General features: G+C 72.3%; 50 protein-coding genes, 3 tRNA genes and 2 pseudogenes (1 of these 55 only partly in view). 23 read left to right on the top strand and 32 right to left on the bottom strand.

Annotation, left to right across the window (positions count from 1 at the left end; translation table 11 throughout):
* A protein-coding gene (locus tag ACLJWH_RS29605; RefSeq protein WP_411144846.1) for a GntR family transcriptional regulator crosses the window boundary here: on the top strand, window positions 1–232 show its 3' end. 497 nt of this gene lie to the left of the window's left edge; 232 of the gene's 729 nt are visible here — the last part of the coding sequence; its start codon lies beyond the left edge, outside the window; its stop codon occupies window positions 230–232.
* A 493-nt stretch (window positions 233–725) separates the two neighbouring features.
* The gene (locus ACLJWH_RS29600) at window positions 726–947 is read left to right on the top strand and encodes a hypothetical protein (protein ID WP_411144845.1); all 222 of its coding nucleotides are present in this window, start codon (window positions 726–728) and stop codon (window positions 945–947) included.
* Between the two features lie 262 nt (window positions 948–1,209).
* Here the strand turns inward: ACLJWH_RS29600 and ACLJWH_RS29595 are convergent, their stop codons facing one another.
* Window positions 1,210–1,437, bottom strand: coding sequence for a hypothetical protein (locus tag ACLJWH_RS29595; RefSeq protein ID WP_411144844.1), 228 nt, complete (start codon window positions 1,435–1,437; stop codon window positions 1,210–1,212).
* A 255-nt stretch (window positions 1,438–1,692) separates the two neighbouring features.
* Here ACLJWH_RS29595 and ACLJWH_RS29590 point away from each other — a divergent pair, with 255 nt between their 5' ends.
* The 3 genes from ACLJWH_RS29590 (at window position 1,693) to ACLJWH_RS29580 (ending at window position 5,792) form a co-directional block, all read left to right on the top strand.
* Window positions 1,693–2,166, top strand: coding sequence for a MarR family winged helix-turn-helix transcriptional regulator (locus tag ACLJWH_RS29590; RefSeq protein WP_411144843.1), 474 nt, complete (start codon window positions 1,693–1,695; stop codon window positions 2,164–2,166).
* Window positions 2,167–2,177: 11 nt separating this feature from the next.
* Window positions 2,178–4,772 carry an MFS transporter gene (locus ACLJWH_RS29585; RefSeq protein ID WP_411144842.1) on the top strand — a complete coding sequence of 865 codons (2,595 nt, stop codon included), beginning with the start codon at window positions 2,178–2,180 and terminating at the stop codon, window positions 4,770–4,772.
* A 177-nt stretch (window positions 4,773–4,949) separates the two neighbouring features.
* Window positions 4,950–5,792, top strand: a complete 843-nt coding sequence (locus ACLJWH_RS29580) for a YceI family protein (protein WP_411144841.1) — start codon at window positions 4,950–4,952, stop codon at window positions 5,790–5,792.
* A gap of 97 nt (window positions 5,793–5,889) precedes the next feature.
* Here the strand turns inward: ACLJWH_RS29580 and ACLJWH_RS29575 are convergent, their stop codons facing one another.
* The 6 genes from ACLJWH_RS29575 to ACLJWH_RS29550 form a co-directional block, all read right to left on the bottom strand.
* Window positions 5,890–6,666, bottom strand: a complete 777-nt coding sequence (locus ACLJWH_RS29575; RefSeq protein ID WP_411144840.1) for a TetR/AcrR family transcriptional regulator — start codon at window positions 6,664–6,666, stop codon at window positions 5,890–5,892.
* A 76-nt stretch (window positions 6,667–6,742) separates the two neighbouring features.
* Window positions 6,743–8,296 (bottom strand): MFS transporter, encoded by a 1,554-nt coding sequence (locus ACLJWH_RS29570; protein ID WP_411144839.1) that lies wholly within the window; start codon window positions 8,294–8,296, stop codon window positions 6,743–6,745.
* A gap of 188 nt (window positions 8,297–8,484) precedes the next feature.
* Window positions 8,485–10,767 (bottom strand): ArnT family glycosyltransferase, encoded by a 2,283-nt coding sequence (locus ACLJWH_RS29565; RefSeq protein ID WP_411144838.1) that lies wholly within the window; start codon window positions 10,765–10,767, stop codon window positions 8,485–8,487.
* A complete protein-coding gene (locus ACLJWH_RS29560; RefSeq protein WP_411144837.1) occupies window positions 10,764–12,209 on the bottom strand; it encodes a glycosyltransferase in 1,446 nt (481 codons plus the stop codon). The genes ACLJWH_RS29565 and ACLJWH_RS29560 overlap by 4 nt, the downstream gene beginning before the upstream one ends.
* A 123-nt stretch (window positions 12,210–12,332) precedes the next feature.
* On the bottom strand, window positions 12,333–13,778 hold the full coding sequence (locus ACLJWH_RS29555) for a sensor histidine kinase (protein WP_411144836.1): 1,446 nt from the start codon (window positions 13,776–13,778) through the stop codon (window positions 12,333–12,335).
* A 427-nt stretch (window positions 13,779–14,205) separates the two neighbouring features.
* Window positions 14,206–14,907 (bottom strand): response regulator transcription factor, encoded by a 702-nt coding sequence (locus tag ACLJWH_RS29550; RefSeq protein ID WP_411144992.1) that lies wholly within the window; start codon window positions 14,905–14,907, stop codon window positions 14,206–14,208.
* A gap of 118 nt (window positions 14,908–15,025) precedes the next feature.
* Between ACLJWH_RS29550 and ACLJWH_RS29545 the strand changes: the two genes are divergently transcribed.
* Both ACLJWH_RS29545 and ACLJWH_RS29540 read left to right on the top strand, forming a co-directional pair.
* A complete protein-coding gene (locus tag ACLJWH_RS29545; RefSeq protein WP_411144835.1) occupies window positions 15,026–15,262 on the top strand; it encodes a hypothetical protein in 237 nt (78 codons plus the stop codon).
* Window positions 15,263–15,852: 590 nt separating this feature from the next.
* Window positions 15,853–16,416: an NADPH-dependent FMN reductase gene (locus ACLJWH_RS29540; protein WP_411144834.1), complete on the top strand. Its 564-nt coding sequence runs from the start codon at window positions 15,853–15,855 to the stop codon at window positions 16,414–16,416.
* Between the two features lie 85 nt (window positions 16,417–16,501).
* Here ACLJWH_RS29540 and ACLJWH_RS29535 read toward each other — a convergent pair.
* The 3 genes and pseudogenes from ACLJWH_RS29535 to ACLJWH_RS29525 all read right to left on the bottom strand — a co-directional run.
* Window positions 16,502–16,654 (bottom strand): annotated as a pseudogene (locus ACLJWH_RS29535) (amidohydrolase family protein); the annotation flags it as partial.
* Window positions 16,651–16,854 (bottom strand): annotated as a pseudogene (locus tag ACLJWH_RS29530) (hypothetical protein); the annotation flags it as partial. The pseudogenes ACLJWH_RS29535 and ACLJWH_RS29530, both read right to left, overlap by 4 nt.
* 46 nt (window positions 16,855–16,900) lie before the next feature.
* Window positions 16,901–17,506: a TetR/AcrR family transcriptional regulator gene (locus ACLJWH_RS29525; RefSeq protein WP_411144991.1), complete on the bottom strand. Its 606-nt coding sequence runs from the start codon at window positions 17,504–17,506 to the stop codon at window positions 16,901–16,903.
* A gap of 47 nt (window positions 17,507–17,553) precedes the next feature.
* Here ACLJWH_RS29525 and ACLJWH_RS29520 point away from each other — a divergent pair, with 47 nt between their 5' ends.
* Complete coding sequence (locus ACLJWH_RS29520; protein ID WP_411144833.1) at window positions 17,554–17,952, top strand: nuclear transport factor 2 family protein; 399 nt, start codon at window positions 17,554–17,556, stop codon at window positions 17,950–17,952.
* Here the strand turns inward: ACLJWH_RS29520 and ACLJWH_RS29515 are convergent.
* The 5 genes from ACLJWH_RS29515 to ACLJWH_RS29495 form a co-directional block, all read right to left on the bottom strand.
* Entirely contained in the window at window positions 17,919–18,776 is an 858-nt protein-coding gene (locus ACLJWH_RS29515) for an amidohydrolase family protein (RefSeq protein WP_411144832.1), read from the bottom strand. The two genes, ACLJWH_RS29520 and ACLJWH_RS29515, sit on opposite strands and share 34 nt — an antisense overlap.
* A 422-nt stretch (window positions 18,777–19,198) precedes the next feature.
* Window positions 19,199–19,852: a class I SAM-dependent methyltransferase gene (locus tag ACLJWH_RS29510; RefSeq protein ID WP_411144831.1), complete on the bottom strand. Its 654-nt coding sequence runs from the start codon at window positions 19,850–19,852 to the stop codon at window positions 19,199–19,201.
* Window positions 19,853–19,944: 92 nt separating this feature from the next.
* Entirely contained in the window at window positions 19,945–21,045 is a 1,101-nt protein-coding gene (locus tag ACLJWH_RS29505; RefSeq protein WP_411144830.1) for a DUF2797 domain-containing protein, read from the bottom strand.
* A 300-nt stretch (window positions 21,046–21,345) separates the two neighbouring features.
* Window positions 21,346–22,407, bottom strand: coding sequence for a GlxA family transcriptional regulator (locus tag ACLJWH_RS29500; protein ID WP_411144829.1), 1,062 nt, complete (start codon window positions 22,405–22,407; stop codon window positions 21,346–21,348).
* A gap of 168 nt (window positions 22,408–22,575) precedes the next feature.
* Window positions 22,576–22,649, bottom strand: a tRNA-Met gene (locus tag ACLJWH_RS29495).
* Window positions 22,650–22,737: 88 nt separating this feature from the next.
* On the opposite strand from ACLJWH_RS29495, the gene ACLJWH_RS29490 reads away from it, so the two are divergent.
* Window positions 22,738–23,226, top strand: coding sequence for a hypothetical protein (locus ACLJWH_RS29490; RefSeq protein WP_411144828.1), 489 nt, complete (start codon window positions 22,738–22,740; stop codon window positions 23,224–23,226).
* Between the two features lie 77 nt (window positions 23,227–23,303).
* Window positions 23,304–24,095 carry an ATP-binding protein gene (locus tag ACLJWH_RS29485; RefSeq protein ID WP_411144827.1) on the top strand — a complete coding sequence of 264 codons (792 nt, stop codon included), beginning with the start codon at window positions 23,304–23,306 and terminating at the stop codon, window positions 24,093–24,095.
* Between the two features lie 579 nt (window positions 24,096–24,674).
* On the opposite strand, the gene ACLJWH_RS29480 is transcribed toward ACLJWH_RS29485, so the two are convergent.
* The 3 genes from ACLJWH_RS29480 to ACLJWH_RS29470 form a co-directional block, all read right to left on the bottom strand.
* Window positions 24,675–24,747: transfer RNA gene (locus ACLJWH_RS29480), tRNA-Arg, on the bottom strand.
* A gap of 133 nt (window positions 24,748–24,880) precedes the next feature.
* Window positions 24,881–25,594: an HD domain-containing protein gene (locus tag ACLJWH_RS29475; protein WP_411144826.1), complete on the bottom strand. Its 714-nt coding sequence runs from the start codon at window positions 25,592–25,594 to the stop codon at window positions 24,881–24,883.
* 189 nt (window positions 25,595–25,783) lie between these two features.
* Window positions 25,784–25,874 (bottom strand) — tRNA-Ser (locus ACLJWH_RS29470).
* A gap of 239 nt (window positions 25,875–26,113) precedes the next feature.
* Between ACLJWH_RS29470 and ACLJWH_RS29465 the strand changes: the two genes are divergently transcribed.
* The 3 genes from ACLJWH_RS29465 to ACLJWH_RS29455 all read left to right on the top strand — a co-directional run bounded on the left by ACLJWH_RS29465 (window position 26,114) and on the right by ACLJWH_RS29455 (window position 33,554).
* Window positions 26,114–26,707 carry an SSI family serine proteinase inhibitor gene (locus ACLJWH_RS29465; protein ID WP_411144825.1) on the top strand — a complete coding sequence of 198 codons (594 nt, stop codon included), beginning with the start codon at window positions 26,114–26,116 and terminating at the stop codon, window positions 26,705–26,707.
* 180 nt (window positions 26,708–26,887) lie between these two features.
* Window positions 26,888–32,029 (top strand): PAS domain-containing protein, encoded by a 5,142-nt coding sequence (locus ACLJWH_RS29460; RefSeq protein ID WP_411144824.1) that lies wholly within the window; start codon window positions 26,888–26,890, stop codon window positions 32,027–32,029.
* Window positions 32,030–32,663: 634 nt separating this feature from the next.
* Window positions 32,664–33,554 carry a hypothetical protein gene (locus ACLJWH_RS29455; protein ID WP_411144823.1) on the top strand — a complete coding sequence of 297 codons (891 nt, stop codon included), beginning with the start codon at window positions 32,664–32,666 and terminating at the stop codon, window positions 33,552–33,554.
* A 135-nt stretch (window positions 33,555–33,689) separates the two neighbouring features.
* On the opposite strand, the gene ACLJWH_RS29450 is transcribed toward ACLJWH_RS29455, so the two are convergent.
* Complete coding sequence (locus ACLJWH_RS29450) at window positions 33,690–35,339, bottom strand: long-chain fatty acid--CoA ligase (RefSeq protein ID WP_411144822.1); 1,650 nt, start codon at window positions 35,337–35,339, stop codon at window positions 33,690–33,692.
* 1,003 nt (window positions 35,340–36,342) lie between these two features.
* Window positions 36,343–36,798, bottom strand: coding sequence for a winged helix-turn-helix transcriptional regulator (locus ACLJWH_RS29445; protein WP_411144821.1), 456 nt, complete (start codon window positions 36,796–36,798; stop codon window positions 36,343–36,345).
* 388 nt (window positions 36,799–37,186) lie between these two features.
* On the opposite strand from ACLJWH_RS29445, the gene ACLJWH_RS29440 reads away from it, so the two are divergent.
* Both ACLJWH_RS29440 and merB read left to right on the top strand, forming a co-directional pair.
* Complete coding sequence (locus tag ACLJWH_RS29440) at window positions 37,187–38,359, top strand: MFS transporter (protein ID WP_411144820.1); 1,173 nt, start codon at window positions 37,187–37,189, stop codon at window positions 38,357–38,359.
* A gap of 302 nt (window positions 38,360–38,661) precedes the next feature.
* On the top strand, window positions 38,662–39,636 hold the full coding sequence (gene merB, locus ACLJWH_RS29435; protein WP_411144819.1) for an organomercurial lyase: 975 nt from the start codon (window positions 38,662–38,664) through the stop codon (window positions 39,634–39,636).
* 130 nt (window positions 39,637–39,766) lie between these two features.
* Here merB and ACLJWH_RS29430 read toward each other — a convergent pair whose 3' ends face one another.
* From ACLJWH_RS29430 to ACLJWH_RS29420, 3 genes are all read right to left on the bottom strand, one after another.
* Window positions 39,767–40,177 carry an arsenate reductase ArsC gene (locus tag ACLJWH_RS29430; protein WP_411144990.1) on the bottom strand — a complete coding sequence of 137 codons (411 nt, stop codon included), beginning with the start codon at window positions 40,175–40,177 and terminating at the stop codon, window positions 39,767–39,769.
* A 160-nt stretch (window positions 40,178–40,337) separates the two neighbouring features.
* The gene (gene arsB, locus ACLJWH_RS29425; RefSeq protein ID WP_411144818.1) at window positions 40,338–41,453 is read right to left on the bottom strand and encodes an ACR3 family arsenite efflux transporter; all 1,116 of its coding nucleotides are present in this window, start codon (window positions 41,451–41,453) and stop codon (window positions 40,338–40,340) included.
* Window positions 41,450–41,845, bottom strand: coding sequence for an ArsR/SmtB family transcription factor (locus ACLJWH_RS29420; RefSeq protein WP_411144817.1), 396 nt, complete (start codon window positions 41,843–41,845; stop codon window positions 41,450–41,452). The genes arsB and ACLJWH_RS29420 overlap by 4 nt, the downstream gene beginning before the upstream one ends.
* A gap of 80 nt (window positions 41,846–41,925) precedes the next feature.
* On the opposite strand from ACLJWH_RS29420, the gene ACLJWH_RS29415 reads away from it, so the two are divergent.
* From ACLJWH_RS29415 to ACLJWH_RS29405, 3 genes are all read left to right on the top strand, one after another.
* The gene (locus ACLJWH_RS29415; RefSeq protein WP_411144816.1) at window positions 41,926–42,399 is read left to right on the top strand and encodes an ArsI/CadI family heavy metal resistance metalloenzyme; all 474 of its coding nucleotides are present in this window, start codon (window positions 41,926–41,928) and stop codon (window positions 42,397–42,399) included.
* Window positions 42,400–42,494: 95 nt separating this feature from the next.
* The gene (locus tag ACLJWH_RS29410; RefSeq protein WP_411144815.1) at window positions 42,495–42,938 is read left to right on the top strand and encodes a hypothetical protein; all 444 of its coding nucleotides are present in this window, start codon (window positions 42,495–42,497) and stop codon (window positions 42,936–42,938) included.
* A complete protein-coding gene (locus tag ACLJWH_RS29405) occupies window positions 42,935–43,597 on the top strand; it encodes a TetR/AcrR family transcriptional regulator (RefSeq protein ID WP_411144814.1) in 663 nt (220 codons plus the stop codon). Before ACLJWH_RS29410 ends, ACLJWH_RS29405 begins: the two co-directional genes overlap by 4 nt.
* 109 nt (window positions 43,598–43,706) lie before the next feature.
* On the opposite strand, the gene ACLJWH_RS29400 is transcribed toward ACLJWH_RS29405, so the two are convergent.
* Window positions 43,707–44,198 (bottom strand): Lrp/AsnC family transcriptional regulator, encoded by a 492-nt coding sequence (locus ACLJWH_RS29400; RefSeq protein ID WP_411144813.1) that lies wholly within the window; start codon window positions 44,196–44,198, stop codon window positions 43,707–43,709.
* Between the two features lie 62 nt (window positions 44,199–44,260).
* Here ACLJWH_RS29400 and ACLJWH_RS29395 point away from each other — a divergent pair, with 62 nt between their 5' ends.
* Both ACLJWH_RS29395 and ACLJWH_RS29390 read left to right on the top strand, forming a co-directional pair.
* Window positions 44,261–45,058, top strand: a complete 798-nt coding sequence (locus tag ACLJWH_RS29395) for an AzlC family ABC transporter permease (RefSeq protein WP_411144812.1) — start codon at window positions 44,261–44,263, stop codon at window positions 45,056–45,058.
* Complete coding sequence (locus ACLJWH_RS29390) at window positions 45,051–45,380, top strand: branched-chain amino acid transporter permease (protein WP_411144811.1); 330 nt, start codon at window positions 45,051–45,053, stop codon at window positions 45,378–45,380. Before ACLJWH_RS29395 ends, ACLJWH_RS29390 begins: the two co-directional genes overlap by 8 nt.
* A 45-nt stretch (window positions 45,381–45,425) precedes the next feature.
* On the opposite strand, the gene ACLJWH_RS29385 is transcribed toward ACLJWH_RS29390, so the two are convergent.
* Entirely contained in the window at window positions 45,426–45,908 is a 483-nt protein-coding gene (locus ACLJWH_RS29385; RefSeq protein WP_411144810.1) for an ATP-binding protein, read from the bottom strand.
* A gap of 169 nt (window positions 45,909–46,077) precedes the next feature.
* Here ACLJWH_RS29385 and ACLJWH_RS29380 point away from each other — a divergent pair, with 169 nt between their 5' ends.
* Together ACLJWH_RS29380 and ACLJWH_RS29375 are read left to right on the top strand one after the other, a co-directional pair.
* The gene (locus ACLJWH_RS29380; RefSeq protein WP_411144809.1) at window positions 46,078–46,962 is read left to right on the top strand and encodes a helix-turn-helix domain-containing protein; all 885 of its coding nucleotides are present in this window, start codon (window positions 46,078–46,080) and stop codon (window positions 46,960–46,962) included.
* The gene (locus ACLJWH_RS29375; protein WP_411144808.1) at window positions 46,959–47,219 is read left to right on the top strand and encodes a DUF397 domain-containing protein; all 261 of its coding nucleotides are present in this window, start codon (window positions 46,959–46,961) and stop codon (window positions 47,217–47,219) included. Before ACLJWH_RS29380 ends, ACLJWH_RS29375 begins: the two co-directional genes overlap by 4 nt.
* A gap of 9 nt (window positions 47,220–47,228) precedes the next feature.
* On the opposite strand, the gene ACLJWH_RS29370 is transcribed toward ACLJWH_RS29375, so the two are convergent.
* The 7 genes from ACLJWH_RS29370 to ACLJWH_RS29340 all read right to left on the bottom strand — a co-directional run bounded on the left by ACLJWH_RS29370 (window position 47,229) and on the right by ACLJWH_RS29340 (window position 53,724).
* A complete protein-coding gene (locus ACLJWH_RS29370) occupies window positions 47,229–47,762 on the bottom strand; it encodes a SigE family RNA polymerase sigma factor (protein ID WP_387802372.1) in 534 nt (177 codons plus the stop codon).
* Window positions 47,763–47,968: 206 nt separating this feature from the next.
* Window positions 47,969–49,135: a lipid-transfer protein gene (locus ACLJWH_RS29365; RefSeq protein WP_411144807.1), complete on the bottom strand. Its 1,167-nt coding sequence runs from the start codon at window positions 49,133–49,135 to the stop codon at window positions 47,969–47,971.
* On the bottom strand, window positions 49,132–49,569 hold the full coding sequence (locus ACLJWH_RS29360) for a MaoC family dehydratase (protein ID WP_411144806.1): 438 nt from the start codon (window positions 49,567–49,569) through the stop codon (window positions 49,132–49,134). The genes ACLJWH_RS29365 and ACLJWH_RS29360 overlap by 4 nt, the downstream gene beginning before the upstream one ends.
* Window positions 49,566–50,807, bottom strand: a complete 1,242-nt coding sequence (locus ACLJWH_RS29355; protein WP_411144805.1) for an acyl-CoA dehydrogenase family protein — start codon at window positions 50,805–50,807, stop codon at window positions 49,566–49,568. The genes ACLJWH_RS29360 and ACLJWH_RS29355 overlap by 4 nt, the downstream gene beginning before the upstream one ends.
* 1 nt (window position 50,808) lies before the next feature.
* Window positions 50,809–52,005 carry a bifunctional MaoC family dehydratase N-terminal/OB-fold nucleic acid binding domain-containing protein gene (locus tag ACLJWH_RS29350; RefSeq protein ID WP_411144804.1) on the bottom strand — a complete coding sequence of 399 codons (1,197 nt, stop codon included), beginning with the start codon at window positions 52,003–52,005 and terminating at the stop codon, window positions 50,809–50,811.
* Entirely contained in the window at window positions 52,002–53,159 is a 1,158-nt protein-coding gene (locus ACLJWH_RS29345; protein ID WP_411144803.1) for an acyl-CoA dehydrogenase family protein, read from the bottom strand. The genes ACLJWH_RS29350 and ACLJWH_RS29345 overlap by 4 nt, the downstream gene beginning before the upstream one ends.
* Before the next feature lie 259 nt (window positions 53,160–53,418).
* Entirely contained in the window at window positions 53,419–53,724 is a 306-nt protein-coding gene (locus tag ACLJWH_RS29340) for a hypothetical protein (protein WP_411144802.1), read from the bottom strand.
* Between the two features lie 697 nt (window positions 53,725–54,421).
* Between ACLJWH_RS29340 and ACLJWH_RS29335 the strand changes: the two genes are divergently transcribed.
* Window positions 54,422–56,023 carry an ABC-F family ATP-binding cassette domain-containing protein gene (locus ACLJWH_RS29335; protein WP_411144801.1) on the top strand — a complete coding sequence of 534 codons (1,602 nt, stop codon included), beginning with the start codon at window positions 54,422–54,424 and terminating at the stop codon, window positions 56,021–56,023.
* The last annotated feature ends 53 nt before the right edge of the window (window positions 56,024–56,076 follow it).

The following is a 56,076-nucleotide window of genomic DNA, read 5'->3' as shown; positions in this document are numbered from 1 at the left end:
TGTGCAGCGCGAGACGGGCCGTTTCCCCGCGGAGGGGATGGACGTCAGGTCGGTACGCCTGGCCGACCCGGATGAGGCGGCACTGCTGGAGGTGACGGAGCCCGCGGCGGTGTCGGTGGTCCTGCACGTCGCGTACGACCCGGAGCGGCGGGCCTTGGTGTGCGAGGTGGGCGTCACGCCGTCGCATGTGTACGAGGACACCGACAACTACCCGATGGGGCACGCTTCCTGACGAGTTGCTTGACTGGACTAGTCAACTGGTCCAGTGTGATCCTTGCGCGGGAGCGCAGCCACCACGTTTGCCGGTGATCATTGCCGCGCGCTGCCTCCCACCACCCACCGACATCGCCATGTGCGCCCTGCGTGACGGCGCACAGATGCGGGACCCCGGCGACCGCTGCAACGGCCCCGGGGCGTGGCCAACCTGACGTCTCAGAGAAGCAGGCCGACAGGGAAGACCCTATGCGCCGCCTCCTCGCCCGGCCGACCCGGCCGACGAAACAGTCCGCACCCCCGGCGTCCGACGCCGCCCGTGAGCACCGCCCGGCAACACCCGCACTCCCTCGCCCCCTCCCCTCGCTCCGCCCCCGTCGCCACGAGACGCCCCTCGACGGCACCGCCACCCCCCTCGTACGCCCCTACCTCCTCACGCACGAGCGGCGACAGCATCCCCACGCTCCATGGCCACCTGTGTACGGAAAGGCACACGGCGCCGAGGTCCGGTCATGAGCCGGACGCCGATCATGCGGCTGCTTCCCTGGGCGGGGGCGGACGGTCAGCCGTGCTACGTCGCGACGGACGGCCATGTCGGCGGCTACGTTTCGCACCTCGCCGACCGCATGGAGGAGCTTCAGCTCGACACCGGGGCGGAGCTGCTCGACCACGTCGCCGACCTGCTGGACGCCCGCCCTCCGTCGATGAGCTGCGGTTCTGTGTCAGCAGGCTGAAGGAGGCACTGCGGGACGCGCTACGGATCGCGGAGAGCCGGGGCGGGCGCATCCCCTTCCCCGGCGGCGACAGCGCAGAAGGAGAGGGAGAAGGGAACCCGTAGCCCAGGGGTCCTCAGCATTCGAGGGGCCCGGCGGTGCCGGGCCCCTCGTTCGTACGGAAGTCGCGTATACGCAGTCGCGTGCAGGAAGTCGCACACAGGGTGTCCCCATGCATACGCGTATATAGGGGACGGCCTCGCACGGCCGTCCATGCCGGCGCCTACCCCAGCGCCAGCCAGGCCGCCCCCACGACGACCAGGATCGCGACGATCACGCCGACGATGAGGCCGACGCGGGGGCCGCCGGACGCGGCGCGCTGGGGGGCCGCGGCGCGGCGGGAGCCGGTGGGCTGGGGCGGGGCGCCCTCGTCGACGAAGGCTCGGAACATCTGCGTGCTGCCCGCCGGGTCGTAGTTGCCCTCGGCCTGGTTCTGCGGGTTGGTCGCCATGGGGAAGGACCCTAGCGAACGGGGAGTTGGCGGGGCACCTCTGGGGCGCGTCCGGGCACATCCGAGGGTGTCCGAGGGGGGTGCGGGGGGCTCGCGGAGGGGCGGGGGTGGGCTCGCGTACCGCCGTCCGCCTTTTGACCTGGTCGCGGGGGAGAGTTTTGGCTCCCTTTACCGCCGGGACCCTGAAATCGTTTGCCTTCAGCAACCAACAGAGTTTATGGTTGCCCGAAGCAACAAATGATCGTGGAGGAGCTCATGGCCGCTCGGAGTCAGTACGAAGAGCTGGCCAGGCAACTCAGTGCCATCGGCGCCGTCAAACGCGGGATGGGGCGGATCCTCCCCCCGGACTGCCCGCCCGCCTCGGCAGGTGTGCTCACCCTTCTCGACCGGCACGGCGAGATGCGGATGAGCCAGCTCGCCGAGCTGCTCGCGATCGACATGTCGGTGACGAGCCGGCATGTCGCACACGCCGCCGAGCGCGGCTGGATCGAGCGGAAGCCCGACCCCGCCGACAAGCGGTCGCGGCTGCTGCGCCTGACCCCGAGCGGCACGGAGGTCCTCAACGACCTCGCCAAGCGCTCCGCCGAAACACTCGCCCGGTATCTGGATGACTGGACCGACACCGACGTCGGGCATCTCAACGAGCTGCTCGCCAGGCTCCGTTCGAGCTTCGGCGACTGCCGTATCCGGGCACCTCACGACTCCACCACCCGTACACCCGCAGGATGAAAAGGAACTACATGGCTACGACCACACCAGCCGGTGTGCGGGGCGGCCACGCCAAGCACGGGGGCGGCGGTCACGACGCCCCCGCCGGCGGCCCGATGACGCACCGTCAGATCATGGAGGCGCTGTCCGGGCTGCTGCTCGGCATGTTCGTCGCGATCCTCTCGTCGACGATCGTCTCCAACGCGCTGCCGCAGATCATCCACGAGCTCGACGGCGGCCAGAGCGCCTACACCTGGGTCGTGACGGCGTCGCTGCTGGCGATGACCGCGACCACCCCGCTGTGGGGCAAGCTCTCCGACCTGTTCAGCAAGAAGCTGCTGGTGCAGGCCGCGCTGGTCATCTACGTACTGGGCTCGGTGGTGGCCGGGCTCTCGCAGAACACCAGCATGCTGATCGCCTGCCGGGTGATCCAGGGCATAGGCGTGGGCGGTCTGTCCGCCCTGGCCCAGATCGTGATGGCCGCGATGATCTCGCCGCGGGAGCGCGGCCGGTACAGCGGCTACCTCGGTGCCACCTTCGCCGTCGCCACCGTCGGCGGCCCGCTGCTCGGTGGCGTCATCACCGACACCAGCTGGCTCGGCTGGCGCTGGTGCTTCTACGTCGGCGTGCCGTTCGCGGTGATCGCGCTGATCGTGCTCCAGAAGACCCTGAAGCTCCCCGTCGTCAAGCGCGAGGGCGTCAAGGTCGACTGGGCGGGCGCCTTCTTCATCAGCGCGGCGGTCTCGCTGCTGCTGGTGTGGGTGACCCTGGCCGGCAACAACTACGACTGGCTGTCGTGGCAGACCTTCGTGATGGTCGGCGGCGCGATCGTGCTCGGCGCGGTCTTCGTCTTCGTCGAGTCCAGGGCGAAGGAGCCGATCGTCCCGCTGCGGCTGTTCCGCAACAAGACGATCACGCTGGCCTCGGTGGCCTCGCTGTTCGTCGGTATCTCGATGTTCACCGGCACCGTCTTCTTCAGCCAGTACTTCCAGCTGGCGCGCGGCCAGTCGCCGACGATGTCCGGTGTCATGACGATCCCGATGATCGCCGGTCTCTTCGTCTCCTCGACCGTCTCGGGCCAGGTCATCACCAAGACCGGCCGCTGGAAGGCATGGCTGGTCACCGGCGGTGTGCTGCTGACCGCGGGCCTGGGCCTGCTGAGCACCATCCGCTACGACACCACGTACTGGCACATCGCGATCTTCATGGCGCTGATGGGCCTCGGCATCGGCATGATGATGCAGAACCTGGTGCTGGCCACCCAGAACCAGGTCGCCCCCGAGGACCTCGGCTCCGCCTCCTCGCTGGTCACCTTCTTCCGCTCCCTCGGTGGTGCGGTGGGCGTCTCGGTGCTCGGTGCGGTGCTCGCCACCCGCGTCACGCACTACGTCAAGGACGGCCTGGTCGAGTCGTTCGGGCCGGAGAAGGCCGCGCAGATGGGCCAGGCCGGCGGCGGTGGCATCCCGGACCTGTCCGCGCTGCCGGCTCCGCTGCGGACCATCATGGAGAGCGCCTACGGACACGGTGTCGCCGATGTCTTCATGTACGCCGCGCCCTGCGCGCTGCTCGCCTTCCTCTTCGCCCTGTTCATCAAGGAGGTCGCGCTGAAGACCCGGGGCGGGCTGGAGCAGGGCGCGTCCGGTACGGCGGCCGCGGCCCCGGCCGGCACCGCCGTCCTGACCTCCGCCGACACCGCCGCCCCGGCGGCCGCCGAGGAGCGGGAGCCCGCACTGGTGGGCGCCCCGTCGGCCGGCTCCGACGAGGACGGCCACACCCCCTCGTGGGCACAGCCGGCCCCGGCGACGGCCGCCCAGCCACTGGCGGCGTTCGCCTCGGCGGGCGGCGGGGACGCCGCCCCGGCCGGTCCGGCGGTGCACGGCTTCGTCCGCAACGCCGAGGGCGGTCCGGTACCGCGCTCCGCGGTGACGCTGATCTCGCTCAGCGGGCGTCAGCTGGGCCGCTCGGTCGCCCAGGCCGACGGCGCGTACACGCTCAGCGCCCCCGGCGCCGGCTCGTACGTCCTGATCGCGGCGGCCGACGGCCACCAGCCGCAGGCGTCCACGGTCGTCGTCGGCGACCGGCCGGTCGGCTACGACATCCTGCTCAGCGGGACCAGCGGCCTCGGCGGCCAGGTCCGCAGCGCGGTCACCGGTGAGCCGGTCGAGGGTGCGATGGTCGTCGTCACCGACGTCCGCGGTGAGGTGCTGGCCACCGGGAAGACCGGGGCCGAGGGCTACTTCGCCTTCGACGAGCTGGCCGCCGGCACCTTCACCGTCGCCGTGAACGCGGCGGACTACCGCCCGACCGCACTGCCGGTCGAGGTCGGTGGCCAGGGCACGGCCCATATCGAGATCGAGCTGCTGTCCGGCGCCCGGGTGCAGGGCGTCGTCCGGGCGGGCACCGGGCGCGACCCGCTGACGGACGCCCGGGTCACGCTGGTGGACGCGGCGGGCAACGTCGTCGCCACCTCGACGACCGGTGCGGACGGCGCGTACGCCTTCACCGACCTGGACGCCGGCGACTACACGGTCATCGCGAGCGGCTACCCGCCGGTCGCCACCGGCCTCCAGGTGGACGCCCGCGGGGTCGACGGCTACGACATCGACCTCGCCCACCCCGGGGACTGACCCGGCCCCGGGTGAACCGCCCGGGATGCGAAACCCCGGGCCGGGGCGCGCCGTGAGCGGCGACGCGCCCCGGGCCCGGCCCCAGGGCCCCGGCGGCGGCCGTGCGCACAGGCAGGGGACGGCCTGCACGCCGCCGCCCGGGGCCCGACACGTACCAGGCAAGAAACGGGAGTGGCAATGACTTCGACGGGCGCGGGAACTGCGGGAGTACGGGCGCGGGTCCGCACACGGGACGGCTGGGCGGTCCAGCACGCCGTACTGACCGTCACCGATATGACGGGCGCGCAGGTGCTGCGCGCACCGGCCGACGAGGAAGGCACCGTCCGCGGCGAACAGCCGCTGCCCGCCGGTCCGTACACGGTCATCGTGACGGCCGTCGGCTACGCCCCGGCGGCGGCCGGTGCGATCGTGACGGCGAGCGGCCGGCTGGACGCCGGCACGGTGGTGCTGGCGCGGCAGGGCGGTACGGAGCTGCCGCCGCCCGGTGTCTGGACGGTCGATCCGGTGCATTCGACGGTGGCCGCGGTCGCCCAGCACCTGGGTATCTCCAGCGTGCACGGCCGGTTCGCCGAGTTCAGCGGCCGGATCGAGATCGCCGAGGACCTGGCGCACTCGACCGTCCAGGCGGTCATGAAGGCCGCGTCGATCGACACCGGCAACGGCCTGCGCGACGACCATCTGCGCTCCGCGGACTTCCTGAACGTCGAGGAGTTCCCCGAACTCACCTACCGCAGCACCGGCCTGGAGCCGGCCGGCGCGGACCGCTGGACGGTGCACGGCGAGCTGTCCCTGCACGGCGTCGTCCGGCCGGTGGACCTCGACCTGAGCTACCTCGGCACCGGCCCCGACCCGTGGGGCGGGGTGCGTGCGGCCTTCCGGGCCACCGCCGCACTGCGCCGCGAGGACTTCAAGATGAACTACAACCAGGTCGTCGCGGCCGGGATCGCGGCGATCGGTACGACGCTGAAGGTCGAGCTGGACATCCAGGCGGTGCAGGGGACGAGCCTGCCGACCGGCTGACGGGCCGGCCGGCTGACCGGCTGACGGGCGGGGCGGCTGACGGGCGGGGCGGCTGACGGGCGGGGCGGCTGACGGGCGGGGCGGCGAACGGCGGTCCTCAGGCCCCCCGTTCGCCGCCCCGTTCCCGCATCGCCTCGATCCCCGCGATCTGGAGGTCCAGGGCGAACGTGAAGTCCCGGTCCAGAATGTCGAGGGCGCTGCCCCCGCGGGCGTACCCGATCCCGGCGGACAGTTCCAGCGTCTCGGCGTGCTCCGGGCGGTCCGAGAGCGCGGCGACGATCTGGGCGAAGTAGTCGTCCAGGCTGATGCCCGCGGCCCGGCAGCTCGCCTCGTGCAGGGCCCGGAGCGTCGAGAAGCCGTAGGCGAAGTGGAAGACGGCGGCCAGTGCGCCGGAGATCCGCTCCGGCGGCAGACCGGTGCGGCGCATGACCCGGACCGTGGCGTTGGAGAAGGCGTTCGCCCGCGGGCCGACGTTGATGAACTCGCCCAGCAGCCGGGCCGCCCAGGGGTGCCGCAGCAGCGTGTCGCGGTAGCCGACGGCCAGGACGCGCAGCTGGTCGCGCCAGTCGGCGCCGTCGTCCGACTCGTCCGGGAGTGTCAGCTCGCCGGCCACCGCGTCAACGGCCAGTTCCAGCAGGTTGTCCTTGGTGTCGACGTACCAGTAGACGGACATCGCGGTGACGCCCAGCTCGGCGGCGAGCCGGCGCATCGAGAACTTCGCCAGCCCCTCGGCGTCCAGCAGCCGGACCGATGCCGCGACGATCTTGTCGAGGTCCAGTCCGGCCGGCTGGTCCGCCTTCCGCCTCGGCCGGGGGCGCTCGGCCAGCCAGATACTGCGCGGCCGCTTCCCGGTGCCGCCGTCCGTCGCTGTCATGGCGCCCTCCCCTTCGCTGAAGCCCGCCGTATGCCCCGTACCGCGCGTACGGGGCATACGGGTCGTACCGCTGATGCTATTCCGCTGTGGCGGCGGCCGGTTCCGCCGCGGCTCCGGCGCCGCCCTCGTCACCCGGGCTCCCGGCCCGGCGCAGCAGCACCGCGGCGAGCAGCCCGCCGAGGAACACCGCCGCCGCGCCGACCAGCTGGCTGGTGCCGATACCGGCCGCGAAGGCGTCGTGGACGGCGGTCCGCTCGGCATCCGTACGGGTCCTGGCGAGGGCCTCGGGGAGCGAGCCGGCACCGGCCGCGACCAGCGGGAGCAGCGCAACGAACCGGGAGTTGAGGACCGCGCCGAGGACGGCGACGCCGAGCCCCTGGCCGAATTCCGTCAGCGTGCCGTTGACCCCGGCGCCGACTCCGGCCTTGGCCGGCGGGATCGCGGACATGATGGCGTTGGCCATCGTGGGCATGGCGAGCCCGATGCCGACACCCATGACGATCAGACCGGTCAGCATGCCGCCGTAGCTGTCCCCGCCGAGGGTGGCGATGGCGGCGAGACCGCCCGCCAGCAGCGTCATCCCGGAGAGGATCATGCCGGAGGTGCCGAGCCGCGGCGTCAGCCGGGCGCTCAGCCCGGTGAAGTTGACCAGGATGACCGTGGCGGCGAGCGGCGCCATCCGCAGCCCCGCGTCCAGCGGGCCGTAGCCGAGCACCAGTTGGAGGTGCTGGGTGAGCAGGAACATCGAGCCGCCCATGCCGAAGGCGACGAGGATGCCGCCCGAGACGGCGCCCACGAAGCGGGAGTTGCGGAAGAAGTGCATGTCCAGCATCGGATGCGGGATGCGCAGCTCCCAGAGCACGAAGAGGACCAGCGCCACGGCACCGACGGCCGCGGAGACCAGCACCCGGCCCGACAGCCAGCCGTGTCCGGGCCCGGAGATGATCGCGAAGACCACGCCGGTCATGCCGACCATGGACAGCAGCGCGCCGAGCAGATCGGGTCGCTCCCCGCCGTGGCTCTTCGACTCGGGGACGAGCGCGACCACGGCGAACAGCCCGAGCAGCGCCACCGGCAGGTTGATCAGGAAGAGCGAGCCCCACCAGAAGTGGTTCAGCAGCGAACCGCCGATCAGCGGGCCGACGGCGAAGCCGAGGGAGCTGATCGCGCCCCAGATGCCGATGGCCTTGGGGCGCTCGGCGTCGTCGAAGACCTGCACGATGACGGCGAGGGTGGTGGTCATCAGCAGGGCGCCGCCGATGCCCATGGCGGCGCGGGCGGCGATCAGCTGGGCGGGCGTCTGGGCGAGGGTGGCGCCGAGCGAGGCGATACCGAACAGCGCCAGTCCGGTGGCGAGCATCTTCTTGCGGCCGTAGCGGTCGGCGGCGTTGCCCGCGGTGAGCAGCAGACCGGACTGGACCAGCGAGTAGGCGTTGAGCATCCACTGCACATCGGCGGTGGTCGCGCCCAGTTCCTCGGTGAGGGAGGGGACGGCGACGTTCAGCACGGTGTTGTCGAGGACCACCGTGAGCTGGGCGAGGCAGATGACCGCCAGGATCAGCCAGCGGGCGGCGTGGCGGTCGGGTGGCTGGCGGGACGCGGCGGTGGCGTCGAAGGCCACGGTGGACATGCAGGCTCCCTGTACGGTGCGAGTGGATTGCTTTACACCGTACAGGGAGTCTTATACGCCGTACATTTCATTATCGGGCGGGGACTACGCCGGGCATTCCGGCGGTCATTCCGACGGGCATTCCGGCAGGCACTCCGCTGGGCATTCCGGCGGGCGGCGACGGGCCGGGTCCGGCGCCGCCCGGCGGCTCAGACCGGCCGCGTCAGGTCGTAGAACGTGGCGCCGCCCACCGTCACCTTCGTGAAGCTCTTCTCGATCCACGAGGTGATCTCCGACGAGTGGCCCTTGCCGCCGCCGAAGCCCCCGCGACCGCCCTGTCCGGCCGGTTCACCCGGTCCGCCCGGTTCACCCCGCTCCCCGGCGATGAAGTAGTGGATCTCGCCGTCCCGGACGTACTGCTTGAACCGGTCGAGGGTCGGCGACGGATCGCTGCCGTTGAAGCCGCCGATCGCCATCACCGGCCGCTCCGTGGCCAGTTGGTAGCTCGCGGCGTTCTGCGAGCCGATGGCCGCGGCGGCCCAGGTGTACCGGTCGGCGTCCTTCTCCAGCAGCGCCTTGGCCCGGTCGCTCACCTTGCTGCCGTTGAGCAGACCGCCCATACCGCCGCCCGTACCGCCCGTCCGGCCGCCGAACCGCTCGGCCGCCGCGCCGCCCGGCCCGCCGGGGAAGCCCTGCGGGAACCGGCCACGGCCCCCGCCCTGCGCCTGGCCGGCACCCGGCGCACCCGGTATGCCCGGCATACCGCCGTTGCCACCCTTGCCGCCTTTACCGCTCTTACCGCCCTTACCGCCGGCCCATGCACCTCCGGGCCATCCGCCGCCCGGTCCGCCCCGGCCGCCCTGGACCGCGGGCCCGGCGGTGATGATCGAACCGCCCTTCGGGGTGCCGACCGTGTCGAGCGTGTACGCGAGCGGGCCCGCCAGCGCCGCCGCCACCCCGAACGCCGCCGCGAGCGCAGCGAGCCGGCGGCGGCCCGCACGCGCCGTGAGCAGCAGCCCCGGTGCCGCCGCCAGGCCGAGCGCCAGCACCACCCAGCGCAGCCACGGCAGCCAGTCCGGCGAACGGTCCAGCAGGACGTACGACCAGACGGCGGTCACCGCCACCGTCCCGGCGAGGACCACCGGCGCCGCCCGGCCACCGCGCCGCCACAGCAGCGTCGCCCCCATGCCGACCAGCGCCGCGATATAGGGCGCCAGCGCGATGTTGTAGTACTGGTGGAAGATCCCGGACATGAAGCTGAAGGTCGCGAACGTCATCAGCAGCGCCCCGCCCCAGACCAGGAACTCCGTCCGCTGCGCGGCCTGTTCGGCGGCGACGGCGCGCCGGGCCCGCCACAGCACGCACACGGCGGCGACCAGCAGGATCAGCGCGGCGGGCAGCAGCCAGGAGATCTGGCCGCCCATGTCGGAGGAGAACAGCCGGGTGAGACCGGTCTCGCCCCAGCCGCCACCGCCGCCACCCCGGTGGCCACCGCCACCGCCGACGCTGCCGGTCTCGTTACCGCTGATCCGGCCGAACCCGTTGTAGCCGAAGGTCAGCTCCAGGAAGCTGTTGTGCTGCGAACCGCCGATGTACGGGCGCGCGGACGCCGGCATCAGTTCGACGATCGCCACCCACCAGCCGCCGGACACCACGATCGCCAGCCCCGCGAGCAGCAGCTGACCCAGCCGGCGGCGCAGCGCGACCGGCGCACAGCACGCGTAGACCACGGCCGGCGCCGGCAGGATCAGCCACGCCTGGAGCGTCTTGGTCAGAAAGCCGAGCCCGAAGCAGACACCGGCCAGCACCAGCCACTTCGTCCGGCCGTCCGCCAGGGCGCGCAGCACGGCGGCGATCGCGCAGACCATCAGCAGACAGAGCAGCGCGTCGGGGTTGTTGAAGCGGAACATCAGGGCGGCGACGGGTGTCAGCGCCAGCGCCGCACCGCTCAGCAGCCCGGCCACCGCACCGAACCTGCGCCGTACGGCGGCGTACAGCACACCGACCGTCGCCACGCCCATCAGCGCCTCGGGCACCAGGATCGCCCAGGAACCGAGCCCGAAGAGGCGTACGGAGAGCGCCATCGGCCACAGGGCGGCCGGGGGCTTGTCGACCGTGATGGAGTTCGCCGCGTCCGAGGAGCCGAAGAAGAACGCCTGCCAGCTCTCGCTGCCGGCCTGCACAGCGGCCGAGTAGAACTGGTTCGCGTAACCGGAGGCCGCCAGATCCCAGAGGTAGAGCACGGCGGTGACCGCCAGCAGCACCAGCAGCGCGGGCCGGGCCCAGCGCGGATCCTCCGGACGGCCGCGCACGATCCGCTCGGGCAGCCCCCGCAGTCCGGACCGGGGCTCGTAGCTGCGTACGGGTGGGGGCGGTGGTGGCGGGGCCGGCTGCGATCGCGTGGCCGGCGGCGGACTCGACGCATCCGGCGGATTCGGTGGATTCGGTGGATTCGGTGGCTGCGCCGGGATGCTGGGCTGCTGCGGGGTCATCGGGCGCTCCTGGTGGGGTCGTTCGGGTTGCGCTGTGCGTTCGGGGGGTGGATGGGGATCGGGGAGCTGGTGGGGCTTGAGGTGCTGCCGGGCGCGCTCGGGGTGCCGGTGGCGCTCGGGTGACGCGTATCGCCCGTGCGGCCCGTACCGCCCGCGCCTCTCACGTCACCCGCGTCGCCCACCCCGTCCCCGCGCTCGGGCTCCGGGAAGACCCAGGCGCGGAGGAGCAGGAACCGCAGCACCGTCGCCGCGAGGTTGGCGGCCACCAGCACCGCGAGCTCGGTGCCGTGCGAGGGCCGGCCGGTGGCGGCGTCGAGGGCCGCGAGCGAACCGCTGGTCAGGACCAGTCCGATGGCGAAGACGACCAGCCCCTGGGCCTGATGGCGGACCGCCCGGTCCCGGCCGCGCACCCCGAAGGTGAGCCGCCGGTTGGCCGCCGTATTGACGATGGCGGACACCAGCAGGGCGCAGGCATTGGCGAGTTGGGGGCCGAGACCGAGCCGGCAGACGGAGTAGAGGCCCAGATAGAGCAGCGTGCTCAGCGCACCGACGACGCAGAAGCCGACGAGCTGCCGGGCCAGCCCGCCCGGCACCCCGGACAGCTCACGGTCCCGGGGGTCGTCGCCGAAGGGCCGGGCGAGCCGGTCCAGCGGCAGCCCGCCGGTGGCCAGCGCCCGCCCCACCCGCCACACGCCCTTGAGGTCGTCGGCCGCCGTACGGACGATGTGCACGGTGCTGTCCGGGTCGTCGACCCAGTCCACCGGCACCTCGTGGATCCGCAGCCCGGCCCGTTCGGCGAGCACCAGCATCTCGGTGTCGAAGAACCAGCCGCTGTCCTCGATCATCGGCAGCAGCCGCTCGGCGACATCGCCGCGTACGGCCTTGAATCCGCACTGCGCGTCGGAGAACCGGGCTGCGAGCGAGCCGCGCAGGATCAGGTTGTAGGCGCGCGAGACGAACTCGCGCCGGGGGCCCCGGACGACCCGCGAACTGCGCGCCAGCCGCGAGCCGATCGCCAGGTCGGAGTGGCCGGAGATCAGCGGCGCGACCAGCGGCAGCAGCGCGTTCAGATCCGTGGACAGATCGACGTCCATATAGGCCAGCACCGGCGCCTCGGAGTGTGACCACACGGTGCGCAGCGCCCGCCCGCGCCCCTTCTGCTCCAGCCGTACGGCGATGACCTCGTCGAGCGCGTCATCGAGCCGCGCGGCGACCTCGGGCGTACGGTCCGTGCTCGCGTTGTCGGCGATGGTGATCCGGAAGCCGTACGGGAAGGTGCGGGTGAGGTGGTCATGCAGCCGTCGGACACAGGGTTCGAGGTCGGTCTCCTCGTTGTGGACGGGGACCACGACGTCGAGGACCGTCTCGGTCTGGCCCAGGCGCAGATGCTCGCGTGGCGGGAGGGAGCCCAACGGTGCGCGGGCCGGCTGTGTCGTCGTCATGCCGACGACACTGGCCAACCGCCCTGTCACCGCCGTGTGCTGAACCTGTGTCCGGGCTGTGAGCCGAGAGCGGAGGGGGAGGCGGGACGAGGTGGGGCGGGAGCCGGCCGGTCCCCGCCCACCTCACGCGGCCGGGAGGGTGACCCCGAACACCGTCCGGCCGGGGACGCTGTCGACCGTGACCGTACCGCCGTGCGCGGCGACCACGGCCTGGACGATGGCGAGGCCGAGTCCGGTGCTGCCGGCGGCGCGGGAGCGGGAGGCGTCGCCGCGCGCGAACCGTTCGAAGACCTGCGGGAGGAGGTCGGGCGGGATGCCGGGCCCGTCGTCCTGCACCTCCAGGCGTACGAGCGCCGGCCGGCCCGGTGACGAGATGCCCGCCGCGGCCACGACCCGGGCGGTGACGGTGGTCCCGTCGGGCGTGTGCGTACGGGCGTTGGCCAGCAGATTGGCCAGTACCTGGTGCAGCCGGTCACCGTCACCGAGCACCAGCGCGGGGTCTTTGGGCAGTTCGAGGCGCCACCGGTGGCCGGGGCCGGCGACCCGCGCATCGCTGACCGCGTCGACGGCCAGGGGCGACAGATCGGTGCTCTCGCGGGCGAGCGGACGGCCGGAATCCAGCCGGGCCAGCAGCAACAGGTCCTCCACCAGCCCCGTCATCCGCTCCGCCTCGGACTCGATCCGCCCCAGCGCGTGCCGGGTCTCCGGGCCGGGCTGCTCCCGCCCGCGCCGGGTCAGCTCGGCGTAGCCCCGGATCGACGCGAGCGGCGTACGCAGCTCATGGCTGGCATCGGCGACGAAGCGGCGCACCCGCGTCTCGCTCTCCTGCCGCGCCGACAGCGCGGACCCGACGTGCCCCAGCATCCGGTTCAGCGCCGCGCCGACCTGCCCCACCTCCGTACGCGCGTCCGCCTCGGCGGCCGGCACCCGGACGTGCAGCGCCACCTCGCCCTGGTGGAGCGGGAGTTCGGAGACCCGGGTGGCGGTGGCCGCGACCCGGTGCAGCGGCCGCAGCGCGATGCCGACCATGGCGGCGCCCGCGATCCCGGCCGCGATCAGACCGGCGACTGTCACACACGCCTCCACGAGAACAAGGGTCCCAACGGTGTTGTCGACGGACCAGAGCGGCAGACCGAGCACGACCGCACCGTCCCTGGTGAACTGCACGCGGTAGTCGCCCAGGCCGCGCAGCTCGGTGGTGTGCGGCGCACCGTCCCGCGGTACGGAGTTCAGCGCCGCGATCTGGTGGCCGGTCAGCCGGTCCAGCCGCTCGCCGGGCAACCGGCTGGTGGAGGCGTTGTTCCGCGCACCGTCCTCGACCAGGCCGCCGGGCGCGACCCGCGCCCCCACCGTCCCGATCGGCAGACCGCCCATCGCGACGAAGTCCAGGCTCTGGTTGCGCATCGGGTCGTGCGGGCGGGGCGCCTGGGAACGGACGACGGATTCCCGCAGCTGCGAGTCCAGCTGCCCCTGCAAATAGGAGTGCAGCGCGATGGTGGTGACCGTACCGATAACGGCCCCCACCACGGCGATCAGCGCCACCGCCGACACCACGAGCCGGGTCCGCAACGACCAGCGCCGCCGCGGACCGCGCAGACGCGGAACGCGCAGACGCGGAACGCGCAGACGCGGAACGCGCAGACGCGGAACGGGCGGACGCGAGCCGGGCGGACGCGAGCCCGGTCGGCGCGAGCCCGGTCGGCGCGCCGGCCTCTCACCGGAGGCCGATGGCGGAACGGACGGTACGGAGGGTGCGGGAGGTGTGGGAGGTGTGGGAGGTCCGGGGGATATGGGGGGTGCGGAGGGTGCGGAGGGTACTGACGGCTCGGTCCGTACCGGTGATGCGGGCGATACGGGCGGCACCGGCAGTTCAGGCGGCACCGGCGGTTCGAGCTGCACAGGTGATTCTGGCGGCACCGGCGGTCCGGGCCGCACAGGTGATTCTGGCGGTACGGGTGATTCGGGCGGTACGGACGGCGTCCCGGGCATCGGCCGGCTACCCGCCCGGCTTGATCAGATACCCCGCGCCGCGCCGGGTATGGATCATCGGCTCGCGGCCCGCGTCGATCTTCCGCCGCAGGTACGAGATGTACAGCTCCACGACATTGGCCTGGCCGCCGAAGTCATAGCTCCAGACCCGGTCCAGGATCTGCGTCTTGCTCAGCACCCGCCGCGGATTACGCATCAGATACCGCAGCAGCTCGAACTCGGTGGCCGTCAGATGGATCTCCTGGCCGTCCCGCCACACCTCGTGACTGTCCTCGTCGAGTACCAGATCTCCCACCGTGAGCAGGCACTCGCTGCGCGCGGCGGCGGCCCCGGCCCGGCGCAGCAGCCCACGCAGCCGGGCCACCACCTCCTCCAGGCTGAACGGTTTGGTGACGTAGTCGTCGCCGCCCGCCGTCAGCCCGGCGATCCGGTCCTCCACCGCGTCCTTGGCCGTCAGGAACAGCACCGGAACGTCGGGCAAGTCCCGGCGCAGCCGCCCCAGTACGGTCAGCCCGTCCATATCGGGCAGCATCACGTCGAGCAGCACCGCATCCGGCCGCCAGCTGCGGGCGCACCGCAACGCGCCCGCGCCGTCCCCCTCCGACCGGATGTCCCAGCCCTCGTACCGCAGCGCCAGCGACAGCAGATCGGCCAGCGAGGACTCGTCGTCCACGACCAGCACCCGCACCGGGCTGCCGTCGGCCCGCAGCAGCTCCGGCTTCTTGCCCGGCGCCCGCGCCGCCGCACCGCTCTCCCCCTGCGCACCCCGCACGGCCTGCGCGCCCCGCATGCGCCGCACACCGTTCGCGCCGGACGAGGAAGGGGCCATGGAAGGCACCGAGGAAGGCGCTGCGGCGGGCGCCGTGGAAGGCACCGTGGACACGGAGGCCGCCGCCGCTGACACCACGGAGGACACCACCGGGGCTGCCACCGACGATGCCGCCGACGACGACGCTGCGGGCGCCGCCCCGGCCGGAACGGCGGATGACACGGCGGATGACACGGCGTACGACGGACGGGACGACGCTGAGGACGACGGAGTCACGGTCATGACCCGAGCCTGATCAATCCCGGTGAAATCTCCCTTGCCGATTCCTGTGAATCTCCTGAGAATCCCCGCGCGTACACCCCGTCCGTCCGGTCGCCTCGACGACCCGTCACGTCGCCTCGACAGCCCGTCCGACCGGGCTGGGCCGCCCCCCGCGCGGTCCAGCCCGATCAGCACGCGTTCAGCATGGCACCCACCACTGACAATCACCGGTCCTCGCCCACGACCACGCCTCCCGCATCGCCCAGGACGATGCACTCGCCCACCTGGTCCACGACAGGACGGCAGCGCTCCTGGAGATCGAAGCCCCCACCCGCTGAGACCGTCGTGGGCTGGAGGCACCTTCACAGCGCGCAAATTCACGGTGGCCCTGCCGCATGCGCCCCAGCCAGGAAGACCCACTCCGAGCAGCCGGCTTCCCGCTCCCGTCGGTGCCGACCAGCGTGACCGGGCGAGGAAGGTGACAACAATCTCGGCCAACCGGTGACAGTTGGCGCGACCAGGGCGACGCGAAGGCGCAGGTCGTCCTGCACACCGGAGGACAACTACTGCGACCAGCCACACCCGGCCCACCCCCGCCCCCTCTCCTCCCTTACGGTCATGCGCATGAATCTCCTCGCCCTCTCCGGCAGCCTGCGCGCCCGCTCGTCCAACGGCGCGGTGCTGCGCTCCGCGCTCGCCCTCGTCGACGGGCCGACCGCCACCGCCGACATCGCAGCGCTCCCGCACTTCAACCCGGACCTGGACGGCGAGGGCGCCACACCGCCCGCCCCCGTCGCCGCTCTGCGCACCGCCGTCGCGGACGCCGACGCCGTCCTCATCGTCAGCCCCGAGTACGCGCACGGCGTCCCCGGCGCCCTCAAGAACGCCCTCGACTGGCTGGTCAGCAGCGCCGAGTTCATGCACAAGCCGGTCGCGGTGATCACCGCCTCGCCGTCCGCCACCGGCGGTGACTACGCCCACGCCCAGCTCCGCGAGACCCTGCGCATGCTGACGGCCGAGGTCGTCACCGCCGCCTGCCGCGAGATCCCCGTCATCGGCCCGATGATCGACCCCGCCACGGAACGCGTCGCCGACGAAGCGACCCTGGCCGACCTCCGGACGGCCATGTCCCACCTGGCCGCCGCCGTGACGGCCGCCACCGAACGCGCGGCGGCGGCCGACGCCTGATCCCCCGCACACCCGGCCCGGCCGAGCCCCTACGGACCCCGCCCCATAGCTCTACAACCAGCTCTACAGCCGCCCGCCGCCCCGCTCACACCACCCCGAACAGCCGCGCCCCGTTCCCGTAACAGACCGCCCGCAGCCACTCCTCGCCCAGTTCCAGCCGGGTGAGTGCCTCCAGCGCATGGGCGTACCCGTAGGGGATGTTGGGGAAGTCGCTGCCGAAGAGCACCCGGTCGCCTAGGCAGTTTCGTTTGGATCACCGGCGGACCAGAGGGAGATGCCTGCGATGTGGAGTCCGGCCAGGTAGATGGTGGCGGTCTTCTCGTAGCGGGTGGCGATGCCGCGCCACTGCTTGAGGCGGTTGATGCACCGCTCGACGGTGTCGCGCCGCCTGTACGCCTCCCGGTCGAAGGCCGGTGGCCGGCCGCCCTGACTGTCCCGTCAACGGCACACCCGGACAGCGACCAACTGATCCAAACGAAACTGCCTAGCTGAATTCGCTGCTCAAGACGGCGAGTACGTGTGCTCGTTGGATGCGGCGTATCGCGGAGGGCGTCTGTCCGGATGCCAGTAGTTCGTCGACGAGATCGATGTGTACGGCGGCCAGCAAGATGTGCGCCAGGTATTCGGCGTCCTCGGCCGTCAGGGTGGGGACGGCCTCCATCGCGGTCCGCGCCAGCAGGTCCCTCATCCACCGGTATTGCTCGCTTTGTAGCAGTCCTGACGTTGTGGCTTCACGAGCTCTCAGCAGGTTGCCGTTGTCGAGCTTGAATGTGAGCACCGCATCAAGGAAGGCGACGGCTCGGTCCCGCGCGGGCGCTCCGGGGCCAAGCGGTGGGGGGCCGCTGTCCACCCGATCCCGCAGATCTCGGGCTTTGGTGGCCCACAGCGCATCCAGCAGGCCGTCGCGACTGCCGAAGAGCCGGAAGATCGTCCCTTTCCCGACCTGTGCCTCCGCTGCGATGTCATCCATGGAGACGCTGCTGACGTCAGCTCGCGCGAAGAGGTTGTCCGCGGCTGCGAGTACGACCTCAGGCGAGGTCGGAGGGCGACCTCGCCTCCGCCCCCCATTTTCGGACCGGCGGTCCGTAATGCTGTTAGGCTCTTCAGGGCACACAGGTCGAACACCTCACTGGAGACATGATGACCTCATCATCCACCCTGCCGCCGTGGTTCTCTCGCGCCCTCGACTCACTGTGGGCCGGTGACCTCGACGGCTTCACATCGATCTTCGCTCCGGACGCGCTCTACGAGCTCCCCTTCACCCCCACCGGCCCGGTGCGGCTGGCGAGCCGCGTGGAAATCAACACCTTCATGCGTGGCCTGCTCGACGGCGGCCAGCTTCGCTACGGCTCTCTTACGGAAGTCCGAGCCTACGAGACCGGCGACGATCTGATCGTCGAGGCAGTCGCCCGTCATCACCGCTCCGCAGACGGATCACCGATCGACCTGAGTTACATCTGGTTCGTCACACGTCGAGACGGCTACGTAACCCGATTTCGCGACTACATGAACCCACTCGAAATCTCGGCGATTTGAGCGACCCGTAAGGGAATCTCCGTGGGGGACGGCGTGACATCCGGCGCAGGCATGCGCACCAGAACCTGCGACGCCTCGAAGATCCAAACGAAAGGCCCGAGGTCCGCGAGCCGGCCGATTTCGGCGCGCGGGAACGGCGCGGCCCGCTCGGAGAAGTCGGTGAAGGCCATCGTCGTATCGAGGTGTACGCCCGGCCAGCGTTCCGCCAGGCCCAGGAATTCGACGTACTCCGGCATCCCCAGATGCGCGATGACCAGCCGCAGCCGGGGATGCCGGGCGAGCAGCCGGGCGACCGGCTCGGGCCCGGTGTACCGGGCCGGCACCGGGCCCGACCCGCAGTGGATGACGACCGGCGTCCCGGCCTCCGCGAGGGCTCCCCATACCGGATCGAGCAGCGGACCGGCCGGATCGTACCCGCCGACCTGCACATGGGCCTTGAACACTCGCACCCCACCCGCCAGTTCGGCACGGACGTACGCCGCCGCCCCGTCCTCCGGAAAGAACGTCGCGGTCCGCAGACAGTCGGGCGTACGGGCCGCGAAGCCGGCCGCCCAGCCATTCAGCCATACCGCCATACCGGATTTGTGCGGATAGATCATCGAGGTGAAGGCCCGTACTCCGAAGCCGCGCAGCACCGCCAGCCGCTCCTCCTCCGCCAACCGGTACGCGATCGGCCACGGCCGGCCCACCAGCGGCCCGGCGGCGTCGAAATACGCCCAGACCTTCGCCATCACCCGCTCGGGCATGAAGTGCGTATGCACATCGACCAGCCCCGGCAGCCCCAGCCCCCGCCAGAACGCCCGCACTTGCTCCGAACCGTCCACGTCCGCGCCGCCCGCCGCCGCATCCCTACCACCACGCTGCCCCTCCCATCTTCACAAGGCCAGCAACACCCACAACGCCAACAACATCAGGACCAACATCAGTAACACCAAGAACACCATGCGCACCACGATCGCTACACGCCGCGCGGACCGGACCTTCTCCGCATCAGCGGTTCAGCCTGCTCGGCCGGCGCGAGAGGCGGACGAACCCGCTGTCGAACCGGGCCACGGAGGGCTGGTGTCCGGGCAGCGAGTGCCCCACGAGGAGTCCACGCAGCCACTGAAACCGGTTCATGGGGAGAGAGGCCGGTGCCGTTACGGCGTCCCGCGAGCTGGCCGGACGTGGGCAAGCCCAGGTGGGCGAGGCTCCCCGTCCGGGGGGGGGCCGGATGCGGTCATGTATGCGCTCGGACAGCCCCTGCTCAGGCTTTGCGGGCGAGCAGTTGGATCTCCTGGAACTGCCGTCGGTCGGTGGGCTGAGGCTCGCGAACCATCCGGGCCACCTCGGCCAACCCGGACTCGCGCAGCATCGCGGCGAGGTGATCGGGCCACCACCGATAGGCCGGCGCGACTGTGTGATCGAAGACCTGCGTCGGATGAGACGGATCATCGCTTGCCGAAAAGCCGACCAGAAGGTGGCCGCCAGGTGCCAGCACACGATGGAACTCCGCCAGGATGACGGGGAGTTCCCGCGGCGGAGTGTGGATGACGGACCAACGTGAGAGTACGCCGCCCAGCACGCCGTCGGCGATGTTCAACGCGGCCATCGAGCCCACGTCGAACCGGAGGTCCGGATAGGCGTGCCGGGCCAACTCGATCATCGCGGGCGAGGCATCGACACCGAACGCCGCCAGCCCCAGCTCGGCCAGATGAGCGGTGATATGACCGGGCCCACACCCCAGGTCCGCGACCTGCCCCTGACCGTCCTCACTCGCACTCACGACCTCGGCGAAGGCACCCAAGATCGCGCGGTCCAGTGGACGGTCATGCAGCGTGTCGCGGAACAGCTGCGCATAGGTGGAGGCAGCAGCGTCGTAAGCCCCTCGGGTGGCACTGAGGGCATCGTGTTCAACCATGCTCACGACAGTAGTTCCCGGCCCGAGGCGAGCCGAGAGAATCACGATCTTCCCTCTCTCCCGTTCGCCTCGGGCCATCGCCGCGAACGCGGTCAGAACAGGCCCCCCTGAAGCCCGTCGCCCGCACGCCCGCCCGTGCCCGCCGCCCCCGCCCCGTACGCCGCCGCCCGCACCGCGACCGTCGTCACCCGCCCGGCGGCCGGCCCCAGCACCCACCCGGACAACACCCGAGCATCAAGCACCGCAACCACCCCACCACCCCCGGAAGCCTCGGAAAACCCGGAAACCATCGAAGCCCCCGAGCCCGCATCACCCCCACCACCTTCGGAAGCCACCCAAGCCCCGGGATGCGCAGCCTCCTCCCTCGCCCCCTCCCCCGCTCCCGCTCCCGCTCCCGCCAACCGCAGATACAGATCCGGCCCGACCCCGGCCAGCACCTCCCCCACCACCTCCGCGCCCGCCGTCAGCCCGCCCAGCTCCACCGCGCCCGCCGGTACCCGGTCCAGACCGAACAGCTCCGTATGGTCCGTGGCGGCGAACTCCACCGGCTCCAGCGTCTCCGGCCAGCCAGCCAACCCCCGTGCCCTGGCGTGCAGTTGGGCAAGCTCGGCCACCCGCTCGGACCATGCGGGCAGCGCCCCGCGCGCCGCCCGCTTCGCCGCCTTCCCGAACCGGTCGGGCACCGCCAGCGCGCTCCCCAACAGCGCCTCCGCCCGCCGCGCGGCCATCAACGGTCCGCGCCCCAGCCATGCGTACGCCACCGCCCCCTGTTCCACCAGCCGCGCCGGACCGCGCTCGGCGGCCGTGATCCCCACCTTGAGCAGACCGGGACCGAAGTACGCGAGATAGACGCCGTACGGGCGCGGGTCATCGGCCATGGTGTCCGCGGCCACCGACCGCGACCGGTCCAGCTGGGCGCACCGCGCGCACTGGTCCTTCGCGCTCGCGCCGTCGATCACCGCCGCGTACGGGCACACGATCCAGCGGCCGGCCCGCCACACCCCCAGACACCGCCGCTCCCCCTCCGCGGCGAACGCCAGCGCCTTGCCCGCGGGGAGCATGCTCACCCGCACCTCGTCCCGCTCGGCGCAGTACCAGCCGAGCCGCTGCGCGAACCGTCCGGACCGCTCGGAGCCCATGGAGCGCTCGGAGCCCACGGGGCACTCGGCGCCCGCCGGGGACTCGGCACCCACGGGGTACTCGGAGCGTCCATGCCGCTCGGAGCGTCCATGCCGCTCGGAGCGCCCGGACTGCTCAGCGCGGGCGGCCCCCTCGAAACGGGCGGAGTGCCCAACGCGTGCAGCCCCCTCGAAACGTGCGGGCCGCTCAACGCGCGCGGGCCGCGCGAACCGTCCGGCGGCCTCCACTCCACCACCCGACCAACGCGGTCCCGTACATCGCCACACACCTTCAGCCTACGACCCGCCCCACCCGTCCCACCCTCCGACGGCCCCCACCCCCACCACACACAGCCGCCCCCCCAGCGCCCTACCTCACCCCCTCTCCCCCACTCCTCCCTCCTCCCTCAGCACTCGCGGCTCCGGCCCCCGGAAGGTGCCGCGATACGCGCGCGGCGAGACCCCCAGCGCGGACTGGAAGTGCTGGCGCAGCGAAGCCGCCGTACCGAAGCCGGCCGCCGTCGCGATCCGGTCCACGGGCAGCTCCGTCTCCTCCAGCAACTGCCGGGCCCGCTCGACCCGTTGCTGGGTCAGCCACTGGAGCGGCGAAATCCCGGCCTCCTCCCGGAACCGCCGGGTGAAGGTCCGTACGCTCATCGACTCGCGCGCCGCCAGTTCCCGCAGGCTCAGCGGCCGGTCCAGGTGCTCCAGCGCCCATGCCCGCGCCGCAGCCGTCGACGACGCCCGCGGCTCCGGCACCGGCCGCCGGATGTACTGCGCCTGGCCGCCCTCCCGGTGCGGCGGTACGACCGTACGGCGGGCCACGTCATTGGCCACCGTCGCCCCGTGGTCCCGCCGGATCATGTGCAGACACAGGTCCATACCGGACGCGACCCCGGCCGCCGTCAGCACCTCGCCCTCGTCCGTGTACAGCACATCCGCGTCCAGTTCGACCTCCGGGAACAGCCGGCGGAAGTCCTCCACCGACGACCAGTGCGTGGTCGCCCGCCGCCCGTCCAGAATCCCCGCCGCGGCCAGCACGAACGCCCCCGTACAGATCGACGCGATCCGCGTCCCGGGCCGGATCCGGCCCAGCGCCTCCGCCATCGGCGCGCTCAGCCGCCCCGTACCGGGTTCGTAGTCCGCCCCCGACGCCGGTACGACCACCGTGTCGGCCACCGCCAGCGCCTGCGGCCCGTGCGCGACATGCACCGTGAAATCCGCGTCCGTACGCACCTCACCCGGCTCCAGCGCGCAGGTCACCACCTCGTACAGCCGCTCCCCGGTCACGGACCTGGCCGCGCCGAAGAGCCGGTGGACGATGCCCACCTCGATCGGCAGCATCCCGTGCCGCACCAGCACCGCGACCCGGTGCCGACGCCCACTCCCCGCAGCCGCCCGCCCACTCCCGCTCCCGCTCTCCCTCACCTCAGCCATCGCCACCCCCATGACGTCGCCACCCCGTGACCCGATCCTCGCGCTCCAGCCCCACCCAGCCACCCAACCTCACCAGCCACCCGGCCGCCCGACCACCAGGAACACCCACACCGCACGCAAAATGCCGCAGGCCCAGTGGAATGCTTTCCACTGGGCCTGCGGCGTTCGTAGCGGGGACAGGATTTGAACCTGCGACCTCTGGGTTATGAGCCCAGCGAGCTACCGAGCTGCTCCACCCCGCGTCGGTAGGTATGACACTACGCGACTCCTGCCCCAACACCTAATCTGCTCTCCACAACGGCCGCCCCCTCCCCCGCCCAGGAGCCCGCCATGCCGCCCGCCGCCCTCCACTACGTCCGCTTCCAGGGCACGACCCGCCACCCCGACGGCCACTTCCCCGGCGTCTTCGCCCTCGTCAACACCCTCGCCAAGGAGGGCCGGCTCACCCCCGGCCAGGAACGCTTCCGGCGCACCAACAACGACTGGTACGACGCGAACTACCCCAACCCCTCGGACACCGACCCCACCGTCTACGACCGCACCCTGAACCCCGGCGCCGTGGCCTGGTTCAAATCGACATCCCACGACCTGATCGCCCGCGTGGATGGCTACCTCGCCATCCTCGCCGCCCACCGCATCCCCTGCCGCCGCCTCCACTCCGCCACACCCCCGGGCCGCATCGTCTACGAGGACACCCACCAAATCGTCGTCACCCCCCACCCCACCCGGCCGACCGCAACCACCGGGGCGGCAGAGGCAGCGGAGACCACCGGAGCCGCGGAGGCAGCGGAGACCACCGAGGCCGCGGAAACCGCCTGACCACCCTCCCGCTCAAGCGAGTTGAAGCCGTCACCGCCCCTCCCCGACTCGTCCGCCCCTCTGCAAGACTGCCCCCGATGACAGCGCACCCGGCAGACCCGACAAACCCGGCGGCCCCGGCGAACCCCCCACACCTGATCGCGGTCCTCGGCAGCAGCCCCGGCGTGGGCAAGTCCACGCTGTGCGCCGCCCTGGCCCGCTGGCTGACGGGCACCGGGGCGGCCGTCGACCACTTCGAAGAGGCGGACATCCTCACCCGGCCGGCCTTCCGCCCCGTGGCCGAGGAGTTCGCCGACGGCAGCGGCCGCGTACGGCCCGAGACCCTCGTGGAGTCCACCCGCGCCTACGTCACCCAGGCCCGCGCGGACGGCACCGAGGTACTCATCACCGACGCGCTGCTCCCCTTCATCCCCTCCCTGGTCGCCTGGGGCCACGACGAACCGACGATCGCCCGCGTCATCCGCGACCTAGAAACGGCCGTGGCGCCCTGCCAGGTGACCGTGATCTACCTACGGGACGACCCGGAAGCCGCCCTCCGGCGCGCGATCGAACGCGAAGGCCCCCAGTGGGAGGACTGGTACCTCACCAAGCTCCGCCACTCCCCCGGCACCGCGTCCGTCCACGACCTCCCCTCGGCCGCCGCCCATCTGCGCCACGAGTCCGACCTGACCCACCGCCTCCTGTCAGCCACCCCCTGGGCCGTCATCACCGTGCACGTCACCGACCGCACCGCGGCCCAAACCGAAACCGACACCCGCCACCAACTGACCACCCACCTCGCCCACCACCCGCCCCACCACACCCCTGACCCGCGCCCGGCCCTCTGGACATCGCGGGCCCGTCCGCCATACGCCGCTGCCCGGACCTGACGGGCGCGCCCACGCGGAATTCCGTCCCGGCGCACCCGGAGACCCGGCTCGGCTACAGCGTGCCCGTCAACAACCGTGCACCTCAAGGAGATCGGGCGCGCCTGGTCGACTGGGCACGGACCACACGGGGAGCCACCTGGCTCGACGCCGGCTACTGGGCCGTCGGGCTCATCGTCTCCGGCCACACCCCCGCCTCGGCCGAGAGCTGGGCCGCCCGATCCCCACGCGGCCCGCCGCACCGACCAAGGACACCACCGCCTTCGCCGCCGCCAACCGCAACCTCTGGGCCGAGATCAGCACCGCTGCCCCCGACCCGTGGCCCCTGCACCTGACACCCGCCGCCACTGCCCGGCACGAGCACCACAATTCCGTCTGAGCCGGATCCGCCTCGCCGGGGCACCCAAACAATCAGACACCCGAAGCGACTTTGGCCGGTGTCCTGCCCGGCTCGGGGTCGGTGGAGTGGCCCACACCCCGGTGGTCGCCCGATCCGCCCCCGACACCGTTGCCGTCGAACACCACCGTCATGACATACGCCAGAGGCCCCCAGGATTTCTCCTGAGGGCCTCTGACCTGCTGTGCGCTCGGCAGGATTCGAACCTGCAACCTTCTGATCCGTAGTCAGATGCTCTATCCGTTAAGCTACGAGCGCTTGGCTTTCCGGCGGTTTTTCTTTCCGGTCGGCGTTGCGTGGACAACATTACATGACCTGCGCCGTGAGGCGAAATCCATTCGGCAAAGCACCTCTGACCTGCACAAACGCCCTCGTAGCGAGTTTCTTGGGGTTACTGGTCCCAGGGGGAGTCCTCGATGATCCGGACGAAGTTCGGGCGGGTGTAGCCCTCTTCGAAGCGGTCCAGGACGTCGGCCTTCACGTTGCCGAAAGTGGTCTGGGGGCGGTGGGCCAGGCCCGCGTGGAAGGCGTGGAGGATGCGGCGCTTGAAGTCGGGGCGGGGGTGGGCGGCGGTGATCGCGTCGCGGGTCTCCGGGGGGAGGGTGTCGTAGCCGATGCCCAGGACGTCCAGTTCGACGCCGGCGGTGACGAGGGCGACCTCGGGGGCCATGTGGTGCGGGATCTCCGGCGTGGTGTGCAGGGCGATGCCCTCCCAGACGAGGCGGACGCGGTCCTCGGGGATGCCGCGGGCGGTCAGGAAGGCGCGGGCCTCGTCGGCGCCGTCGAGCTCGAAGCGCTGCTGGGAGCTGCGGAACTTCTCCGTCAGGCCGAGGTCGTGGAAGAGCGCGCCGATGTAGACCAGCTCCGGGTCGAAGGCAAGACCGCGTTCCTGGCCGTGCCGGGCGCCGAAGAGGTAGACGCGGCGGCAGTGGTGGTAGATCAGGTCGTCCGTGATGTCGCGGACCAGTTCGGTGGCCTCCTTGGCGAGGCGGCTGTCCGGGATGGCGATGCCCGCGATGCGTTCCGGGCCGCTTCCCGCGCTCGCGTCGCTTCCGGCGTTCGATGTCGTGGGATTCGTGGGCTGCACGGGATTCGTGGGTGTCATGAGTTCAGCCTGGCGCGTGGCGGCCGGGGGCGCCTGTCGTATCAGGACAGACAGCCCACAGATATGGACACGAAGCTGTGCGGGGCGAGACGGCCGACGGCCCGTGCGCGGGTGGCAGCGGGGCGGGAAACGGGACGCGGAAAGCGTTCAGGCCCCGGTCGTGGATGACCGGGGCCTGAACGAAGAGAGCGGAGGCGGAGGGATTTGAACCCTCGATGGGTGGTAAGACCCAAACCGCATTAGCAGTGCGGCGCCATAGACCGGACTAGGCGACGCCTCCACACACCCCACGCGCGTTACCGCGCTGTGGTGTGTCCGAATGATGGCACAGCTCAGTGCGGTGTCACCAATCGCCCCCCACCGTACTCGCCGGGCGGGCAACCCGGCAAAGACGTTCCTGCGGCGCAACGTCGGGGGCGGCGGCGCGTTAGGAGAGTCGGGGCCGTATGGCGAGCGCAGCCGTGCGCCCCTGCTCGTAGGCACCCCGTACCGCCCGCACCCACCTCCCTGGAGTCTGTGATGCCGTACCGCCGGACGTACCGCCACGCCGTGGCCACCGCCGCCCTGTCCGTCGCCACCGCCGTGGCCGCCCTCGTCATGACGGTGCCGGCCGCCTCGGCCGCCCCGATCCCGCTGGTGCCGCACCGGTCCGCGGCGGACCCGGCGGACCCGGCGGACGCGGGGCCCGGCGCGGCGGACGGTACCGGGACCGGCCCGGTGGACGAGGCGTGGCGCGGCGCGGTGGGCGCGGCGGGGCTCGGTGCGGGCCGCCTCGGCCGCGGCGCCGACCACCTCACCGTCACCGTCACCCGTTCCGGTACCGCCGAGGCCGACGGCACGTTCGAGCTGTACTGCCATCCCCACAGCGGTTCGCACCACGCCGCGGCGAGAGCCTGCGACGCGCTCGACCGGCAGACGTCCTGGGGCAAGGACCTGTTCGCCCCGGTGCCGCGCGGTGCGAAGTGCACGATGATGTACGGCGGACCGGCCACCGCGCATGTCACCGGGACCTGGGCGGGCCGCCCCGTGAACGCCGATTTCCGGCGCACGAACGGCTGTGAGATCGACCGCTGGAACCGCTTCCAACCGCTGCTTCCGGTGACCGCTTCGTGACGGAGTAGCGCGTCAGGTCAGGACGCGGGGCACATGTCGGGCGTGCGGCGAGTCGCACCCGGCCGTGGCATTACCTCCCCGTCATCCGCCTCCGCGCCCCGGGCAAGTGCCCGTAGACTCCCTTCCAGCGGTCCGCCGCGGTGGGCCGGCAAGGTGCGGTAACAAGGAGGAAGCGTCGTCGTGAGCAGCAGGCCATCCCGAGGCGCTGCTCGCCTCGCAGCCATACTCGACGCCCTCCCCGACGCGCTGCTGCTCGTCAACTGCAACGGCACGGTCGTCAACGCCAACACCATCGCGCTGGAGACGTTCGAGGCGCCGGGCACGGCACTGGTGGGTCGTGGCCTGCTCGATCTGCTGCCGACCTTCGACTCCAAGCGCATCCCCGGCTCCATGCGCCGCCGCGACGAGGAGATGCAGGGCCCGCGGACGAAGCCGACGCGGATGGTCGCGCGGCGTACCGACGGCAGGGAGCTGCTGGTCGAGGTGACCAGCGCCAATCTTGAGGACGGCCGCACCCCGTACGAGTCCGCCTTCGAGGCCGCGTACGCCGATCACCGGACCGGCTTCACCGGCGACGAGCTGCTGATGCTCGTCGTCCGCGATCTGACCGGGACGCTGGACACCGAGACCGAGCTGGCCCGCCAGCAGCGGCAGACCGAGATGATCCTGCGGGCCGCGGCCGAGGGTGTGGTCGGGGTCGACGCCGAGGGCAAGGTCGTCCTGGTCAATCCGTCCGCCGCGCAGATTCTCGGCTACCGGGCGAGCGAGCTGGGCGGCAAGGAGCTGCATCCGCTGATCCACCACTCGCGGCCGGACGGCTCCCCGCTGCCGTGGGAGGAGACGCCGCTCGCCGACACCCTCAAGTCCGGGCGCAAGCACCGGGTGCGCGGGCAGGCGCTGTGGGCGAAGGACGGGCGCTCGGTCTCCGTTGATCTGACGACGGCGCCGGTGCGGGACGGCGATCAGCTCGTCGGCGCGGTGATGACCTTCACCGACCGCCGCCCCTTCGACGCGCTGGCCGCCCGGCACACGCAGCTGCTGGCGGTGCTGGGCCAGGCCCTGCGCGAGCCGCTGGCCGAGCTGACGGCGGAACTGGGCACCCTGGCGTCCGACCCGGCGGGCCAGCTGTGGCCGGAGGCGAACCAGATCCTGCACCACCTCGCCGCGGGCCAGGCCCGGATGGCGACGCTGGTGGACAACGTCCTGAGCTATCAGCGGCTGGACTCCGGGAAGGAGCGCCTCAACCGTGCCAAGGTCTCGCTGGACGAGGTCGTGGCGGCGGGCGTGGAGGGCGCGGTCGAGCTGATCGGGCCGGGCCGCGCGCAGTTCGCGGTGCACGCGCCGCCGATCGAGGCCGTGGTCGACGCCGAGCGGATCGCGCTGGCGCTGGCGCATCTGATCGCGGATGTGGCGGGCGTGGACTCGACGGGCCGGATGCCGGCCGGTGACGCCGGTACGGCAGCGGGCGCGGGTGCGCGGGCCGGGTCGGTCGCCCGGGACTCGACGATCGTGGTGGCGGCGGCGCAGCGCGGCGATGTCGTACGGATCGAGGTGCGCGGCCCGTACGGCGGCGGCGATCCGGTCCACGAGCCGATCGTCCGCGGGATCGTCCGGCAGCACGGCGGTCTGGTGCAGAGCCATGAGGTGCCGGGGGCGCCGGGCGCGGGCGGCAGCGCGTTCGTACTGGAGCTGCCGATGGCGGCCGTCGGCTCCGCGCCGACGGGGTCGGACCGGCCGCGCGAGGCCACCGGGAACGAGACGACGGTGATGCCGGTACCGGCGGCTCGGGCGCGTGGCACCCAGCAGGCCGGGGCGGCGGCCGGGACAACGACCGGGACGACGGCCGGGACAACGGCTGGAGCCGGGGCCGGGGCTGTCGGTAAGGGGGAGTTGGAGCGGGGGCCGGGTGGTCGTGGTGGCCGCGGTGGTCAGGCGGCGCCGGGTGGTCAGGGTGACCTGGGGGACGGCGGGCCCGGTGGTGAGGGCGGTCGCGGTGGTGAGGGCCGGGATGGTGGCGGTCGGGATGGTGGCGGTCGGGATGGTGGTGACGGCGGGTCCGGTGGGTCTCGTGGACCCGGTGGATCAGGTGGATCAGGTGGATCAGGTGGATCAGGTGGGCCCGGCGGCTCTCGGGGGCCCGGTGGTCCTGGGGCGGCTGGTGGGTCCGGTACGGCTGGTGGGCCTGGTGGCGCGTTCGCGGGGGGCGGTCAGCGTACGGGGCGCGGCGGCCCGGGTGTTGAGGGTGGTACGGGAGTGCCGGCCCAGGCGGACGGTGCGCAGCCGACGGGACGTCGGCGCGCGCGGCACTCCGGCGCGGAGCAGGTAGCGGACGCGGGGCCGCAGGTGCCCGGCGGGCACGGCCCTCAGGGCCAGCACGGCATGCCCGCGGCGCGCGGTGCGGCCGGGGACGGTACGCCCGGCGCGGCGCGCGGCGCCGCGGGCAGTGGGAACGGGAGCGGGAGCGGCAGTACTGGCGGGGACGGAGACGGGGCGGGGAAGCGGGAGGGGCACGGGAGCGGCGACGGGCACGACGGGCACGCCGGGCACGCCGGCGATCCCCGTAACCCTCGCCATCCCGGTGTGCCGGGTGTGCCGGGTGTGCCGGGCCTTCCCGCCGCTCCCGGCATTCCCACCGCTCCCGGTGCTCCCGGTGCTCCCGGTGCTCCCGGTGCTCCCGGTGCTCCCGGTGCTCCCGGTAATGGTGAGCACGGTGGTACCGCGGGTGGTGCGGGGCTGCCGTCGGGCATGGCGGGTGCCGAGGCCGTCCCCCCGAGCGGACGCCGACGGGCCCGGCAGGGGGCGCCGGAGGGCGGTGCGCTGCCCGCGCTCCCGTCGGCCGCGGGCGATGCGCCCGCGCGCGCGCCGCACGGCCCCGCCACGACGCCGGACCAGGCACCACATCAGGGACAGAACCAGGGTCAGGGTCAGGGACGGAGTCAGGGCCAGGGGCAGGGGCAGAACCAAGGGCGGGGCCGGGGGCCGGAGCAGTCCCAGGCCCCGGCACCGGCACGTCCGCCGGGGCAGCGGCAGGCTCCGGACCAGCCCCACGGCCAGGTCCACGGTCAGGGTCCCGGCCAGGCTCCTGGCCCCGGCCAGGGTCAGGAGCCCGGTCATGGCCCGGCCCAGGGTCATGGCCCGGCCCAGGGTCAGCCGCAGGGTTTGGGGCCGGTGCAGGGGCTGGGGCCGGTGCAGCCGAGTGGGCGGCGGGCGCGCCGGGCGCTGGCCGAGGCGCCCGAACGGTCCGTACCGGGTGACGGGGCCGCGTCGACCGCACCGTCCGCGTCCGGCCCGGCCGGCCCGTCGGCCTCGTCGGTCCAGCAGTCGGCCGCCGCTCAGCAGCAGACCTCCTCCCAGCCGCCGTTCCCCGTCCAGCAGCAGACCTCCCCTCAGCAGTCGTCGGCCGCGCGGCAGCAGGGGGCGGCCCGGTCGGCGGAGGCGTTGTCGCCCGCCGGGGGGCGTACCGCCTTCGCGCTGCCGCCCGCCGCAGCGGACCAGACTCCGCAGTCGCGTCCGGCGCTGCCCGTGCAGGCCGGTCCGCAGGACGGTGAGGGCACGGGGCGGCGCCGGGCGCGCCGTCCGGTCGCCGGAGGCGTGGCCGAGGCCGCCGGTACGCGGCAGGGATACGCGGCCGAAGGCTCCGACTCCGTTGATCCGCAAGGCAGTTGGGAGGGCGGGCCGACCGACGGACGGCGGGCCCGGCGAGCCGCCGCCGAGGAACGGGCGGCCGCCGCGATGGCCGATTCCGAGGCGTCCGGCACCTTCGTGGCGGGCCCGGAGGGGCTGGTGGCACAGCCCAACGAGCCGGCCGACGCGACCGGTACGGCGACGGGCGCGGCGCCCGGGATCGCCCCGGCGACGGACGCCACCGCATCGACCGCATCGACCGCGTCCACCGCACCCGCCACGCCTGCCGTGCCCGCCGCGGCCGTTCCCCCCGCCCCGACGGGGCGGCGGCGCGGCCGCCCCAGCCCCGCCGAAGAGCCGCCGGCCCAGGCCCCCGGCCACGTCACGGACCGGACCCCCGGCCGGCCCCCCGAGCAGGGCCCGGCGGACCAGTTCCGCGACCCGGCCCAGGCCGCGGCCCAGTCCCCCGCGCCCGCGCCGGGGCAGCCGCTGCCGCCGGCCGAGGACGACGGCGGGCATGCGGCGGGGCACTCGCACGGGCGGGCGTTCAGCGTGCGCACGCTCGGGCAGGGCGTGCCGTTCGCCCAGCAGATCACCGACCCGCAGCACCCGACGCCGCCCCCAGGCAGCACGCCTCCCGGCAGCACGCCCCCCGGCGGTACGCCTCCGGGAGGTACGTCCCCCGGTTCGGGGCGGCGGCGCAAGCTCGCCGCGCCCCCGCAGGACGACGCGCGCACGAGCGCCCCCGAGGCCCCGGCCAATGACGCGCGCCGGCGCCTGGGCGGCCCGAAGCCGGCCCCGCAGCCGTCGCCCGCGCAGAGCCAGCCGCCGCCGCATCTGCTGGACGGCGGTGCGGGGCGCGCCTTCGCGATCTCCGCGCCCGACGAGGGCAGCGAGGGCCCCGAACCGCTGGACGGCCCGAACGGCGCCGTCGAGGTGATGGATCGTCAGCTGCCGCCGATGGACGACGAGTTGCCGCCGGAGCCGCTGGACAATCCGCGTCGGCTGCTGGTGTGGCCCGCGCCGGATGTCGCCACCCAGCAGGCGCTGAGCGACCGCGGCTACCGCCCGGTGATCGTCAACTCCCGCGAGGAGGTGGACGCGCAGATCGCCGCATACCCCGCGGCGCTCTTCGTCGACCCGCTGACGGGCCCGATCACCCGTACCGCGCTCCAGTCGCTGCGCCAGGCGGCGGGCGCGGCCGAGGTCCCCGTGCTGGTGACCGCCGGTCTCGGACAGGCCACCCGCGAGGCGGCGTACGGCGCCGATCCGGCCGTACTCCTCAAGGCGCTCGCCCCGCGCGACAGTGAACTCCACCCGCCCCGGGTGCTGTTGATCGAGCAGAACGACGCCATCGCGGGCGCCCTGACCACGTCGCTGGAGCGGCGCGGTATGCAGGTCGCGCGGGCCGACGCGGACGCCGAAGCGGTCACCCTCGCGGCGCAGATGCGGCCGAATCTGGTCGTGATGGACCTGATGCAGGTACGCCGCCGACGGGCCGGCATCGTCGACTGGCTGCGCGCCAACGGGCTGCTCGACCACACCCCGCTGGTCGTCTACACCTCCGCCGACCTGGACCCGGCCCAACTGCCGCGCCTCGCCTCGGGCGAGACCGTCCTCTTCCTCGCGGAGCGCTCCACGAGCGCGGAGGTCCAGTCCCGGATCGTCGACCTGCTCGCCAAGATCGGCACGAACTGAGTCCGGACGGACGGCTGCGGTACGGACGACCGCTGTACGGGCGACCGCTGTACGGCCTGCTTCGGCACGGGCGACCGCTGTACGGCCTGCTTCGGCACGGACAGCTTCAGCACGGACGGCTTCGGTGCAGGCAGCTTCAGTACGGGCAGCTTCGGCACGGAGAGAGCCGTCGCGGCTGATTTCGCGGGACGGTTTCCTGGGGGGCCTGGGGGCCTGGGGGCCTGGGGGGGGCTCTGGGGGCCTGGGGGTTTCCTGGGCAGTTTCCCGTGTGCCGATTTCGGATGCCCGGAATTCGGACGTGCGGAATTCATGCGGGCGGACTTCGCACGGACGGGCCGTCGCGCGGGCGGACTTCGCGCGGCCGGGCCGTCGCGCGGGCGGACTTCGCGCGGGCGGTTTTCAGGCGGACGGTTAGGCGGACGGTTTTCACGGGTGGCCAGGGTCCGTACGGGTCCTGGCCACGCCCTTGTGCCACCCGGCGCGGGCCGGACGGCGACCATGAGAAATAATCCGACCTATGGCCCTATGCCCCATTTGCCGTGTATAAAGGGGCCGCACCAGCCGGGGCTGACCTCCCGGCCGCCGATGACCGGCCCGTGCAACGAGGAATTCTTTACACGAGGGGTACCGAACCATGCGCAGACGCCTTTTCCGGGGCACTCTCATATCGCTGCTCACCGCCTCCGCGGTGGCGGGCCTGATTGCGGTGGCGAGTGCCGCACAGGCCGGTCCCGCCGACACGGTCGACTGCGGGCCGCCGAAGGACGCGGGGGTGGCCGTGCTGGGCGCCGACGGGCGGCTCGACCCCGGAGCGGAGCTGACCAGTCTCAGCAACACCACCAGCGTGGTCATGCAGCCCGACGGCAATCTGGTCCTCTACGCGGTGACCACCCCGGGCGGGCCCAAGCACCTCCTGTGGGAGAGCAAGACGTCGGGCAACCCCGGCGCGTACACCGTGATGCAGGCCGACGGCAACTTCGTCGTCTACCGCGAAGGCGGCGGCCCGGCGGCGGGCGGCGCCCTCTGGAACAGCCACACCTACGGCGCCAAGAACGCCAAGCTGCGGCTCACCTCCGACGGCGATCTCTCCGTCTGGGGTGACAACGGCATGACGGTCAAGTGGTCCACCAGAACACGCGAGTTCTCCCCGGCGCGGTGCGCGCCCACCCCGTCGGCCCCGGACCAGTACATGTGGGCCGGCGTCAGCTGGGCCCAGTCGGCGACGGTCTGGCTGGTGTTCCAGGAGGACGGCGACCTCGTCATCTACCGCAAGCGCGACGGCAAGGCCATCTGGAACAGCGGGACGTCCGGCAAGGGCGCCTGGACCCTGGGCATGGATGCCGACGGCGACCTCGGCATCCGCCCGCCGGACGGCTCCACGTGGCTGTGGCACACCGGCACCGCGGGCAACCCCGGCGCCTACGCCCTGCTTCAGGACGACGGCAACTTCGTCGTCTACCGCAAGGGCGGCGGCCCGACGTCGGGCGGCGCCCTCTGGAACACCGGCACCTTCAAGAACGTCTGACCGGCGGAGGGCACGGCGCCCCCGTGCCCTCCCCCGCCCGGTCCGGCCGCCGCCCGCCCCGTCCGCCGAGCGGCGTCGGCCCTGCGCCACGCCATCGGCCGAGCGCCACCATCGGCCCTGCTCAGCCGTGCGCCATCAGTCGATCCGGGTCACGTCCAGCTCCCCGTCCGCGTACTGCCTGCGCAGCACCTTCTTGTCGAACTTCCCCACGCTCGTCTTCGGCACCGACGGGATCACCGTCCACCGCTCCGGCAGCTGCCAGCGCGCGATCCGTTCGCCGAGGAACGCCTTCAGCTCCGCGTAGCCGGTGCTCACGCCCTCCGCCAGGACCACCGTCGCCAGCGGGCGCTCGCCCCACTTCTCGTCGGGTACGGCGACCACGGCCGCCTCCACCACATCCGGATGGGCCATCAGATGCCCCTCCAGCTCGACCGAGGAGATCCACTCGCCGCCCGACTTGATGACGTCCTTGGCGCGGTCGGTGAGCAGCAGATAGCCGTCCGGGGTGATCGTGCCGACGTCCCCCGTCCGCAGCCAGCCGTCCGGGCTGAACTTGTCCTCGGGGCGCAGCGTTTCGCCGTATGCGCCGCCGTAGTACGCGCCCGCGATCCACGGCCCGCGGATCTCCAGTTCGCCCGCGGCCGCACCGTCCCAGGGCAGCCGCTCACCGTCCGGGCCGATCAGCCGCGCCTCGACCGAGGCGGGGAAGCGGCCCTGGGTGGCGCGGTAGGTCCACTCCGCCTGCTCGTCCACCCCGGCCGGCGGGTGCGAGACGGTGCCCAGCGGCGAGGTCTCCGTCATGCCCCAGGCGTGTACGACGCGGACACCGTGCCGCTCCTGGAAGCCGCGCATCAGGACCGGCGGACAAGCGGAGCCGCCGATGACGACCGTGCGCAGAGAAGCGACGTCGCGTGGGCGCGCGTCCAGTTCGGCCAGCAGGCCCTGCCAGATGGTCGGTACGGCGGCGCCGATGGTCGGGCGTACGGTCTCGATCATCTCGGCGAGCGGGACCGGCTGGAGGAAGCGGTCCGGCATCAGCAGCGAGGCACCGGCCATGAACGCGGCGTGCGGCAGCCCCCAGGCGTTCACGTGAAACATGGGCACTACCGGCAGCGCGATGTCACCGGAGCCGAGCGCGAACGCCTCGGCGGTGTTGACCTGCAAGGAGTGCAGATACAGCGAACGGTGGCTGTAGAGAACGCCCTTGGGGTCGCCGGTCGTCCCGGACGTGTAGCAGAGGGCCGCTGCCTCCCGTTCGTCGATCTCCGGCCAGTCGAAGCTCTCCGGCCGCCCGGCGATCAGCTCCTCGTAGTCGTGCACCCGCGCCCGCGCGCCCACCAGGGCGGAGCGGTCACCGGGACCGGCGACGACGATGTGCTCCAGCGCGGGCAGCTGCGGCAGCAACGGCGCGAGCAGCGGGATCAGGCTGCCGTTGATGAGCACCGTCCGGTCCTCGGCGTGGTTGACGATCCACGCCAACTGCTCCGGCGGCAACCGCAGGTTGAGGGTGTGCAGCACCGACCCCATGGAGGGGATCGCGAGATACGCCTCCAGATGCTCGGCGTTGTTCCACATCAGTGTCCCTATAACGCTCCCCTCGGCGGCTCCGAGGTCACTGAGTGCGTGCGCCAACTGCGCGGCCCGCCGGCCGACCTCCGCGAAGCTTCGGCGCTGCGGCTCGCCCTCGCCGGTCCAGGTGATGACCTCCGACCCACCGTGAACGGTTGAGCCATGGGCCAGAATTCGCGAGACCGTGAGGGGTACGTCCTGCATCGTGCTGAGCACCGGGTGCCTCCGCATGTTACGGGCGGGTAGTGGTGCTGCGATTGTCGGTGCATACCAATCGGCATGTCACGCCCCTTGTGGCGTGTTCTTTACCGCTTACGGGCAGCTTCTGCGACTTCTGCCACTTCCGGCCCTCACCAGCGCGGTTTCCCGCCTCCGCGGACGCCCGGCCGCCGGTGCGGGTGTCCGCTATCTGGCCGGATTCACCTTGTGCACGACGGTGTCGTCGGGGCCGAGCGGGCGTCCGTCGGCGGAGCGGACTTCGAGGGCGGGGACATGAATGCCCTGGCCGCCCGCGCGCGCTGCCAGGGGGCCGCGTGCGCGGGGAGGAGGTGATTGCGAACCGCTCCACCCGGGCTTGGGTGGAGCCACCCCCGCGTACGCGGGGAAGAGGTCTGGGGCGGCCTTCCGAAGGACGCCAATGTAGGGACACCCCCGCACACGCGGGGAGGAGGCCGTGAAGTCTGCGTTCGCCACTGTGGTGGGGGGGGACACCCCCGCACACGCGGGGAGGAGAGCCGAGCCGAAAAGCCGGTGCCAGCCTGGTCGGGGACACCCCCGCACACGCGGGGAGGAGACTACGTGACCAGGAACTTCACCGTCGCCGATCACGGGTTTCAGCAACTTTCGCCGATTCGGGCATTCCGGGCATGGGAAACGGTCGTGCGCCAGACCATACGCCGCGGGTGGTGTCGAGCCGTTCAGAGAGAGGCACGGCCGTTTCTGCTGAAGACGCTACCCCGGCCCGTACGCGCACCGTTGGTGTTTGGGCAGAGGATGCAGATCCTGCGCCAACGTCGAGGCATGTCGACAACGGTCCTCGGTGGCCTGATCGGTATGTCGCCCTCCCGGAGGAAGCCGCGCGGGTCCGGCGCCTCCCCACAGGGCGGCGCCGGACGCTCTGAGCCCGGGGCGTGACCAGATCCCCGCAGCACCCCTGTGGGGATCTGGTCACTGCGGGGGGCACCGCGCGCTCCCCGCCTCCCGCCGGTGCGGGCGTCCGCTATCTGGCCGGATTCACCTTGTGCACGACGGTGTCGTCGGGGCCGAGCGGGCGTCCGTCGGCGGAGCGGACTTCGAGGGCGGGGAGCGGGCGCCCGTGCCGGCTGTCGACCATCTCCGAATGCGGCTCACCCGGTTCGAAGAAGTGGCTCTCGCCCCACTGCCGTAGCGCCACGATGACGTGGAACAGGTCCTCGCCCTTGGGTGTCAGGACGTACTCGTGGTACGCGCTGCCGTCGGACGCCGGGACCATGTCGAGGATGCCGCCTGCGACGAGGGCGCGCAGGCGGGTGGTGAGGATGTTCTTCGCCACGCCCAGACTGCGCTGGAACTCTCCGAACCGGCGGCTGCCGTCGAACGCGTCGCGCACGATCAGCAGCGACCACCAGTCGCCGATCGCATCGACCGACCGGGCCACCGGGCAGTCGCTCTCGTTGAACCGCGTCCGCTTGACCATGGCGTTCTCCGTCGGGGGTGGTCTCCGTGGAGGTTTTCTCCACGGAGGGTTTTCTCCATGAAATGAAGGTTGCAACATGCTACCAGTCCCGGCTAGCGTCAGCCTCGCCAGAAGCGGTAGCAAGATGCAACCGATCTCGACGTAACCGATCCAACCGATCCTCAAGGGGCGCCGTATGACCACCACCGCCGAAGACAGGGACAGGGACAGAGACAGAGACAGGGACAGAGGCGAAGGCGAAAACGAAGCCGCGGGCGAAGGCCCAGGCGAAGGCGCGACAGCGCAGGTCCCCGGCGCGGGCGGTGCCGGTACGCCGAGTGGCGGGCCCGGCCGGGCGGGCGGTCCGGCGCCCAGCCCCACGCCGGACCGCCCCCTCTCCCGCCGCACCGTGCTGCTCTTCGCGGTCGCCAGCGGCGCGGCGGTCTCCAACGTCTATCTCGCGCAGCCGCTGCTGGCCACGCTGAGCCAGGACTTCGGGATCAGCGCGGCGACGATCGGCGCCGTGGTCACCCTCACCCAGATCGGGTACGGGCTGGGGCTGTTCTTCCTCGTGCCGCTGGGTGACCTGGTCGACCGACGGCGCCTCGTCATGACCCAGTTGCTCCTCCTGGCGGCGACCCTGATCGCGGTCGGCACCGCGGCGACCGCGCCGATCCTGCTCTCCGCCATCGCCGCGGTCGGCTTCCTCGCCGTGGTGACCCAGACGCTCGTCGCCTTCGCCGCGTCGCTGGCCGGAGCGGACCGGCGCGGGCGCGTCGTCGGCCTGGTGACCAGCGGCGTGGTCACCGGCATCCTGCTCGCCCGCACCGCCTCCGGCCTGCTGGCCGACCTCGCGGGCTGGCGATCGGTCTACCTCGCCTCGGCCGCCCTCACCCTCGCGCTCACCCTGGCCCTGTACCGCGTACTGCCGCGGCGCACCACGCCCCGCCCCGACCTGCGCTACGGGCAACTCCTGCGCTCCACGCTCGCGCTGTTCGCCCAGGAACGGCTGTTCCGCGTCCGGGCGTTGCTCGCGCTGCTCATCTTCGCCGCCTTCAGCACCCTGTGGAGCTGCGTCGCCCTGCCGTTGAGCGCACCCCCGATGTCGCTGTCGCACACCGCGATCGGCGCCTTCGGTCTCGTCGGCGCGGCGGGTGCCCTCGCGGCGGCCCCGGCCGGCCGCCTCCACGACCGCGGCTTCGCCGGGCCGACCACCGGGATCGCGCTGACCCTCCTGGCCCTGTCCTGGCTCCCCCTCGCCGCCACCCGGCAGTCCCTGTGGGCGCTGGCGATCGGCGCGCTCGTCCTCGACCTCGCCGTACAGGCCGTGCACGTCACCAACCAGAGCCTGATCTACGCCCTGCGCCCGGACGCGGGCAGCCGGCTGATCGGCGGCTACATGGTCTTCTACTCGATCGGCAGCGCGACGGGCGCCCTCGCCTCGACCACCGTCTACGCGCGGGCCGGCTGGGGCGCCGTATGTGTCCTGGGCGCCGTGTTCAGCGCCCTCGCGCTCCTGGTGTGGGCGGTGACCCTGCGCGGCACCACCACCACGGCACGGCGGTGCACCACTACGCCATAGCCGATGACCGCCTTGACCGACGACTGCCATGGCCGATGACCGCCTTGACCGACGACCATCATGGCCATATGGCCCCGGCCGTAACCGGTCTGCCCGTAGCAGCGAATGGTCCGGGGTCGCGGTGGCCGGCCCGTTGACGGCCCGTTGGCGGCCCGCTGACGGCGGCGGGGACGCCGGTGCGCATCCCCCCGGGCTGCCTCCTGGCCTCCCGGGCTGCCTCCCGGCCTCCCGGTACGAGGAAAGGTCTAGCCTCGGCAGCGTAGAGCGATGCGCGATGCGCGATGAGCTGGGAGGAGCGCAGGATGCGGATCACGGTGCTGACGGTTCCGGAGTGCCCGAACGCCCCGCTGGCGGTCGAGCGGGTCACCGCCGCCCTGGCGGGCCGGGCGGCCAGGGTGGAGCTGGTCGAGGTACTCGATCAGGCGCAGGCCACCGAGCTGGGGATGACCGGCTCGCCGACGGTCCTGCTGGACGGAGTGGACCCGTTCGCCCCGGCGGGGGCGGTGCCGAGCATCTCGTGCCGTCTGTACCGGGACGCGGACGGCGCGGTCTCCGGGGCGCCGAATGTGGCGGCCCTGCGCGCGGCCCTCGACGGGGCGGGCCTGCCGGAGACCGCCGTATCGGGCGAGTGCTGCGAGGCGGACGCGCTCGATGCGGTCGGCCGCGGCGGGCGGGGGCGCCGGGCGCCTGCCGAGCGGGGGCTGCGGGCGGTGCACCAGGCAGTAGTCCGGCACTTCGCCGCCACCGGGACCGCGCCCGAGCCGGGCGTGCTGGAGCCGGTCGCCGCTACGGCGGGCCGGACCGCGGTCGAGGTGCTGGACGAGCTGGCCCGGGAGGACTTCCTGACACTGGACGCGCACGGGCGGATCGCGGCCGCCTACCCCTTCTCGGCCGCGCCCACCCGCCACCGCGTACGGATCACCGGCGGCGCCGAGGTGTGGTCGATGTGCGCGATCGACGCGCTCGGCATCCCGGCGATGCTGGGCCGGGACGCGGTGATCTCCTCCACGGACCCGGTGACCGGCGATCCGGTCACCGTCACCGCAGGCGACGGGACGCCGGTCTGGGAGCCGGCGGAGGCGGTGGTGTTCGTCGGTCAGCGCCCCGGCGGCGGCCCCGCGGCCGCGGTCTGCTGCGACGCGCTGAACTTCTTCACCGGCGAGACCACCGCCCGCGCCTGGGCTGCCGAGCACCCGGAGGTGCCCGGCCACATCGTCGGCCGAGCACGCGCCGAGGAGATCGCGGCGGGGACCTTCGGCCCCCTGCTCGCTCCCTGACCCCTCGTTACGTCGCTTCGTTACGTCGCTTCGTTAGGTCGCTTCGTTAGGTCGCTTCGTTACGTTGCTCCGCGGCCCCGCCCGGTGAACGCCCCCGCTGAACGCCCCCGGTGAACGCGCCCGCTGGCCGTCAACGGGCGGGGAGGAGCTCCGAGATCAGCGCGCGGACGCGCCGTTCGATCTCGTCGCGGATCGGCCGGACCGCATCGACGGCCTGCCCGGCGGGGTCGTCGAGCTGCCAGTCCAGGTACTTCTTGCCGGGGAAGACCGGGCAGGCGTCGCCGCAGCCCATGGTGATGACGACATCGGATGCCTGGACGGTCCCGGTGGTGAGCGTCTTCGGGGTCTCGGCCGAGATGTCGATGCCGACCTCGTTCATCGACTCGACGACGGCCGGGTTGACGGTGTCGGCGGGGGCCGAGCCGGCCGAGCGGACCTCGATCCGGCCCTGGCCGAGGTGGCTGAGGAAGGCGGCGGCCATCTGTGAGCGTCCGGCGTTGTGGACGCACACGAACAACACCGACGGCGCGACGGACGGCAACACCACTGGCGGCACCACCAACGGCACGACAGACGACACCACCACTGGCCGCACTGCCGACGACGCGACAGACGACACCACCACAGGCGGCACCGCCGACGACGCGACAGACGACACCACAGGCGGCACTACCGACGGCACCACCCACGGCTCGGCGGTCTCAGACACGGCCGGCTCCTTCCGGGCAGGCCGCCGCATCGACCGCGGGTTCCGGAGCGGCGGGGAAGAAGCGGCGGGCCGCGAGGGCGACGTAGACCAGGCCGATCAGGACCGGGACTTCGATGAGGGGACCGACGACCCCCGCCAGCGCCTGGCCGGAGGAGGCCCCGAAGGTGGCGATGGCGACCGCGATGGCGAGCTCGAAGTTGTTGCCCGCGGCGGTGAATGCCAGCGTCGTCGCGCGCGGGTAGTCGAGGCCGACTGCCTTGCCGAGCGCCATGGATCCGGCCCACATCACGGCGAAGTACACCAGCAGCGGCAGCGCGATCCGCACCACGTCGAGCGGCTTGGAGGTGATCGCGTCCCCCTGGAGGGCGAAGAGCACGACGATGGTGAACAGCAGGCCGTAGAGGGCGAACGGGCCGATGCGGGGGATCAGCTTCGACTCGTACCAGGCTCTGCCCTTGGTCCTCTCGCCCAGTCGGCGGGTGAGGAACCCGGCGGCGAGCGGGATGCCGAGGAAGATCAGGACGGAGCGGGCGATCTCCCACACGGACACGTTCAGTCCGGTGCTCTGAAGTCCGAGCCAGCCGGGCAGGACCGAGAGGTAGAACCAGCCGAGCGCGGAGAACGCGAGCACCTGGAAGACCGAGTTCAGGGCGACGAGCACGGCGGCGGCCTCGCGGTCGCCGCAGGCCAGGTCGTTCCAGATGATGACCATGGCGATGCAGCGGGCCAGCCCGACGATGATCAGCCCGGTCCGGTACTCCGGCAGGTCCGGCAGGAAGACCCAGGCGAGGGCGAACATGATCGCCGGGCCGAGGATCCAGTTCAGCACCAGGGACGGTACGAGCAGACGGCGGTCGCGGGTGACGGTGTCCAGGCGGTCGTAGCGGACCTTGGCCAGCACCGGGTACATCATCACCAGCAGGCCGAGCGCGATCGGCAGCGAGACCCCGGTGACGGTCACCTTCGCCAGCGCGTCGCCCAGCCCGGGAACGAGCCGGCCCAGGCCCAGGCCGACGCCCATCGCGAGCAGGATCCACACGGCGAGGAAACGGTCCAGGAACGACAGCCGGGCCGCCACCGGACCCGCGGCCGTGGCGTCGCGGCTCACGTGGGGAGCCCGGCGGGTTCGGGCAGGGGCTGCCCGGCGGGACGGGTGAGGATCCCGGCGAGCCGGTCGGTCATCTCCGGCAGCAGCCGGTAGTACACCCATGTCCCGCGCCGCTCGGAGGCGATCAGACCGGCCTCGCGCAGCAGCTTGAGGTGGTGGGAGATGGTCGGCTGCGACAGGTCGAACGCGGGGGTCAGGTCGCAGACACACACCTCACCGCCCGCCCGCGAGGCGATCATCGACAGCAGCCGCAGCCGCACCGGATCGCCCAGCGCCTTGAAGACCTTCGCCAGTTCCACCGCCTGGTCCTCGGCCAGCGGCGCGGCCAGCAGCCCGGGACAGCAGCCGTCGACGCCCTCCTGCCCGAGCACCACGAACTCTTGATTCGACATACTTCTATATTGACGTTCTTCGACTCAAAGGGCAACGTTGAATCGAAACACATCAATACACGCCGCTCAGGGAGACCGTCATGGCCCGCGTCCAGCTCGCCCTCAACGTCGCCGACCTCGAAGCGTCGGTGGCCTTCTACGCCAGGCTCTTCGGCGTCGAACCGGCCAAGCGGCGCCCCGGTTACGCGAACTTCGCCCTCACCGAGCCCCCGCTCAAGCTCGTCCTCATCGAGGGCGAGCCCAGCCAGGACACCCGCCTGGACCACCTCGGCGTCGAGGTCGAGAGCACCGGCCAGGTGACCGCCGCGACCGAGCGCCTCAAGGAGGCGGGCCTGGCCACCTTCGAGGAGAACGACACCTCCTGCTGCTACGCCCTCCAGGACAAGGTCTGGGTCCACGGCCCCGGCCGCGAACCGTGGGAGGTCTACGTCGTCAAGGCCGACGCCGACACCATCGGCGAGAGCCCCTTCCGGAACGACGACGCCTGCTGCACCAGCAGCCCGGCCACCGAAGAGCCCATCGGTGACGCGTCCAGCAGCGCAGCCGCCCGGTAGGCGAGTAGGCCGGTAGGCCAGTAGGCGACGACGGCGGAGCGGGCGGAGTGGGCGCCCCTATTGACCACGCGGTCAACTGCGAATAAATTGACCGCATGGTCAATAGCGAAGGGGATCGATTGACAGCGGCGGCGCTCCCGTCGGCACCACTCCCGTCGGCACCGCTCACGATGGTGAAGCGGCTGGTGGGCGCCTACGTGGCGGTCACCCTCGGCACGTTGGTGGCGCTGGCCGTCATGGCGGGGGCGGCACCGTCGCTGGCGACCTCCGAGGCATGGGGGCACGCCGTGATCGTCGCCGTGTTCGCGATCGTGCTGCTGATGAGGACGCGCGCCGCGCTCAAGGGGAGTCGGGCCGGTCTCCGCGCGGTCACCGTCATCGGATGCGTCCTGCTGGTGGTGAATCTCGTCGAGGCCGTACTTCCGGGTGCCTTCCCGCCGTGGATGCGGGTGGAGATGCTGTTCATCGCCGCGATGATGCTGGCCCTGGCCACCCTCGCGGTCCGGGCGCACCGGAATTCGCCGGACGGTCACCGATGACCGGGCCGCAGAACGACAGTGACGGCGTGCCCGGCTCGTCCTTGCCCCCCTCGGGGCCGGGTGCGCGTCGGCAGCGGCTCGACGAGGACCGGCGCCGGGCGCAGATCATCACCGCGGCTGTGGAGGAGCTCGCCGAACGGGGTTATGACGGCCTGTCGTTGACCCGTGTCGCCGCGCGGGCCGGTGTGTCGAAGGGTCTGGTCTGGCACTACTTCGCCGGCAAGGACGACCTGATGGAGTCCACCGCCAAGGCGACGATGACGGTCATCAGGGGCCGTATTGCGGACTCCCTCGACCTGACCGCGCCCGTCCCGGACATCCTCCGCGCGGCCCTGCGCCGGGCCGCGTCCCTGAGCGTCACCCACCGGGTGGAGATGACCGCGCTCAACCACATCACGCACAACCTGCGTCACCCCGACGGCACCCCGCGCCTGACCGTCGACACCTACGAAGAGACCTACCAGGCCGAGGAGTCACTGTTCCGGCGCGGCCAGGCCGAGGGCACCCTGCGGGACTTCGACGTCCGCGTAATGGCCGTCACCTACCAGGGCGCGATCGACATGATGCTCGGCTACCTCGACGCCCATCCCGGCATCGACCCCGACGACTACGCCGGCAAACTCGCGGACATCCTGCTCACCGGCATCCAGCGAAGCTGACGTCCGGGCAGAGCTGACGTCCGGGCAGAGCTGATATCCGATCGGAGCTGACATCCGAGCGGAGCTGACATCCGGCCGGAGCTGCGGCATCCGGGCGGCTCCGCTCAGCTCACTTGGAGCGGTTCCGCGGTGCGGTCGTGGGCACGCCGAGTGTCTTGATCTCCTTCATCGTCAGATGGGATTCGAGGCGGAGCACGGCGGGCAGGCAGCTGAGTTTGCCGGTGAGGAAGTTTTCGTAGGCGGCGTGGTCGGCCACGGCGACGCGGATGAAGTAGTCGGGGCGCCCGTACATGCGGCTGAACTCGATGACCTCGTCATAGGAGGCCACGATGGACTCGAACTCCTCGAAGCTCTTGCGGTCCTGGGCATAGATCTCGACGTCGACGAGGACCTCCAGCCCGCGCCCCATGGCCTCCGGGCTGATGACGGCCCGGTACCCGGTGATGACACCGGCCTCCTCCAGCCGCTTGACCCGCCGCAGGCAGGGCGGCGGGGTCAGGCCGATCCGCTTGGCCAGCTCGACGTTGGTCAGCCGCCCGTCCTGACCGAGATGAAACAAAATTTCTCGATCGACGTCATCCAGGCTCACTTCATTGCTCATAGAGCCATCGTAGAGCGATAAGTAGCAACCATATGAGGCGGGATTCTTCCTAAAATTTCCCTATGCACACAAGTCCTGCCGCTACCGGGGGCCCCTCCGAGCCCGCGCCCACCCCGCCACCCGCGAGACCGTCCGCGACTCCGGCCGCGAGTCCGTCCGCGACTCCCTCCACGACTCCGTCCGCGGCGCGTGCCGCGTTCAAGGACTCCGCGGGCGCCGGCCTGGGATTCATCCCGCTCGGCCTCGCCTTCGGGGCGCTCGCGACCCAGTCGGGCCTGGACTGGTGGTGGGCGGGGCTGTCCGCGACGATCGCCTTCGGCGGATCGTTCGAGTTCCTGCTCATCGGCCTGGTCACCGCCGCGGCCCCACTGGCGGCCATCGCGCTCTCCGCGTTCATGGTGAACGTCCGGCACGTCTTCTACGCGCTCTCCTTCCCCCTGCACCGCATATCCGGCCGCCTCGGCAAGACGTACGCCACCTTCGCCCTGTGCGACGAGGCGTACGCGCTCACCACCGGGAAGCAGGCCCGCTCCTGGTCCAGCCCGCACATCCTGTGGCTCCAGTTCCTCCTGCACCTGTACTGGGCGGGCAGCGCGATAGCCGGAGCCCTGCTCGGCTCCCTCATCCCGGACGGCGTCACCGGTCTGGACTTCGCCCTCACCGCCATGTTCACCGTCCTCGCCCTCGACGCCGTCCGGGACCTGCGCGGCGACCTGCCCACCCCCGTACTCGCCCTGCTCAGCGCCCTGGCCGCCCGGCTCCTCTTCCCGGGCCAACTGCTCCTGGCCGCCTTCGCCCTGTTCACCGTCGCCCTCCTGGCCCGCCACCTCGCCACCGGCAGGAAGCCGACCCATGCCTGACACCCGCTACGCCATCGCCGCCGTCCTCGTGGCCGCCGCCGTCACCTGGGGCCTGCGCGCCCTCCCCTTCGCCGCTCTCACCCCCCTGCGCGCCAGCCGGACCGTCCAGTACCTCAGCACCCGCATGCCCGCCGGCGTCATGGTGATCCTCGTCGTCTACTGCCTGCGCGACCTCCCCCTCCCCCACGCGCGCGCCCTGGCCCCGGCCGCCGCCCTCGCCGTCACCATCGGCCTGCACCTGTGGCGCCGCAACGCACTGCTGAGCATCCTCGGCGGCACGGCCACCCATGTGATCCTGGCCAGCACGGTCTTCGCCCCCTGAGCCCCGCCGCCCGGCGCCGCCGCGGGCCACCGGAGTCCGGCCCCCTCACCAGGTGGGCGTCAGCTCCGCCCACACCGTCTTACGGGGCGGCGGCCCGGTCGTCACCCCCCACCGGTCGGCCAGCGCCGCCACCATCAGCAGACCGCGCCCCGACTCGTCGTCCGGTGACGGGCTGCGGCGGGCGTCGGGCAGCCGGTCGCCCCGGGTGTCGATGGCCTCGATACGGAGCGTGTTCCCGCCCCCGTCGGCAGCGGTGACCGTGACGACGATCCGGAAGTCCCGCCCCGGTACGCGGCCGTGCAGCGCGGCGTTCGCGGCCAGCTCGGCGACGATCTGCGCCGCCGTCTCGAACGGCAGCCCCCAGGACCGGAGTTGCTCGGTCACCAGCAACCGGCCGAGCCGGGCGCCCCGGCGGGTGGCGGAGAGCTGAACGCTGAACTGCCGCACCGGGGCGGGCGGCTCGGCCACCGACCGGGGCCGGGACTGCGATCGCTGCTCAGTTCGGGTTCGCGTGATTTCTTGGTTCACGTCACTCAGCGTGGCCAGTTGTGCTTACGCTGAAAAGTAATGACGCGCGTGCGCACAGTAACTGTCCGGCACGTGGTCCGGATCCGTCCGGGCAGTCCGCCGTGCGGTTCGGCGGCGCGACTCGTTGAGTACGAGCACGACAAGTACGCCACGACGAAGGTGGGCACGCATGAGCGTGGACAGCGACGGTACGGAACGTACGGACTACACAACCGATGGGGCGGACGGCCCCGGCTGGGATCCCGGCCTGGACGACGAAGGCACGGCAGTGCTGAAGGCGATCGGCCGCCAGCTCAAGATGTGGCGGGAGGCGGCCGGGCTCCGGCAGGCGGAGTTCGGCGCGGCGATCGGGTACAGCGACGAGATGGTCTCCTCCGTCGAACGCGGCCGACGCGCCCCGAAGCCGCAGTACCTGGAGAAGGCCGATGAAGTCCTGGGCGCACGCGGCAAGATCGAGGGGATGAAGAAGGACGTCGCGGAGGCCCGCTATCCGAAGAAGGTCCGGGACCTGGCGCGGCTGGAGGAGGACGCGGTCGAGCTGGGCGCCTACAGCAACACCGTTATCCATGGTCTCTTGCAGACCGAGGAGTACACACGCGTGCTGTTCGGCCGACGGCAACCCACGTACGGGGACGACGAGCTCGAACGTCTAGTGGCTGCCCGGATGGCACGACAGGAAATTTTCGAGCGGCGGCCCGCACCGCTACTGACCTTCGTGCAAGAGGAGGCGATGCTTCGGCGTCCAATCGGGGGCAAGATGGTGCTACGACGCCAGCTCGAACGCCTGCTGGAATTGGGCAAGTTGCGGCACGTGGAGATTCAGGTGATGCCCACGGAGACAGAGGAGCACTCGGGAGTCGGCGGCTCGTTCCAGGTGCTGAAGCTCAACGACGGCACGGCACTCGGACACAACGAAGTCCAGCTCACCAGCCGTCTGATCGCCAACCCCAAAGAAGTCCACGTCCTAGAGATGCGCTATGGAATGATCCGGGCACAGGCTCTCAGGTCCCGGGAGTCTCTGGCCTTCATCGAGAAACTGCGGGGAGAGACATGACCCTCAAGCCCACCATCGGAGAAGCTTCCACGCTGGAGTGGACCAAGAGCAGTTACAGCACTGACGACGGCCCCCAGTGCGTGGAAGTGGCTTGGATCAAGAGCAGCTACAGCACCGCCGACGGCCCCGACTGTGTCGAGGTGGCCTCCGCCTCCGACACCATCCGCGTCCGTGACTCCAAGAACATCCATGGTGCGCAGCTCGGCTTCGCACCGACCGCCTGGGCGGACTTCGTCGCGTTCGCCCGTAAGGGCTGACCGGGCGGGTCAGGCCGCCATCGCCAGCTCCGGGTCCTCCCGGAGTTTGGCGAGGGCGCGGGAGACCGCGCTCTTGACCGTACCGATGGAGACCTCCATCACCTCGGCGGTCTGGGCCTCGCTCAGGTCCTCGTAATACCTGAGGACGACCATGGCCCGCTGGCGGGCGGGCAGCCGCATCACGGCGCGCCACATCGCGTCCCGCAGGCCCTGGAGCTCCGCCGGGTCCGGGGCCGGGGTCGGGTCCGGCTCCGGCATCTCGTCGCAGGGGAACTCGTCCACCTTGCGCTTGCGCCACTGGGAGGTGCGGGTGTTGAGGAGCGCGCGGCGCACATACCCGTCCAGCGCCCGGTGGTCCTCTATCCGCTCCCAGGCCATATAGGTCTTGGTGAGGGCGGTCTGGAGCAGATCTTCCGCGTCGTTCGGGTTGGCGGTGAGCGACCGCGCGGCGCGCAGCAGCACCGGTCCCCGGGCCCGTACATAGGACGAGAACGACGGGAACACAGCGGCGGTCGAAGCGCTTGTGCACACTGGCGTGGTCATGGCTCCACGCTAGAAGCGCCGACTGGCTGGATGTATCGCCCCAAGGTGCTGAAGACTTCTCCCCCTGAAGTTGTACAGGTGGTGCTCTCTCCACCTCCTTAGGGCGGACAGCCCGCCTCCTACCCCTAGGAGGAGCCGCCGTGTGAAGGCGTCCCCGCCGGAGGCGGTGCGGGCGAGCCGAGGCGGGCGGCGGGCGGCGCCGGAGGTCAGCCGTCCGCGCCGAGGATCAGGCCCGAGGTAGGGACGCCGGTGCCAGCGGTGACCAGGACGCGGGCCGCGTCCGGGACCTGGTTGACGGAGGAGCCGCGCAGCTGGCGGACGGCCTCGGCGATGCCGTTCATCCCGTGCAGATACGCCTCGCCGAGCTGGCCGCCGTGGGTGTTCAGCGGCAGCGCGTCCGCCGCGACGAAGTCGGCGGCCTCGCCGGGGCCGCAGAAGCCGAACTCCTCCAGCTGCATCAGGACGAACGGCGTGAAGTGGTCGTAGAGGATGGCGACGTCGATATCGGCGGGGGCCAGCCCGGCGGTCCGCCACAGCTGGCGGGCCACCACCCCCATCTCGGGCAGACCGGTCAGGTCGTCGCGGTAGAAGCTGGTCATCTGCTCCTGGGCGCGGCCCGCGCCCTGCGCCGCGGCCGTGATCACCGCGGGCGGGTGGCGCAGCGTGCGGGCCCGCTCGGTCGAGGTGACGACGATCGCCTGGCCGCCGTCGGTCTCCTGGCAGCAGTCCAGCAGCCGCAGCGGTTCGACGATCCAGCGGGAGGCGGCGTGCTCGGCGAGGGTGATCGGCCGGCCGTAGAAGTAGGCGGCGGGGTTGCGGGCGGCGTGCCGGCGGTCGGTGACGGCGACGTGCCCGAAGGCGTCCGGCGTCAGCCCGTACGTGTGGAGGTAGCGCTGTGCGGCCATGGCGACCCAGGAGGCGGGGGTGAGCAGCCCGGCGGGGAGGTTCCAGCCGAGCGCCGCACCCTCGGCGGAGGGCTCGCGCCGCTGGACGCCGGAGCCGAAGCGGCGGCCGGAGCGTTCGTTGAAGGCGCGGTAGCAGACGACCACCTCGGCGATACCGGACGCGACCGCCAGGGCCGCCTGCTGGACGGTGGCGCAGGCCGCGCCGCCGCCGTAGTGGACGCGGGAGAAGAAGGACAGCTCGCCGATACCGGCCGCCTGCGCGACGGTGATCTCCGGGCTGGTGTCCATGGTGAAGGTGACCAGGCCGTCCACGTCGGCGGGGGTGAGCCCGGCGTCGTCCAGGGCGGCCCGCACCGCCTCGACGGCGAGCCGCAGCTCACTGCGGCCGGAGTCCTTGGAGAACTCGGTGGCGCCGATACCGACGATGGCGGCCCGGCCGCCGAGTGAGTCCGCGCGGTGGATGCTCATCGGGGCGCTGCTCCCTGGTCGGTGGGGGCGGTGTCGGGGGTGCTCTCGGGGGCGGTGACGGTGACGGTCGCGGTGCCGGTGACGTGGTGGCCGAGTCCGTTCGTGCCGGTGATCCGGACCTGGGCCGTAGCGCCCTCGACGGCGGTGACCGTGCCGCGCAACACCATCGTGTCGCCCGGGTAGTTGGGTGCGCCGAGGCGGATCGCGAGCTTGCGCAGGACGGTGTGCGGGCCGAAGTGGTCGGTGAGGTAGCGGCCGACGAGGCCATTGGTGGTCAGGATGTTCATGAAGATGTCCGGGGAGCCCTTCTCCCGGGCGGCCTCGGCGTCGTGGTGCACGTCCTGGTAGTCGCGTGAGGCGAGGGCCCCGGCGACGATCAGGGTGCGGGTGATGGGGACGGTGAGCGGCGGGAGTTCGTCGCCGGTCGCGGTCATACGGGGATCCTCTCGCCGGTTGCCGGGCCGCCGTCGCCCTGGTCGCCGCGGCCCCTCTGGTCGCCGCTGCGGTCCATGCCCTCGCCTTCGCCTTTTCCCTGACCCGCGCCTTCGTCTTCGCCCTCGCCTACGCCCTCCCCTTCCGTGAGCAACGTCCCCAGTTCCTCCAGTAGTTGGGCGCCGGAGCCGAGATACGCGTCCAGCTGGCGGCCCCACAGGAAGTGGCGGTGGACGGGGTGGCCGGTATCCGCGCCGATGCCGCCGTGCAGATGCTGGCCGGTGTGCACCACCCGCTTGCCCGCCTCGGACGCCCACCAGGCGGCGGTCAGCGCGTGCGGGGCGGCGTCCAGGCCCGCGTCCCGGCGCCAGGCGGCCTCGTAGGCGGTGACCCGGATCGCCTCGGTGTCCAGGTGGGCGTCGGCGGCGCGCAGCAGGACGCCCTGGTTGGTGGAGAGCGGGCGGCCGAACTGTTCGCGGGTGGTGGTGTGGGTGACCGCGCGCGCCAGCGCACCCGCGCAGACCCCGGCCTGGAGGGCGGCGAAGGCGGTGCGGGCGGTGGCGAGGACGTCGTCGTACGGCGCGGGCCCGGGGTCCTGCCCCGCTTGCCGCGACTCCCCCGGCTCTCCCAGCCGTTCGGCCGGGGCATCCCGCAACGTCAGCCGGCCCGCCGACCAGGGGGCGGTGGTCGCCACCGGTTCGATACCGACGCCCGGACCGGTGGCCCGTACGAGCCACAGCCGGCGGCCGTCGTCCGGGACCAGCAGCAGGGTCGCCGCGTCCAGCCAGGGGACCAGGGGGACGGTGCCGGTCAGCCGCGCGCCCGGACCGGCCGCGTCCCGTACCGCCACCGGGAGCGCGGCTCCCCCGTACCCCGTATGCCCGGCGTCCCCCGAGAACGCGCCGGTCGCCACCGCCGACCCGTCCCGCAGCCCCGGCAGCAGCCGGTCCCGCTGTTCGGCGGTGCCGTGTGCGGCGATCGCGAGCAGACCGTAGACGCAGGTCGCGGCGAACGGTACCTGTGCGGTCGTCCGGCCCTGCTCCTCCAGCAGCAGGGCGAGTCCCAGCAGCCCGATGTCCTCGACCGCGCCCGGCAGCCCGGCCGCGCAGAGCGCCCGCCACAGCTCGGTGTCGGTGGCCGTGCCCAGCGCGCCCAGCCGCTCGGGGGTGGAGAGGTCGGCGAAGATCTCCGCCGCCAGTCCACGCGCGGCGCGCTGCTCCTCGGTAGGCGTGAAGTCCATGTCAGCCCGCACCTCCGGCCCGGAAGAAAGGCAGCTCCAGCTCCGGGTCCACCCGCCGGAACTCCAGCCGTACGGGCATCCCGATCCGCACCTCGTCGTGCGGCACCCCGACCACGTTGCCGAGGATCCGCACCCCTTCCGCCAGCTCGACCAGCGCCACCGCGTACGGGCGCGCGGAGTGCGGGGCCGGGGTGTCCTCGACCGGTCCGGGCGTGGCGAAGGCGGGGAACGGCGGGTGGTGCATCACCACGTACGAGTAGACGGACCCCGCGCCGCCCGCCTCGACGGTGTCCCACTCCGGCGACCCGCATGCCTGGCACCCCGGCAGCCAGGGGAACCGCAGCCGCCCGCACCCGCCGCACCGCTGGATCAGCAGCTTGTGCTCGGCGACCCCGGCCCAGAACCCGGCGTTGTCCCGGTTGATGACGGGGCGCGGCCGTCTGGGGACGGTGCCGGGGGCGGGCTCGGACTTGAGGGCGGGCTCGGGCTTGGGGTCGGGCTCGGGCTTGGGGTCGGGCTCGGACCTGGGGGCTGGCTCGGACCTGGGGGTGGACTCGGGCTTGGGGGCGGGCTCGGGCTCGGGCCGGGGTCCGGCGTCAGGCTGTGAAGTCCGGGCCGCGGGTGCGTACTTGAGGATCCGGAAGCGGTGCGTCCCGGCCAATTCCCCCTCCGCCCGTACGTCCGTCCGCGTCGTCACGAAGTACCCGGTGCCCAGCTTCGTCGTCTTGCGCGCCGACACCGACTCGATGACCGCGTCGAAGGTGATCCGGTCGCCGGGCCGCAGCGGACGCAGATACTCCTGCTCGCAGTCGGTGGCGACGACGGAGCGGAACCCGGCGCCGTCCAGCAGCCCGAACAGTTCGCCGTACGCCGCCGAGCGGTCGGTGCGGCCGGACAGCCCGCCCATCGTCCACGCCTGGAGCATCGTCGGCGGGGCGACGGCGGCCGGGCCCCGGTAGGCGGGGTGGGCGTCGCCCATCGCCTCGCACCAGTGCCTGATCATCGGCTCGTTGACGGCGTCCTTGCCGGTCCCGGCGGTCGCCGCGGCCCGCCCCTCGTAACGCTTGAGCGCCGCGTACAGCGCGTCGCCCGACGGGTCGTACCGCGCGTCGCCCGACGGGGCGTCGGGCCCGCCGGTCGGCGCATCGTCCGGCGAGCGGTCCGGCGAGCCGCCCCGCCCCTCGGCCTCCCTGTTCACCGGCGTCCCCTCCGCATCCCCAGCCGCATCGTCGCCACGATCTCCCGCTGGACCTCGCTCACGCCGCCCCCGAAGGTGTTGATCTGCGCCGCACGGTTCATCCGCTCCAGCTCACCGTCCCCGAAGGCGCCCGGCGATCCGGCGCGGATCGACGCGGCGTCGCCCACCACCTCCTGGCACATCCGGTAGACCTCGACGGTGCTCTCGGTCCCGGCGAACTTGACCCCGGCGGCGTCGCCGGGGCTGAGCGTGCCCGCGCCGACATCGCCGACCAGCCGCCAGTTCAGCAGCCGGGTGGCGGCCAGCCGGGCGTGCGCCTCGGCGAGCCGGGACCGCACCCACGCCCGGTCCGCGGGCCGCCGTCCGGTGCCGGGGTCCCGCGTACGGGCGTGCCGGAGCGCCGCGTCGAAGGCGTCCTCGGCCTGCATCCCGATGGCGGCCAGCGCGACCCGCTCATGGTTGAGCTGATGGGTGATCAGTCCCCAGCCGGCGTTCTCCTCGCCGACGAGATTCCCGGCCGGGACGCGGACGCCGTCGTAGTACGTCGCGGTGGTCGTCAGCCCGCCGACCGTCTCGACCGGCGTCCAGGAGAACCCGGGCGCATCGGTCGGTACGAGGACGATCGAGATGCCGCGGTGTTTGGGGGCGCCGGGGTCGGTGCGGCAGGCGAGCCAGATCCAGTCCGCGTGCTGGGCGTTGCTGGTGAAGCTCTTGCCGCCGTCGATCAGCCAGTCCTCGCCGTCCCTGACCGCGCGGGTGCGCAGCGCGGCGAGGTCCGTACCGGCGCCGGGTTCGGTGTAGCCGATGGCGAAGACGATCGCGCCACTGAGGATGCGCGGCAGGAAGTAGTCCTTCTGGCGCCGGGTGCCGTATTTCATCAGGGTCGGGCCGACGGTGTTCAGAGTGACCATGGAGACCGGCGCGCCCGCGCGGTACGCCTCGTCGAAGAAGACGAACTGCTCGTCGGGCCCGCGCCCCCGGCCGCCATACTCGACCGGCCAGCCCAGGCCCAGCAGCCCGTCGGCGCCGATCCGGCGGAGCACCGCGCGCTGCGCGGCGGCCCCTTCGACCGGTCCGTCGGGCAGCAGCTTCCGGAAGTAGCAGCGGAGTTCGGCACGCAACCGCTGCTGGCGCGCGGTGGGGGCGAGGTGCACGGCGGCGGGCTCCCCTTCTGGTGGCGGCGCGGGCACCCGGTCGGCCCGCCGGACGCACCTGCCGGCCGGACTCGCGTACAGGCCGGTCGGGAGGGCGCGAACTGGCGGGCACGACAACGAGCGAGAGGGTTTCTGACTGTCCGTCAGAAACCCTCTCGCTGTCAAGGTCGGCGCGGGGAACACCAGCGCAGCCCAGCACCCCGCGCCGCACCTCGCTCACCTCCGGTCGGGCGCCGCCCCTCCCGGGCGGCGCCATGGATCACCAGAGGCTGCTGAAGGACACGGTGGCGTTGGACTGGTCGATATAGGAGGGACCGCCGCCGTTCACACTCGCGGTGTTGTTCTGATTCGACGCCCCGGGTCCGTTGGCCACCTGCTGGGTGGAGGTCGAGTTGCCGTGGTTGCTCCCGCCGACGCCGGTGCCCGACTGGCTGGTGGCCGCCGCGCTCGATCCGTCGGTCGCGAGGCCGCCGTTGTCGGCCATCGCCACACCGCTGAAGAGGGCCGCCGCGAGGGGCAGTGCGGCGGCGACGGCGAGGACGCGGGCGGTACGGATGCTTGCCATATTTCTTCCTCCTGCGGAACGGGGACAACAACGCGACAACACTGCGACGCTGCATCTGCCGGAGCCGGCCGGAACCCGCTGGAAGCCACCAGGGACCGCCGTAACTCCGGTTGCGCGCCGGGAAGTTGGCCGTCCTCCACGACTTCCTTCCCGGCGTCGCGGATTCAGAATTGCCCACCGAATCCCCGGCGAATCCGCGGAGAAGGGTCCGTTCCCCCGTAAGTATGAGAAATCCCGGGTAAACCCCCGCCGCGCCCCGACGCCCCCGCGCACACCCCCTCGTACCTGCGACGATCCGCCGCCCGCCGGTGCCGGGCGCGCCACGGATTTCCCCCGCGAACCGCCGGGCGCCCCCTCGGCCGCCGCAGTCCCCCCGGCCCGCTCCGGCCTTGGCCGCCTTCGCTCGGCGGCCGCCGAAAAGAAATCGGATGCGGCCCGCGCCCGCCCCCGGCTATCCTGCGCGCTATGTCTACACCCCGGATTTCCTAGCCAGGACACCCGCTTTCACGCCACCCGTGTGTCTGCTGCCGCCCCGGTGGCCGCTGCCGCCCGGGTTCCTGTCCTTGAGCTGGTGTCCTTGGGCTCGGCCTTGAATGTGCGTCGCGGAGATCGCCTCCTGGAGATCACCTGCTGGTGATCGCGTCCCGGCGATCGCGTCCTCGGCCGCGGCCCGTGAGCTTCTCCGGAGTGTTTTTCCATGATCACCGTGCGCGGTGTCGACGTACGCGTCGGCGCCCGGCTTCTGCTGTCCGACCTCTCCTTCCACATCGCCCCCGGCGACCGCATCGGCCTCGTCGGCCGCAACGGTGCCGGTAAGACCACCCTCATGCACACCCTGACCGGCCAGCTCCCGCCGGCCGGCGGGTCCATCACCCGTACCGGCTCCCTCGGCCATCTGGCACAGGACTCCCGTACGGCCGACCCGGACGTCACCGTCACCGACCGCATCCTGTCCGCCCGCGGCCTGGACCGGGCGGTGCGGGCGCTCCGGGCCGCCGAGAGCGCGATGGCCGCGGCCGAGCGCCCGGCCGACCAGGAGAAGGCGATGGCCGCGTACGCCCGTGCGGAGGCCGCCTTCCAGGCGGGCGGCGGTTACGCGGCCGAGGCCGAGGCGGCCCGGGTCGCCGCGGGCGTGGGGCTGCCGCCGCGCGTCATGGACCAGCCGGTGGGCACCCTCTCCGGCGGCCAGCGGCGCCGCGTCGAACTGGCCCGCATCCTCGTCGCCGACCACGACACGCTGCTGCTCGACGAGCCCACCAACCACCTGGACCTCGACTCCATCACCTGGCTGCGCACCTTCCTGGCGAGCTACCGGGGCGGCCTGGTGATCATCAGCCACGACACCGGCCTCCTGGCCGGCATCGTCAACCGGGTCTTCCACCTGGACCCGCAGCGCACCACGATCGATGTGCACAACACCACCTGGAGCGCGTATCTCGCCCAGCGCGCGGCCGACGAGCGGCGCCGCATCCGCGAACGCGCCAACGCCGAACGCAAGGCGGCGGCGCTGCGCACCCAGGCGGACAAGATGCGGTCCCATGTGGCGACCGCCGTCGCCGCCAAGAACATGGTCCGCCGCGCCGACCGGCTGCTCGCCGGTCTGCAACCGGCCCGGCGCAGTGAGAAGGTCGCCCGGATCCGGCTGCCGGAGCCCGCGCCCTGCGGCCGGACCCCGCTGGGCGCCGTCAGCCTGGCCAAGGCGTACGGCAGCCTTCAGGTGCTGACCGGGGTGGACCTGGCGGTCGACCGGGGCAGCCGGCTGGTCGTACTCGGCCTCAACGGCGCGGGCAAGACGACCCTGCTGCGGATCCTCGCCGGGCACGAAACCCCCGACACGGGCCGCGTCGTCCCGGGGCACGGGCTGCGGCTCGGCTACTTCGCCCAGGAACACGACACCCTCGACCCCGCCCGCACCGTCCGGCAGAACCTGGCCGCCGCCGCGCCGCAGCTGAGCGACGGCGAGGCGCGGCAGGTGCTGGGCTCGTTCCTGTTCACCGGCGATGACGCCGACAAACCCGCCCGGGTGCTCTCCGGCGGCGAGAAGACCCGGCTGGCGCTGGCCGGACTCGTCCACTCCGGGGCGAACGTGCTGCTGCTGGACGAGCCGACCAACAACCTCGACCCGGCCTCCCGCGGCGAGGTGCTGTCGGCGGTGGACCGCTACCCGGGCGCGATCGTGATGGTCACCCACGACGCGGGCGCCATCGAGGCCCTCCGTCCGGACCGCGTCCTGCTGCTGCCGGACGGCACGGAGGATCTGTGGAGCCCGGAGCATCTGGAGCTGGTCGCGCTGGCGTGAGGAGGCGGCGGGTGGGCGGGGCGGGCGGCCATTAGATTGCCGCCGCCCCCCCC

Origin of the sequence: Streptomyces sp. x-80 (genome assembly GCF_046549095.1) — a bacterium.
Classification (GTDB): domain Bacteria; phylum Actinomycetota; class Actinomycetes; order Streptomycetales; family Streptomycetaceae; genus Streptomyces; species Streptomyces celluloflavus.
Note: the sequence above shows the minus strand (reverse complement) of the source record. Positions and strands in the feature narration are given on the sequence as shown.

Coding starts and splice junctions, on each gene's coding strand:
- ACLJWH_RS29580 (WP_411144841.1), top strand. CDS start 4,950: ATGACTTCGACGGGCGCGGGAACTGCGGGAGTACGGGCGCGGGTCCGC.
- ACLJWH_RS29575 (WP_411144840.1), bottom strand. CDS start 6,666: ATGACAGCGACGGACGGCGGCACCGGGAAGCGGCCGCGCAGTATCTGG.
- ACLJWH_RS29500 (WP_411144829.1), bottom strand. CDS start 22,407: ATGGCTGAGGTGAGGGAGAGCGGGAGCGGGAGTGGGCGGGCGGCTGCG.
- ACLJWH_RS29455 (WP_411144823.1), top strand. CDS start 32,664: ATGCGCAGACGCCTTTTCCGGGGCACTCTCATATCGCTGCTCACCGCC.
- ACLJWH_RS29380 (WP_411144809.1), top strand. CDS start 46,078: ATGAGCGTGGACAGCGACGGTACGGAACGTACGGACTACACAACCGAT.
- ACLJWH_RS29400 (WP_411144813.1), bottom strand. CDS start 44,198: ATGAGCAATGAAGTGAGCCTGGATGACGTCGATCGAGAAATTTTGTTT.
- ACLJWH_RS29510 (WP_411144831.1), bottom strand. CDS start 19,852: ATGGTTGAACACGATGCCCTCAGTGCCACCCGAGGGGCTTACGACGCT.
- ACLJWH_RS29420 (WP_411144817.1), bottom strand. CDS start 41,845: ATGTCGAATCAAGAGTTCGTGGTGCTCGGGCAGGAGGGCGTCGACGGC.
- ACLJWH_RS29600 (WP_411144845.1), top strand. CDS start 726: ATGAGCCGGACGCCGATCATGCGGCTGCTTCCCTGGGCGGGGGCGGAC.
- ACLJWH_RS29595 (WP_411144844.1), bottom strand. CDS start 1,437: ATGGCGACCAACCCGCAGAACCAGGCCGAGGGCAACTACGACCCGGCG.
- merB (WP_411144819.1), top strand. CDS start 38,662: ATGCGGATCACGGTGCTGACGGTTCCGGAGTGCCCGAACGCCCCGCTG.
- ACLJWH_RS29355 (WP_411144805.1), bottom strand. CDS start 50,807: ATGGACTTCACGCCTACCGAGGAGCAGCGCGCCGCGCGTGGACTGGCG.
- ACLJWH_RS29465 (WP_411144825.1), top strand. CDS start 26,114: ATGCCGTACCGCCGGACGTACCGCCACGCCGTGGCCACCGCCGCCCTG.
- ACLJWH_RS29445 (WP_411144821.1), bottom strand. CDS start 36,798: ATGGTCAAGCGGACGCGGTTCAACGAGAGCGACTGCCCGGTGGCCCGG.
- ACLJWH_RS29375 (WP_411144808.1), top strand. CDS start 46,959: ATGACCCTCAAGCCCACCATCGGAGAAGCTTCCACGCTGGAGTGGACC.
- ACLJWH_RS29360 (WP_411144806.1), bottom strand. CDS start 49,569: ATGACCGCGACCGGCGACGAACTCCCGCCGCTCACCGTCCCCATCACC.
- ACLJWH_RS29335 (WP_411144801.1), top strand. CDS start 54,422: ATGATCACCGTGCGCGGTGTCGACGTACGCGTCGGCGCCCGGCTTCTG.
- ACLJWH_RS29395 (WP_411144812.1), top strand. CDS start 44,261: ATGCACACAAGTCCTGCCGCTACCGGGGGCCCCTCCGAGCCCGCGCCC.
- ACLJWH_RS29340 (WP_411144802.1), bottom strand. CDS start 53,724: ATGGCAAGCATCCGTACCGCCCGCGTCCTCGCCGTCGCCGCCGCACTG.
- ACLJWH_RS29590 (WP_411144843.1), top strand. CDS start 1,693: ATGGCCGCTCGGAGTCAGTACGAAGAGCTGGCCAGGCAACTCAGTGCC.
- ACLJWH_RS29405 (WP_411144814.1), top strand. CDS start 42,935: ATGACCGGGCCGCAGAACGACAGTGACGGCGTGCCCGGCTCGTCCTTG.
- ACLJWH_RS29570 (WP_411144839.1), bottom strand. CDS start 8,296: ATGTCCACCGTGGCCTTCGACGCCACCGCCGCGTCCCGCCAGCCACCC.
- ACLJWH_RS29545 (WP_411144835.1), top strand. CDS start 15,026: ATGGAAGGCACCGAGGAAGGCGCTGCGGCGGGCGCCGTGGAAGGCACC.
- ACLJWH_RS29565 (WP_411144838.1), bottom strand. CDS start 10,767: ATGACCCCGCAGCAGCCCAGCATCCCGGCGCAGCCACCGAATCCACCG.
- ACLJWH_RS29370 (WP_387802372.1), bottom strand. CDS start 47,762: ATGACCACGCCAGTGTGCACAAGCGCTTCGACCGCCGCTGTGTTCCCG.
- ACLJWH_RS29485 (WP_411144827.1), top strand. CDS start 23,304: ATGACAGCGCACCCGGCAGACCCGACAAACCCGGCGGCCCCGGCGAAC.
- ACLJWH_RS29540 (WP_411144834.1), top strand. CDS start 15,853: ATGAATCTCCTCGCCCTCTCCGGCAGCCTGCGCGCCCGCTCGTCCAAC.
- ACLJWH_RS29560 (WP_411144837.1), bottom strand. CDS start 12,209: ATGACGACGACACAGCCGGCCCGCGCACCGTTGGGCTCCCTCCCGCCA.
- ACLJWH_RS29520 (WP_411144833.1), top strand. CDS start 17,554: ATGATGACCTCATCATCCACCCTGCCGCCGTGGTTCTCTCGCGCCCTC.
- ACLJWH_RS29365 (WP_411144807.1), bottom strand. CDS start 49,135: ATGAGCATCCACCGCGCGGACTCACTCGGCGGCCGGGCCGCCATCGTC.
- ACLJWH_RS29415 (WP_411144816.1), top strand. CDS start 41,926: ATGGCCCGCGTCCAGCTCGCCCTCAACGTCGCCGACCTCGAAGCGTCG.
- ACLJWH_RS29410 (WP_411144815.1), top strand. CDS start 42,495: ATGGTCAATAGCGAAGGGGATCGATTGACAGCGGCGGCGCTCCCGTCG.
- ACLJWH_RS29475 (WP_411144826.1), bottom strand. CDS start 25,594: ATGACACCCACGAATCCCGTGCAGCCCACGAATCCCACGACATCGAAC.
- ACLJWH_RS29490 (WP_411144828.1), top strand. CDS start 22,738: ATGCCGCCCGCCGCCCTCCACTACGTCCGCTTCCAGGGCACGACCCGC.
- ACLJWH_RS29390 (WP_411144811.1), top strand. CDS start 45,051: ATGCCTGACACCCGCTACGCCATCGCCGCCGTCCTCGTGGCCGCCGCC.
- ACLJWH_RS29585 (WP_411144842.1), top strand. CDS start 2,178: ATGGCTACGACCACACCAGCCGGTGTGCGGGGCGGCCACGCCAAGCAC.